This is a genomic window from Sulfitobacter sediminivivens (genome assembly GCF_042611115.2).
Lineage (GTDB): Bacteria > Pseudomonadota > Alphaproteobacteria > Rhodobacterales > Rhodobacteraceae > Sulfitobacter > Sulfitobacter sediminivivens.
In genome coordinates this window covers 1-57,671 of record NZ_JBHGAR020000019.1, presented here as the reverse complement: position 1 = coordinate 57,671, position 57,671 = coordinate 1, and the positions used below count along the sequence as shown (strand labels likewise).

The 57,671-nt window shown below is 57.3% G+C and carries 54 protein-coding genes (1 of these 54 running past the window's edge); 25 read left to right on the top strand and 29 right to left on the bottom strand.

All coding sequences use genetic code 11. The features are described 5' to 3' along the window. From ACEWL3_RS16675 to ACEWL3_RS16660, 4 genes are all read right to left on the bottom strand, one after another. Positions 1–156 carry the 5' portion of a monovalent cation/H+ antiporter subunit D gene (locus ACEWL3_RS16675; protein WP_386184587.1) on the bottom strand. Its footprint begins 1,386 nt before the window's first position, so 156 of the gene's 1,542 nt are visible here — the first part of the coding sequence; it begins with the start codon at positions 154–156; its stop codon lies beyond the left edge, outside the window. After that, positions 153–509 carry a Na+/H+ antiporter subunit C gene (locus ACEWL3_RS16670; protein ID WP_386184585.1) on the bottom strand — a complete coding sequence of 119 codons (357 nt, stop codon included), beginning with the start codon at positions 507–509 and terminating at the stop codon, positions 153–155. The genes ACEWL3_RS16675 and ACEWL3_RS16670 overlap by 4 nt, the downstream gene beginning before the upstream one ends. After that, positions 510–3,389 carry a monovalent cation/H+ antiporter subunit A gene (locus ACEWL3_RS16665; RefSeq protein ID WP_386184582.1) on the bottom strand — a complete coding sequence of 960 codons (2,880 nt, stop codon included), beginning with the start codon at positions 3,387–3,389 and terminating at the stop codon, positions 510–512. It lies immediately after the preceding gene. Between the two features lie 278 nt (positions 3,390–3,667). Then, positions 3,668–5,251: a winged helix-turn-helix domain-containing protein gene (locus tag ACEWL3_RS16660; protein WP_386184579.1), complete on the bottom strand. Its 1,584-nt coding sequence runs from the start codon at positions 5,249–5,251 to the stop codon at positions 3,668–3,670. Between the two features lie 120 nt (positions 5,252–5,371). Between ACEWL3_RS16660 and ACEWL3_RS16655 the strand changes: the two genes are divergently transcribed. The 4 genes from ACEWL3_RS16655 (at position 5,372) to ACEWL3_RS16640 (ending at position 10,387) form a co-directional block, all read left to right on the top strand. Continuing rightward, positions 5,372–5,929, top strand: a complete 558-nt coding sequence (locus ACEWL3_RS16655) for a hypothetical protein (RefSeq protein WP_386184577.1) — start codon at positions 5,372–5,374, stop codon at positions 5,927–5,929. A 165-nt stretch (positions 5,930–6,094) separates the two neighbouring features. Then, entirely contained in the window at positions 6,095–7,177 is a 1,083-nt protein-coding gene (locus tag ACEWL3_RS16650) for a PLP-dependent cysteine synthase family protein (RefSeq protein ID WP_386184575.1), read from the top strand. Between the two features lie 14 nt (positions 7,178–7,191). Continuing rightward, entirely contained in the window at positions 7,192–8,616 is a 1,425-nt protein-coding gene (locus tag ACEWL3_RS16645) for a pyridoxal phosphate-dependent decarboxylase family protein (protein ID WP_386184572.1), read from the top strand. Between the two features lie 16 nt (positions 8,617–8,632). Further along, positions 8,633–10,387, top strand: coding sequence for an adenylate/guanylate cyclase domain-containing protein (locus ACEWL3_RS16640; RefSeq protein ID WP_386184569.1), 1,755 nt, complete (start codon positions 8,633–8,635; stop codon positions 10,385–10,387). A gap of 58 nt (positions 10,388–10,445) precedes the next feature. On the opposite strand, the gene ACEWL3_RS16635 is transcribed toward ACEWL3_RS16640, so the two are convergent. Then, a complete protein-coding gene (locus ACEWL3_RS16635; RefSeq protein ID WP_386184567.1) occupies positions 10,446–10,859 on the bottom strand; it encodes a SpoIIAA family protein in 414 nt (137 codons plus the stop codon). A 238-nt stretch (positions 10,860–11,097) separates the two neighbouring features. On the opposite strand from ACEWL3_RS16635, the gene ACEWL3_RS16630 reads away from it, so the two are divergent. Both ACEWL3_RS16630 and ACEWL3_RS16625 read left to right on the top strand, forming a co-directional pair. After that, positions 11,098–11,688 (top strand): rhodanese-like domain-containing protein, encoded by a 591-nt coding sequence (locus tag ACEWL3_RS16630; protein ID WP_386184565.1) that lies wholly within the window; start codon positions 11,098–11,100, stop codon positions 11,686–11,688. 166 nt (positions 11,689–11,854) lie between these two features. Beyond that, entirely contained in the window at positions 11,855–12,262 is a 408-nt protein-coding gene (locus tag ACEWL3_RS16625) for an acyl-CoA thioesterase (RefSeq protein ID WP_386184563.1), read from the top strand. A 25-nt stretch (positions 12,263–12,287) separates the two neighbouring features. Here the strand turns inward: ACEWL3_RS16625 and choV are convergent, their stop codons facing one another. The 3 genes from choV to ACEWL3_RS16610 all read right to left on the bottom strand — a co-directional run bounded on the left by choV (position 12,288) and on the right by ACEWL3_RS16610 (position 15,151). Then, positions 12,288–13,310: a choline ABC transporter ATP-binding protein gene (choV, locus tag ACEWL3_RS16620; protein ID WP_386184561.1), complete on the bottom strand. Its 1,023-nt coding sequence runs from the start codon at positions 13,308–13,310 to the stop codon at positions 12,288–12,290. Beyond that, on the bottom strand, positions 13,307–14,140 hold the full coding sequence (gene choW / locus ACEWL3_RS16615) for a choline ABC transporter permease subunit (RefSeq protein ID WP_386184559.1): 834 nt from the start codon (positions 14,138–14,140) through the stop codon (positions 13,307–13,309). Before choW ends, choV begins: the two co-directional genes overlap by 4 nt. A gap of 87 nt (positions 14,141–14,227) precedes the next feature. Then, on the bottom strand, positions 14,228–15,151 hold the full coding sequence (locus ACEWL3_RS16610; RefSeq protein WP_386184557.1) for a choline ABC transporter substrate-binding protein: 924 nt from the start codon (positions 15,149–15,151) through the stop codon (positions 14,228–14,230). A gap of 263 nt (positions 15,152–15,414) precedes the next feature. Between ACEWL3_RS16610 and ACEWL3_RS16605 the strand changes: the two genes are divergently transcribed. The 3 genes from ACEWL3_RS16605 (at position 15,415) to fnrL (ending at position 19,549) form a co-directional block, all read left to right on the top strand. Beyond that, complete coding sequence (locus tag ACEWL3_RS16605; protein WP_386184555.1) at positions 15,415–16,500, top strand: 2Fe-2S iron-sulfur cluster binding domain-containing protein; 1,086 nt, start codon at positions 15,415–15,417, stop codon at positions 16,498–16,500. Then, positions 16,497–18,704, top strand: coding sequence for a mechanosensitive ion channel domain-containing protein (locus tag ACEWL3_RS16600; RefSeq protein ID WP_386184553.1), 2,208 nt, complete (start codon positions 16,497–16,499; stop codon positions 18,702–18,704). Before ACEWL3_RS16605 ends, ACEWL3_RS16600 begins: the two co-directional genes overlap by 4 nt. A 101-nt stretch (positions 18,705–18,805) precedes the next feature. Continuing rightward, positions 18,806–19,549 carry a transcriptional regulator FnrL gene (gene fnrL, locus ACEWL3_RS16595; RefSeq protein ID WP_386184551.1) on the top strand — a complete coding sequence of 248 codons (744 nt, stop codon included), beginning with the start codon at positions 18,806–18,808 and terminating at the stop codon, positions 19,547–19,549. A gap of 28 nt (positions 19,550–19,577) precedes the next feature. Here the strand turns inward: fnrL and ACEWL3_RS16590 are convergent, their stop codons facing one another. Further along, the gene (locus ACEWL3_RS16590; RefSeq protein ID WP_386184548.1) at positions 19,578–20,414 is read right to left on the bottom strand and encodes a universal stress protein; all 837 of its coding nucleotides are present in this window, start codon (positions 20,412–20,414) and stop codon (positions 19,578–19,580) included. Positions 20,415–20,620: 206 nt separating this feature from the next. On the opposite strand from ACEWL3_RS16590, the gene ccoN reads away from it, so the two are divergent. From ccoN to ACEWL3_RS16565, 5 genes are all read left to right on the top strand, one after another. Then, positions 20,621–22,225 (top strand): cytochrome-c oxidase, cbb3-type subunit I, encoded by a 1,605-nt coding sequence (gene ccoN, locus ACEWL3_RS16585; protein ID WP_386184545.1) that lies wholly within the window; start codon positions 20,621–20,623, stop codon positions 22,223–22,225. A gap of 10 nt (positions 22,226–22,235) precedes the next feature. Then, entirely contained in the window at positions 22,236–22,997 is a 762-nt protein-coding gene (ccoO, locus tag ACEWL3_RS16580; protein WP_386184542.1) for a cytochrome-c oxidase, cbb3-type subunit II, read from the top strand. Between the two features lie 11 nt (positions 22,998–23,008). Then, the gene (locus tag ACEWL3_RS16575) at positions 23,009–23,224 is read left to right on the top strand and encodes a cbb3-type cytochrome c oxidase subunit 3 (protein ID WP_386184540.1); all 216 of its coding nucleotides are present in this window, start codon (positions 23,009–23,011) and stop codon (positions 23,222–23,224) included. Continuing rightward, entirely contained in the window at positions 23,221–24,120 is a 900-nt protein-coding gene (ccoP, locus tag ACEWL3_RS16570; protein WP_386184538.1) for a cytochrome-c oxidase, cbb3-type subunit III, read from the top strand. Before ACEWL3_RS16575 ends, ccoP begins: the two co-directional genes overlap by 4 nt. A 499-nt stretch (positions 24,121–24,619) precedes the next feature. Beyond that, the gene (locus tag ACEWL3_RS16565; protein WP_386184535.1) at positions 24,620–25,504 is read left to right on the top strand and encodes a LysR family transcriptional regulator; all 885 of its coding nucleotides are present in this window, start codon (positions 24,620–24,622) and stop codon (positions 25,502–25,504) included. 198 nt (positions 25,505–25,702) lie between these two features. Here ACEWL3_RS16565 and ACEWL3_RS16560 read toward each other — a convergent pair whose 3' ends face one another. Then, entirely contained in the window at positions 25,703–26,629 is a 927-nt protein-coding gene (locus tag ACEWL3_RS16560) for an LpxL/LpxP family acyltransferase (protein ID WP_386184533.1), read from the bottom strand. 307 nt (positions 26,630–26,936) lie between these two features. Here ACEWL3_RS16560 and ccoG point away from each other — a divergent pair, with 307 nt between their 5' ends. Genes ccoG through ccoS form a run of 4 tightly spaced genes read left to right on the top strand, consistent with a single transcriptional unit; the run spans position 26,937 to position 31,253 of the window. Continuing rightward, positions 26,937–28,433, top strand: a complete 1,497-nt coding sequence (ccoG, locus tag ACEWL3_RS16555; protein WP_386184531.1) for a cytochrome c oxidase accessory protein CcoG — start codon at positions 26,937–26,939, stop codon at positions 28,431–28,433. After that, positions 28,430–28,888, top strand: coding sequence for a FixH family protein (locus ACEWL3_RS16550; protein WP_386184529.1), 459 nt, complete (start codon positions 28,430–28,432; stop codon positions 28,886–28,888). Before ccoG ends, ACEWL3_RS16550 begins: the two co-directional genes overlap by 4 nt. Then, positions 28,888–31,077, top strand: coding sequence for a heavy metal translocating P-type ATPase (locus ACEWL3_RS16545; protein ID WP_386184607.1), 2,190 nt, complete (start codon positions 28,888–28,890; stop codon positions 31,075–31,077). Before ACEWL3_RS16550 ends, ACEWL3_RS16545 begins: the two co-directional genes overlap by 1 nt. After that, entirely contained in the window at positions 31,074–31,253 is a 180-nt protein-coding gene (gene ccoS, locus ACEWL3_RS16540; protein ID WP_386184528.1) for a cbb3-type cytochrome oxidase assembly protein CcoS, read from the top strand. Before ACEWL3_RS16545 ends, ccoS begins: the two co-directional genes overlap by 4 nt. Here the strand turns inward: ccoS and ACEWL3_RS16535 are convergent. The 10 genes from ACEWL3_RS16535 to ACEWL3_RS16490 form a co-directional block, all read right to left on the bottom strand. After that, entirely contained in the window at positions 31,250–32,374 is a 1,125-nt protein-coding gene (locus ACEWL3_RS16535) for an alpha-hydroxy acid oxidase (RefSeq protein ID WP_386184525.1), read from the bottom strand. The two genes, ccoS and ACEWL3_RS16535, sit on opposite strands and share 4 nt — an antisense overlap. A gap of 1 nt (position 32,375) precedes the next feature. Continuing rightward, positions 32,376–32,930, bottom strand: a complete 555-nt coding sequence (gene comE, locus ACEWL3_RS16530) for a sulfopyruvate decarboxylase subunit beta (RefSeq protein ID WP_114878208.1) — start codon at positions 32,928–32,930, stop codon at positions 32,376–32,378. Then, positions 32,927–33,433 (bottom strand): thiamine pyrophosphate-binding protein, encoded by a 507-nt coding sequence (locus ACEWL3_RS16525; protein ID WP_114878207.1) that lies wholly within the window; start codon positions 33,431–33,433, stop codon positions 32,927–32,929. Before ACEWL3_RS16525 ends, comE begins: the two co-directional genes overlap by 4 nt. Positions 33,434–33,478: 45 nt before the next feature. Further along, positions 33,479–34,468: a zinc-dependent alcohol dehydrogenase gene (locus tag ACEWL3_RS16520; RefSeq protein WP_386184522.1), complete on the bottom strand. Its 990-nt coding sequence runs from the start codon at positions 34,466–34,468 to the stop codon at positions 33,479–33,481. After that, positions 34,465–35,220: an SDR family NAD(P)-dependent oxidoreductase gene (locus ACEWL3_RS16515; RefSeq protein ID WP_386184519.1), complete on the bottom strand. Its 756-nt coding sequence runs from the start codon at positions 35,218–35,220 to the stop codon at positions 34,465–34,467. Before ACEWL3_RS16515 ends, ACEWL3_RS16520 begins: the two co-directional genes overlap by 4 nt. Beyond that, a complete protein-coding gene (gene hisD, locus ACEWL3_RS16510) occupies positions 35,213–36,520 on the bottom strand; it encodes a histidinol dehydrogenase (protein WP_386184516.1) in 1,308 nt (435 codons plus the stop codon). The genes ACEWL3_RS16515 and hisD overlap by 8 nt, the downstream gene beginning before the upstream one ends. 10 nt (positions 36,521–36,530) lie before the next feature. After that, positions 36,531–37,859 (bottom strand): TRAP transporter large permease, encoded by a 1,329-nt coding sequence (locus ACEWL3_RS16505; RefSeq protein ID WP_386184514.1) that lies wholly within the window; start codon positions 37,857–37,859, stop codon positions 36,531–36,533. Between the two features lie 11 nt (positions 37,860–37,870). After that, on the bottom strand, positions 37,871–38,320 hold the full coding sequence (locus ACEWL3_RS16500; RefSeq protein ID WP_386184605.1) for a TRAP transporter small permease: 450 nt from the start codon (positions 38,318–38,320) through the stop codon (positions 37,871–37,873). Between the two features lie 179 nt (positions 38,321–38,499). After that, on the bottom strand, positions 38,500–39,627 hold the full coding sequence (locus tag ACEWL3_RS16495; RefSeq protein WP_386184511.1) for a TRAP transporter substrate-binding protein: 1,128 nt from the start codon (positions 39,625–39,627) through the stop codon (positions 38,500–38,502). A 10-nt stretch (positions 39,628–39,637) separates the two neighbouring features. Next, positions 39,638–39,856, bottom strand: coding sequence for a hypothetical protein (locus tag ACEWL3_RS16490; RefSeq protein WP_386184509.1), 219 nt, complete (start codon positions 39,854–39,856; stop codon positions 39,638–39,640). Between the two features lie 156 nt (positions 39,857–40,012). Between ACEWL3_RS16490 and ACEWL3_RS16485 the strand changes: the two genes are divergently transcribed. Both ACEWL3_RS16485 and ACEWL3_RS16480 read left to right on the top strand, forming a co-directional pair. Further along, the gene (locus ACEWL3_RS16485) at positions 40,013–41,044 is read left to right on the top strand and encodes a LacI family DNA-binding transcriptional regulator (RefSeq protein WP_386184507.1); all 1,032 of its coding nucleotides are present in this window, start codon (positions 40,013–40,015) and stop codon (positions 41,042–41,044) included. Between the two features lie 22 nt (positions 41,045–41,066). Next, complete coding sequence (locus ACEWL3_RS16480; RefSeq protein WP_386184505.1) at positions 41,067–41,696, top strand: nucleoside/nucleotide kinase family protein; 630 nt, start codon at positions 41,067–41,069, stop codon at positions 41,694–41,696. A gap of 108 nt (positions 41,697–41,804) precedes the next feature. Here the strand turns inward: ACEWL3_RS16480 and nhaC are convergent, their stop codons facing one another. Continuing rightward, positions 41,805–43,139: a Na+/H+ antiporter NhaC gene (nhaC, locus tag ACEWL3_RS16475; protein ID WP_386184503.1), complete on the bottom strand. Its 1,335-nt coding sequence runs from the start codon at positions 43,137–43,139 to the stop codon at positions 41,805–41,807. 300 nt (positions 43,140–43,439) lie between these two features. Then, the gene (locus tag ACEWL3_RS16470) at positions 43,440–44,600 is read right to left on the bottom strand and encodes a DUF3095 domain-containing protein (protein ID WP_386184502.1); all 1,161 of its coding nucleotides are present in this window, start codon (positions 44,598–44,600) and stop codon (positions 43,440–43,442) included. 366 nt (positions 44,601–44,966) lie between these two features. Between ACEWL3_RS16470 and ACEWL3_RS16465 the strand changes: the two genes are divergently transcribed. The 4 genes from ACEWL3_RS16465 (at position 44,967) to ACEWL3_RS16450 (ending at position 48,923) form a co-directional block, all read left to right on the top strand. Next, complete coding sequence (locus ACEWL3_RS16465) at positions 44,967–46,028, top strand: extracellular solute-binding protein (RefSeq protein WP_386184603.1); 1,062 nt, start codon at positions 44,967–44,969, stop codon at positions 46,026–46,028. A gap of 68 nt (positions 46,029–46,096) precedes the next feature. Then, positions 46,097–47,206, top strand: a complete 1,110-nt coding sequence (locus ACEWL3_RS16460) for an ABC transporter ATP-binding protein (protein ID WP_386184500.1) — start codon at positions 46,097–46,099, stop codon at positions 47,204–47,206. Further along, complete coding sequence (locus ACEWL3_RS16455) at positions 47,206–48,072, top strand: ABC transporter permease (protein WP_386184498.1); 867 nt, start codon at positions 47,206–47,208, stop codon at positions 48,070–48,072. Before ACEWL3_RS16460 ends, ACEWL3_RS16455 begins: the two co-directional genes overlap by 1 nt. After that, entirely contained in the window at positions 48,069–48,923 is an 855-nt protein-coding gene (locus tag ACEWL3_RS16450) for an ABC transporter permease (protein ID WP_386184495.1), read from the top strand. The genes ACEWL3_RS16455 and ACEWL3_RS16450 overlap by 4 nt, the downstream gene beginning before the upstream one ends. On the opposite strand, the gene ACEWL3_RS16445 is transcribed toward ACEWL3_RS16450, so the two are convergent. The 7 genes from ACEWL3_RS16445 to ACEWL3_RS16415 all read right to left on the bottom strand — a co-directional run bounded on the left by ACEWL3_RS16445 (position 48,920) and on the right by ACEWL3_RS16415 (position 56,612). After that, the gene (locus ACEWL3_RS16445) at positions 48,920–50,065 is read right to left on the bottom strand and encodes an iron-containing alcohol dehydrogenase (RefSeq protein WP_386184493.1); all 1,146 of its coding nucleotides are present in this window, start codon (positions 50,063–50,065) and stop codon (positions 48,920–48,922) included. The two genes, ACEWL3_RS16450 and ACEWL3_RS16445, sit on opposite strands and share 4 nt — an antisense overlap. A 3-nt stretch (positions 50,066–50,068) precedes the next feature. Further along, complete coding sequence (locus tag ACEWL3_RS16440) at positions 50,069–51,442, bottom strand: aldehyde dehydrogenase family protein (RefSeq protein ID WP_386184491.1); 1,374 nt, start codon at positions 51,440–51,442, stop codon at positions 50,069–50,071. A gap of 3 nt (positions 51,443–51,445) precedes the next feature. Next, a complete protein-coding gene (locus ACEWL3_RS16435; protein ID WP_386184489.1) occupies positions 51,446–52,810 on the bottom strand; it encodes a glutamine synthetase family protein in 1,365 nt (454 codons plus the stop codon). Between the two features lie 64 nt (positions 52,811–52,874). Then, the gene (locus ACEWL3_RS16430; RefSeq protein ID WP_386184486.1) at positions 52,875–53,912 is read right to left on the bottom strand and encodes a TRAP transporter substrate-binding protein; all 1,038 of its coding nucleotides are present in this window, start codon (positions 53,910–53,912) and stop codon (positions 52,875–52,877) included. A 48-nt stretch (positions 53,913–53,960) separates the two neighbouring features. Next, positions 53,961–55,289, bottom strand: coding sequence for a TRAP transporter large permease (locus ACEWL3_RS16425; protein ID WP_386184484.1), 1,329 nt, complete (start codon positions 55,287–55,289; stop codon positions 53,961–53,963). Continuing rightward, positions 55,289–55,858 carry a TRAP transporter small permease subunit gene (locus ACEWL3_RS16420; protein WP_386184482.1) on the bottom strand — a complete coding sequence of 190 codons (570 nt, stop codon included), beginning with the start codon at positions 55,856–55,858 and terminating at the stop codon, positions 55,289–55,291. Before ACEWL3_RS16420 ends, ACEWL3_RS16425 begins: the two co-directional genes overlap by 1 nt. Beyond that, positions 55,851–56,612, bottom strand: a complete 762-nt coding sequence (locus ACEWL3_RS16415) for an N-formylglutamate amidohydrolase (protein WP_386184601.1) — start codon at positions 56,610–56,612, stop codon at positions 55,851–55,853. The genes ACEWL3_RS16420 and ACEWL3_RS16415 overlap by 8 nt, the downstream gene beginning before the upstream one ends. Positions 56,613–56,735: 123 nt before the next feature. Between ACEWL3_RS16415 and ACEWL3_RS16410 the strand changes: the two genes are divergently transcribed. Continuing rightward, positions 56,736–57,608 carry a MurR/RpiR family transcriptional regulator gene (locus ACEWL3_RS16410; RefSeq protein ID WP_386184480.1) on the top strand — a complete coding sequence of 291 codons (873 nt, stop codon included), beginning with the start codon at positions 56,736–56,738 and terminating at the stop codon, positions 57,606–57,608. The last annotated feature ends 63 nt before the right edge of the window (positions 57,609–57,671 follow it).

The window sequence follows — 57,671 nt, the reverse complement described above, 5'->3', positions numbered from 1 at the left end:
CACCTGCAAGGCCAGCCCTGCCGCAATGCCGATCAGTGCGAGCACGCCAGCCAAAGAAAAGGCGCGCTGGATGCCGATGTGGTACCGCGCGGCCAGCACGATGAACGGTGCCAGCAACGCGGGCAGAATAACGGGGGCGATGATCCAGTGGTTCATGATCTGCCCTCCGCCTTGGGGTCAGAGGCGTCGGTGGGATCGTCCACATGGTCATCGTCCGACCCCAGAAACGCCCCAAGGCCAATCATCACCACCACGGCCGTCATGCCAAAGGAAATCACGATCGCTGTCAGAACCAATGCCTGTGGCAGTGGGTCGGTATAAAGGGTCGCGCCGTCACGAAGGATCGGCGGGGCCCCCACGGTCAGACGGCCAGATGCAAACAGAAACACATTGACGGCATAGGTCAGCAGCGACATTCCCAGGATCACCGGAAACGTGCGCAACCTCAGCATCAGGTAAATGCCACCCGCGGTCAGGATGCCAATGGCGGATGCAACAAGAAGCTCCATTCACCCGCCCTCCTTTTCGTATGCGGTGGCATCGGTCGGCGGATCGTCCCGCGACGGGTCGATGTCCATCGGATGCTCGCTGTCGGATACATGCGCCCGCCGCGCGAGCCGCGAGAAGCTTTCCAGCGACAGCATCACCGCCCCGACGACAGCCAGAAACACGCCCAGATCAAATAGCGCCGCTGTGGCCAATTCGAATTTTTCGAACGGGGGAATGCGGACGTAGGTGAAATCGGAGGTCAGGAAAGGCTTGCCCACGAACCACGATCCAATGCCGGTCAGACCGGCAATCAGAACCCCTGCCCCGATCACCCCGTGATAGGGATATCTCAACCGCGACGAGGTCCAGGCAAAACCGCTGGCCATGTATTGCATCACCACGCCAATCGAAACAACGAGACCGGCGATAAAGCCACCGCCCGGTTCGTTATGGCCCCGCCAGAAGATATAGAAACCGACCAAAAGAACCACCGGCATGATGACCCGCGTCAGCACAACCATCATCATTGGGTGCACGTCGCCTGCGCGTGGCTGGTCGGGTTTGCGGTTCAATAACCGCGCACGCACCGGGCCATTCAGCAAGGTCTCGGTCAGCGCATAGATCAGCAACGCCGCGATGCCGAGAACGATGATTTCGCCGTAGGTGTCAAACCCCCGGAAATCGACAAGGATCACATTGACCACATTGGTGCCGCCGCCACCCTTGTAGGAATTGGCCAGATGAAATTCCGAGATCGGCGTATCAACCGCTTCGCGCAGAAGGAAATAATAGGCCAACGCAAATGTCCCCACACCGCCCGCGACCGCCACACCAGCGTCGCGGACACGGCGCAACACTGTGCTTTCAACCGGCGTCGTGTTCGGCAGGAAATTCAGCGCCAACAGCAGCAGGATGATCGTGACCACTTCGACAGTGAATTGTGTCATGGCAAGATCGGGCGCACTGAAGAACACAAATCCAACCGACACCATCAGGCCAACGATGCCGATCAGTATCAGTGACAAGAAACGGTTGCGGTGCAGCAGCACCAAACCGATAGTTGCAGCCACCAGCATGGACCACCCGGCAATCAGCAATGCGCCAGCAGGCTGCATGATGCGCGTGGGTGCCCCAATCGTGCCAGTGCTCCAGGCATGTAGCCCGGCGGCAAAAATCGCGATCGACCCGATGGCCGCATAGCGCGTGAATGCCCCGTTATGCAGCGGCAGGATCAGCTTTTGGGCCAGCCGGGCCGCCGCCTCGACGATGGCTTCAAAGATCACCTTGGCCTCAGGGCGCGGTGCGCCATCCCACAGGCGCAGCGCCGGGTTGAACACCGATAGCAGCAGCAAGCCACCAACGACGGCAATGACGGACATAAAGAGCGCTGGCACCAATCCGTGCCAAAGTTTGAAATGCGCAGTCGGCACCGCCGCCACATCGCCCAGCACAGAGGCCGTTACAAGTTTTACAAAGGGTTCGGCAAGGAACGGTGCGACGCCAATCACCACGACCGGCACCACCAACAATGCCGGAGGCAACCACAGACCCGCGCCCGGATCATGCGGTTTGGCGGGATAATCGTCGCGCACCGGACCCAGGAAAACATGACCGATCAGACGGAATGAATAGGCCGCCGAAAACAAGGCCCCAAAGGTTGCCAGAGCAGGCACCAGCAAAGGCACGCCAAAAAGCACCGTATGAGTGGCTTCTTCCAGCATCATTTCCTTGGATAAGAACCCGTTGAGCAGCGGTATCCCTGCCATTGACAAAGCCGCCAGTGAAGCAATGCAAAAGGTGACCGGCATCAGCTTGCGCAGGCCGCCCAGACGGCGGATGTCTCGGGTATGCGCTTCGTGGTCGATGATCCCGGCGGACATAAAGAGCGCCGCCTTGAATGTCGCATGGTTCAGGATGTGAAAGACCGCCGCCATCGCACCAAAGGCGGTACCTGTGCCCAAAAGCATTGTGATCAGGCCAAGATGGCTGACAGTCGAAAATGCCAGCAGTGCCTTCAGGTCATGTTTGAAGAGCGCAATCACCGCGCCAAGAACCATCGTGATCAACCCGGCGCTGGTGACGATCATAACCCACTCCGGCGTGCCGGATAAGACGGGCCACATCCGCGCCATCAGGAATATACCCGCCTTCACCATCGTGGCCGAGTGCAGATAGGCAGAAACCGGGGTTGGTGCCGCCATCGCATGCGGCAGCCAGAAGTGGAACGGAAACTGTGCCGATTTAGTGAAACAGCCCAGCAGGATCAGGATCAGGGCCGGCACATATAGCGGATCAGCCTGAATAAGGTCGCGGTTTTGCAAAATGACGCTCAGGTCATAGCTGCCGACGATCTGACCCAGAATCAGCATGCCACCGATCATCGCCAAACCGCCTGTGCCAGTGACCACCAAGGCCATCCGCGCGCCCTGGCGGCCCTCGGGCAGATGCTTCCAAAATCCGATCAGAAGAAACGAAGAGAGCGACGTGAGTTCCCAGAATATCAGCAAAAGCAGAATATTATCGCTTAGAACAATGCCCACCATCGCGCCCTGAAAGAGCAACAGGTAGGTGAAGAACTCGCCCATATTGTCATCGCGGCTTAGGTAGTGTCGCGCATAGGCAATGATCAAAAGGCCAATGCCAAGGATCAGCAGGGCAAAGAAAAAGCCAAGCCCATCCAGCATCAACGTGAAATTCAAGCCAAGCGAGGGCATCCAGTTCACCCGCGCCATCACGACTTCGCCTGCCAGCACAGTTGGCAGGTTGGTCAGCAGACCAACAAAGGCAGCGAGCGATACGGTGAATGTCACACCAGCACAGGCGGATCGGCCCGCTGAATTCATCACGCCTGGCAACAGTGCACCAAAGAATGGCAGAGCAACAATAATGAGGAGGGACACAAAAACTCCGGGTATAATCAGGATTCAAACATGCACAACACTGCACCGCATTTGCAATAGCGGTCCCGAAATTTCTCGCAAATGCGAAGGGCTGGCATTGATATGTAAACAAGGTTCCCCGCATGCGCTGCGGCGCTCCCGCATCTGTCCTTGTCGAAAGCGGCCCTTCCCCTTGACTTCAAGCCCTTCGTCCAAAGCGGTGCGTGGCGGACATTTTTAAGCGGTGCCGTGATGTGGGTAGATCGACGTACAAGTGTATTCTCGCTAATCTCAAAGGCCTATTTAGGTAGCCCCGTGTAGTCATCTTTCAGCCCAATGGAGACAAGGGCCGTTTGCATGGATCTGCGCATTTCTGAATCCTCGAAGGGAAATGCCGTAAAGAACGTTGCCACGGATGTGTCCGGCCTGCGTTCTTTCACTTTCTTTCCCCAATAGGCAGCCTTTTGTTCATCGCCACTGATCTTGGCAATCATCGCGGCAATCGTACCGATCAGAAAATGCGCGCCCGGTGCGCGCGCCCCTTTTTCTGCCCAAACCAGCGCATTGTCATAGTCTTCCAATTGCAGATAGGCCAACCCACGTGCGGCTTGGATCGCGTATAGAAACGGGTCCAGCGGGCTGAGCAAAGCGGCGTTTTCAAGTTGCTTTAAGGCGTCTGTGTTTCGGCCCGCCATCACGTCGGCCCAGCCATGTGCATAGAAACCTTGTGCGAAATTCGGGCTCAGATCAACAGAGCGATCAATCCACGGCATCCCTGCTTCCGGGTCGCCGTTGAGCCAATGCGCCCGCCCAAGGGTGAAATTTCCAAACGGATCCACCGGATCGAGTTCAACGCATTTTTCAGCAAATCGCCGGGCGTTTTCAACTTCCCGAGACCGTTCGTAAGAGTATTTCAGAAAGGCACTTTGAAAACTTGTGAACGACCGGGCAGCATAGGCTCTGGCAAAGCCCGGTTCCAGCGTGGTGGCCCGTTCAAAATGCCCCGCCGCTATCTGATTATCCGCCTTGTTAAAGCGGTACATATGCTGCAACCCCAGATGATAAACACTCCAGGCGTCGAGGTTTTCAGGCGGGCGCAGGCGCGCGCGTTCGGCTTCGTTCAAAGGCACATGCAGTTCCAGCGCTGAAATCACATGGGTTACGATGTCGTTTCTGGTCTGATTGACATCACTGATCGTGCCCGAAAATCGTTCGCTCCAGACAACTGCCTGACTTCGGGTGTCGGACAACTCGACCGAGACCGCAACCACAGCACCGAAAATTTCAACCAATCCGGTCAGGCAATAACTCACCCCCAGCGTGTCACGGATCACTGTCAGATCAGGATCATCCTGCCGGAAGCGAAATGTGGAACCGCGTGACACCACCTTTAGCCAGCGCAGGCGCGACAGGCATGAAATCAATTCAGCGGGGATGGCATCAGCGACCGCGCTGTGGCTTTCGGAATAACCCACCATCCGAAACGGCAGGATGGCAATCGATGGGCGTTCGGACGGTGTGACCACGTCAGTCGCTGTTGCGTGGTCATCGGGGACTTGAACGCGCGCGGACGCAAGTGTCACCACGGTTCCGACAAAACGCACGCCCCGGCCACGTATCGTGCGAATGTATCTCTGCGATACACCATCGTCGCCCAGAACCTTGCGTGTTGTCTTGATCACTGTGGAAATCGCCGCGTCAGACACAATCCGGGCATCCCAGACCTTTTCGATGATTTCGTCCTTTGTCACCACCCTGTCATGGTTCATCACCAAAAGCGCCAGCAATGCAAAGGCACGCGGTTCAATCGCCAGGTCGCGCCCCTCTTCGAGCAACAGCCCGCGATCGAGGTCCAGGGTAAAAAGGTCAAAACGGTAACGCATCTGCAAACATTATGCGCATCTGTGGGAAACGCCACGAAAAACTCAAGTTCTCCTCAAGCAGGCCTGCGGGCAGTCTGGCAGATATTGATCATTCAACAATGCTTCAAAGGAGAATTTGATATGCCACATTATGCAAACCGGTCCCTCGCGGCGATGGTTGCGCTTTCCATCGCCTGTGTTGCCACGCCTTCCCTTTCAGAAACGACGGAAGATAAAATTGCCCGCGCCCTCACGGCAGCGCCTGCGGACGTTACCGACGATGCCACGATCATGGATGTCGACGGAACGGTTCTGCGCAGCGGAACAAATGGGTGGGTTTGCCTGCCGGGCATTGGCCTGATACCCGGGGACACGCACCCGATGTGCAATGACGCCGTCTGGATGAAGTGGATGGCCGCCGCCGCGTCAGGAACTGCGTTTACAACGGACAAAGTTGGCTTTTCTTACATGCTGGCCGGCGATGCGATGGTTAACAACGACAACCCCATGGCTACTGATCCAAACGATGGCGGCGTCTGGGTTCAGGAAGGGCCACATCTCATGGTTCTGTTTCCGCAGACCGAGATGCTGGCCGGTATTCCCCGCAATCCCTATGATGGCGGCCCCTATGTCATGTGGGATGAAACTCCGTTGGTCCACATGATGCTGCCGCTCGACGCGAAACAAGCGCCAAATTAGATAACTAAAGACATCGCTGCCGATGTCTGCAAGTTTGTGACCCACATGGGAAACCCAATAAACAGACGTCTTATCGGCCATTTCAAACGGACCGGACGGGCACCATCCAGTTGTCCGCCCGGTCAAATAACTCTCCCCAAGCGCAGCTAAGAAAAGGAACTTTACATGTCAGCCAGCAAAACCATCAGAACCACAAAGGGGCGCGGGCGTCTTTATGACAACGTGCTTGACACCATCGGGGACACGCCGGTGATCCGGGTGAACAACATCCCCACACATGGGGCGACGATCTATGTCAAGGCCGAAGCTTTTAATCCGGCGGGATCGGTCAAGGACCGTCTGGCAGTGAACATCATCGAAGCGGCGGAACGCTCTGGCGCGCTGAAACCCGGCCAGACTGTGGTCGAAGCCACGAGCGGCAATACCGGGATCGGACTGGCGATGGTCTGCGCTCAAAAGGGCTATCCACTTGTCGTGACCATGGCCGATAGTTTTTCCATCGAACGCCGTCGCCTGATGCGTATGCTGGGTGCCAAGGTGGTGCTGACGCCGCGCGCCGAAAAAGGCTTTGGCATGTACCAGAAAGCTGCGGCACTGGCGGAAAAGCACGGCTGGTTCCTTGCGGCACAATTCGAAACCGCCGCCAATGCCGCCATTCACGAGGCCACCACAGCGCGCGAGATCATGGCCGATTTCGACGGATCTCGGCTGGACTATGTAGTCTCCGGGTATGGCACCGGTGGCACGGTCACAGGCATCTCGCGGGTTCTGCGCAAAGAGCGCCCAGACACCAAGATCATCCTGACCGAACCTGCCAATGCGCAGTTGATTGGCAGTGGCCATTCACAAGAACGCAGCGCCAACAATGCGCCCGCCAGCAGCCACCCGGCGTTTGAACCGCATCCGATCCAAGGCTGGACACCCGATTTCATCCCAGCCGTTCTGCAGGAAACGATTGATAAGAACGGCTATGATGATTTGATCCCTGTTGCCGGTGCCGATGGCATTCAATGCGCTCAGGACCTTGCCCAAAAGGAAGGCATCTTTACTGGTATCTCTGGGGGTGCCACCTTTGCCGTCGCATTGAAAGTGGCTGAAACCGCGCCAAAAGGTTCGGTTATTCTGTGCATGTTGCCTGATACCGGTGAACGTTATCTGACAACACCGATGTTCGAAAACATTGCTGAGGACATGGACGCCGAAGAGGTTGCGATCTCGCTCTCTACGCCTGATGCGCAAATGGGCTGAGCGGACAAAGTCTGATGGATGTTTTTGAAACGGCATATCTTCGCGCAACGGCATACAGGGCTGATGTGGCCAATCAAAAGGTGCGGCCACATCAGGGTTATGCCGAAATGCGTGACAGGTTCGCGGCCCCTTTGCCGGAAACGGGCAGCCCCGACAGTGCCGTTATTGAGGAACTGGCAGACCTTGGTGAACCCGGCCTTATGCACACGACCCACCCGAGGTTTTTCGGATGGGTGCTGGGTGGCTCCTCGCCGGTGGGCGTTGCGGCGGATTGGTTGGCGTCTGCCTGGGGGCAGAATGCGGTGATGCACACAACCTCGCCCACCGCCGCAGCGGTGGAAGAAACTGCTGCAGGCTGGCTGCTCGACATTCTTGATCTTCCACGCACCTCGGCGGTGGGTTTTGTCAGCGGTGCCACAATCGGCAGCTTTACGGCGCTGGCTGCCGCGCGCGGAGAATTGCTGCGCCGACACGGGTGGGATGTCGAGGCCCACGGGCTTTTTGGGGCCCCTCAGGTGCACGTCTTTGTCGGTGACGATTTGCACACGTCTGTCTTGTCGGCGCTGCGGTATCTCGGGTTCGGCAATCAGCGGCTCATCCGGGTCGATACTGATGCGCAAGGTCGGATGCGGGTCGATGATCTGGCGCGCAAATGTGCGTCGGCCACGGGGGCCAAGCTGATCATCGCACAGGCAGGCCAGATCAACACTGGTGCCTTTGACCCGTTTCTGGCGATTGCAGAGATTGCCAAAGACAATGAAGCCTGGCTGCATGTGGACGGTGCTTTTGGGCTTTGGGCCCGCGCCGACCCCGATTTGTGCGGCCTGACGAAAGGCGTCGAAAGGGCCGATTCATGGGTGGTTGACGGACACAAATGGCTGCAGGTGCCATTTGATTCCGGCTATGCTATCGTGCGCGATGCACAGGCGCTGCAAAACGCCATGGCAATTTCCGCCAGCTACCTACCAGCGCAGGGGCCGGGTGACAGGCTGCCGTCGTTTCTGGTGCCTGAATTGTCACGCCGGGCACGCGGTTTGCCAACTTGGGCCGCGCTAAAATCCCTCGGGCGCAGCGGTGTTATCCAGATGGTGCGCGATCATTGCGCCCTTGCGCGCCAGATCGCCCGGGGCATGCAGGCGACACCAGGCATTCAGGTGATGAACGATGTGGTGCTCAATCAGATTATCTTGCGCTTCGGTCATGACGACGACGGGACTCAGCGGCGCAAAGCCTATGCCATTGGTGTCATTGACCACTTGGTGCAGGAGGGCCTCATTTTCGTCAGCGGTGGCCTTTGGCGCGGCGAATGGGTCATGAGAATATCCGTGATTTGTGGGGCCACTTCGGTGCAGGATGCAAATATCGCAACTGAGGCGATCCGCGCGGCCTGGATGCATATCTCAGCATCACTCCCGTCGGATCAGGTAGCAACCCGATGAACAGGAACCGCGTCCCATGGTAACACAGCGCGCACAACGGCAACTCGCGGCGATCATGTCTTTGGACGTTGTCGGATTTTCTCGTCTGATGGGCGTGGACGAGGCCGGGACGCTGGCGGTTCTCAAAAAGCTGCGCAGGACCATCGTTGCGCCACAGGTGACCAACCACCATGGGCGCATTGCCAAGCTGATGGGCGATGGCGCGATCGTGATATTTTCAAGTGTCGTCGATGCGGTGCTGGCCGGCATTGCGATCCAGCAGGCGATGCCCGGCTTTAACGACGGCGTTTCCGCCGAGATGAACATTGCCCTTCGCATCGGGATCAATCTGGGTGATGTGATACTGGAAGGCTCAGATATCTATGGCGACGGTGTGAATGTCGCGGCGCGCATCCAAGAGGTCTGTACGCCCGGCGGCGTCGCGCTGAGTGCGACGGCACACGAGCATGTATCGGGTAAAGTAGACGCTGTATTTGCGGACGTTGGCGAACGGGTCTTGAAAAACATCACCCGCAAGGTCCGGGTGTTTCGCTGGCCCGACGTTCAGACCGCCGATCCCGCGCACAGGCTTGCATTACCTGACAAACCGTCGATTGCGGTCCTGCCGTTTGACAACATGTCCAGCGACCCCGATCAGGATTATTTTGCCGATGGGGTGGTCGAAAGCCTGACCGCCGCTTTGTCGCGGATAAGGTCGTTCTTTGTGATCGCCCGAAATTCAGCCTTTGCCTACAAGGGCCGCCACATGAATGTCATCGACATTGGACGTGAATTGGGTGTGGGGTATGTGCTTGAAGGTTCGGTGCAGCGCGCAGGGGGTAAACTGCGGATCACCGTTCAGCTGATCGAAACCACTACCGGCGCACATCTGTGGGCCGAAAAATATGACGGCGCAGACAGTGAACTTTTCGATCTTCAGGACCGGATCACCGAACAGGTCGCCGGGGCCTTGCAGCCCTCGATCCAAAAGGCAGAAATTGACCGCGCCATGCACAAAAGACCGCATGACATGGGCGCTTATGACTATGCGATGCGCGCCATCCGCCATGTGTGGATGCAGGAACAAGAGGAAGCGTCGCTTGCGTTGGAATTGCTTGAGAAATCTCTCAAGATCGACCCGGATTATCCGCTGGCACTGGCGCTCTCGGGTTGGTGCTGGGCGCAGCATTCGGTCTATAACTGGACCGAAGACATCGAAACCGCCAAAACCCGCGCTCTTGATCTGGCGGAAAAAGCGGCAGGGTTTTCGGCAGATGATCCTCTGATCCTGTCCGTGCTTGGCGTTGTGCATACCTTTGCGCGCAATCACGGCACCGCTCGGATATTGCTGGAACGGGCGATCACACTTGACCCCAATTCCGCCTGGGCGTTGAGCAGGTTGGGCTGGCTTGAAGTCTACGCCGACCGCCCCGAAGCCGCCTTTCAACATTTCGAGCACGCCATGCGGCTAAGCCCGCTTGATCCGATGAATTTCAACAATCTTGTCGGGATGGCCAGCGCGCATCAGATATCCGGCGATTACAGCGCGTCGGCAAATCTCTTCCAGCGTGCACTGATGGAAAGGCCCAGTGCCTTTTGGATTCACCGCAATCTGGCCCCGGCGTTGCTGGCGGCGGGCCGCGTCGCAGAAGCGGAAGCTTCAAAAGACATCATGCTGAGGGCCTATCCCGACATGAGTATCAAGCGGTACAAAGACGCCATGGTTTTCTCTCCGGAAGCGTTGGAAAACTTTTCCGTCTATCTGCGTAAATTGGGCATACCTGAAGAATAGACACGGAGCACGCAGACCAGCGGCGTTACCTTGGGCCGCAGGGTACACTTGCACCGTTCTAGATTGGAAAATTCTCAAATTCTGCGTCGCTGCTTTCTTCTTCCACAGGATCATTGAGCCAGGCTTCTGCCGCCTTGGCATCGGCAAGGGCAAAGCTCTTTATTGCAAGTGACGGAATGACGGCCCCTTCGAACTCTGCTGCAGTTCGGATCCACGCGGCATCCGAGAGCACCGCACATTTGTCGAACCTGCTGGTGAGGCTGAACAGATTTGGCATTCGTTGAAACTCGACCGCCATCGCACCCAAAGTCGGGATTTCGAAGTCCGAGATCGTATACAGCATTTTGCCGTGGGTGATGCCCTCGGATTCCTCAATAAGGTGATCGAGCGCTGCCTGCATTTCTGCTGCGTCGAGGACACCTGAAAGCTCGATATCAATGCGGTTGGCCGATGGTTTCGAAACGTTCAACATACTTAGAATCCTTTTCTTTATGTTGGGCAGCATGGGCGATTTGGCGCTGGGTGTTATTGATGCAGGTCAACAGCTGCCCATTCAGGTGCATTTAGACTTACTCAGGCCTATGTGCTGCGCGCGATCTGGTGGCGGTTCCGCATCCGCGGCTGACGATCCGTGACATTTCGCAGTGTCGCCAGACCATTTCGGTAACTAAGCTTGGCCGGGAAACATAACTGAACAGAAGGATTTCATCATGAGAAAAGTAGCGCTGACAATCGCATTGACGCTTGCCGCTGGCACCGCACTGGCCGACGTTGAGGTGGGCATCACCAAGGACATGCCATCGGTCACCGTGCAGACGCGCAACGGTCCGGTCGAAATCGACAGGATTCAGGATACGACGCACGAGATTGGCGGCGATTGGGCGCGCACCTCGCGTCCCTGCCCCGACTTCTGTATCCAGCTGATCACCCCGACGGAAGGCGTGGCCACCATCGGCGAATTGGAACTGATCGAAATGCTTCAGAACCCTGACAATGTGGTGGTGGACAGCCGCACCTCGGACTGGTTTCAGGGCGGCACGATCCCCGGCGCGATCAACATCCCCTATACATATATTCTTGACGAATTGAGTACGCTGGGATGCGAGCCGGATTTTGAAGGGTGGGATTGCGAGAACGCAAAACGCGTGGCGCTCTTTTGCAATGGCATCTGGTGCGGCCAGTCCCCCACGGCAATCCGCAGCATGGTCAAGGCGGGATATCCGGCGGACCGCATCTTCTATTACCGGGGCGGCATGCAGATATGGCGGTTGCTCGGGCTGACCGTGACCGGCGAGGAATGAGGTCGTCAAGCAAGCGTATAAAGACACTTTGCGTTTTTCTACGCGGCTGGGATCATAGGAGAGAGCCGCTTGACCGATAAACATCCGCACGGTTTTGATTATCGGCTAGAGGTTTTCGAGCTGCACACGTAGTTTGCGCGCGAACAGTCAAAAAGGTCCCTTTGCCATGTCGCAAACATTCACCACCTCCCGCATCCTGCACTTTGGCGATTGCGATATTTCCGGGACGGCGTATTTCCCGTCGTATCTCAACATTTTGAACGGCGTGAACGAAGAGTTCTTTGGCCATCTCGGCTTTCCGTGGAACGAGATCATCTGGAAAGAGCGCTGGGGCACGCCGACGGTGCATTTGACCTGCGATTTCTCGAAACCGTCGCTCTTTGGGGACGAGCTTGTTTTCACGTTGAACGTGGTCAAGCTGGGGCGGTCTTCGGTAACGCTGGCCCACTCCATTGATTGCGGTGACGAACACCGATGGAACAGCACGCAGGTGCTGGCCGCCAGTGATCTGGTCAAGCATACCTCGATGCTCTGGCCCGACGCGGTGCGCGAGGCGCTGGCGGCCTATCTTTAATACATGTGTTTAAGAAACGTCGTCCTCAGGCGTCGCTTCTAAGCCGATCAATGATGCTTGGCGCTGTGACAGTGCCGATGCGTTTGCCGTCCTCTGTCACATCAAGGCGCGCATTGGTCCCCTCAAGCTGCGCGATCAATTCGGCAACCGGGGTTTCGGCATTCACAGATGGGGACGCGGCCCCGGATGCCTTTCCCATCACATCGCGCGCGGTGAGCACGCCGAGCGGGTTCATGTTGGCGACGAAATCGGCGACATAGTCGGACGCCGGGTTCGAAAAAATCTCGCGCGGGGTGCCGATCTGTACGATCCGTCCGCCTTCCATGATGGCAATGCGCCCGCCCAGTTTGAACGCTTCGTCCAGATCGTGGCTGACAAAGATGATCGTACGCTTGAGGTCGCGTTGCAAGTCAAGCAGTTCGTCCTGCAATCGTGTCCGGATCAAAGGATCAAGCGCGCTAAAAGGTTCGTCCATCAGCAAAATCGGCGCTTCCGTCACAAAGGCACGGGCAAGACCCACGCGTTGCTGCATGCCTCCGGACAATTCGCCCACTTTGCGGTCTGCCCAATCGGCCAGACCGACAAGTGCCAGCTGCTTTTCGGCACGCTCAAGGCGTTCCTTTTTCGGCACGTCAGACAGTTCCAGCGCCAATGCCACGTTGTCGCGCACGGTGCGCCACGGCAGCAGGCCAAATTGCTGAAACACCATCGACACGCATTCGCGGCGGACCTGGCGCAGGTCACTTGCCGAACAACTTTGTACATTGGCCGACCACGCGCCGTCGTGCACGTTCACATGGCCGCGCACCACCGGGTTCAACCCGTTGACCGCGCGGAGCAATGTCGATTTTCCAGACCCGGAAAGTCCCATGAGGACAAGGATCTCACCCTCTGCGACGCTTAGGCTACAGTTGTGAACACCCAGAACCTGGCCTGTTGCCGCCTCAACCTCAGACCGGCTTTGGCCCTCGTCCATCAGCGGCAATGCCTTCTCAGGCTTGTCGCCAAAAACGATTGAGACGTTGTCGAATTCTACAGCTGTCGTCATTTGTCACCCACCCGCAACATACGGTCCAACATGATTGCAACCACCACAATGATAAGACCGGATTCAAACCCCAGCCCGGTGTTCACCTGGTTCAGCGCCCGCACCACCGGCACGCCCAGCCCGTCCGCCCCGACAAGGGCCGCGATCACCACCATCGACAAGGACAACATGATGGTCTGGTTCAGGCCCGTCATGATCTGAGGCAGCGCATAAGGCAATTCAATCTTCCACAATGTCTGGCTCGGTTTCGCCCCGAATGCCTCGGCCGCCTCAAGCAGGGATTTGGGCGTTGATGAAATCCCAAGCTGGGTCAGGCGGATCGGGGCGGGCAGCACAAAGATCACTGTGGCGATCAGGCCGGGCACCATACCGATCCCAAAAAACACAATCGCTGGGATAAGATAGACGAATGTTGGCAGCGTCTGCATCAGATCAAGCACCGGACGCATAAAACGGTAAAGACGCGGGCGGTGCGCCGCCGCAATGCCGATGGGCACACCCACACCCATACACACCACACATGCCGACAGCACCAGCGTCAGGCTTTCTGTGGTTTCCTCCCAATAGTCCTGATTGAGAATGAAAAGGAACCCCAGCACCACAAACACTACCGTTTTCCAGTTGCGCTGGATCACCCATGTCAGACCTGCAAAGGCTGCTATGATGATGAAGGGATGGGGCGTTTGCAGCACCCAGAGGATCGCTTCAATCAACCATTCCATCGCCGTGGCCATGCCATCAAAGAACCATTCGCCATTGATCTGCAGCCAGTCGAGCGCATCTTCGGCCACGTCCGCGATCGGTATTTTGTTATCGGTGAGCCAATTCATGTGTGTCCCTCAAAGATGGTCTAGGCAATCGAATGTGAAAAAGCCCGCCCAATACGGCGGGCGGGCTTTGTCAGTCATGTGGTAAATTTACTCCAGCGCCGCCTTTGCAGCTTCCAAACCGTCGCTACCGTCGAGGTGCGTGACACCGGCAAGCCATGTGTCAAGAACTCCGGCATTGGCCTTGATCCATTCCGCTGCGGCCTCATTTGGCTTTTTGCCATCGTCCAGAATCGCGCCCATGATTTCGTTTTCCATGGCAAGGGTGAATTCCATGTTGTTCAACAGTGCGCCCACATTCGGGCATTCAGCCACGTATCCGGCGCGGGTGTTGGTATAAACCGTGGCACCGCCAAGGTCCGGGCCAAAGAAATCATCGCCGCCTTCGAGATAGGTCAGTTCAAAGTTGGCATTCATCGGGTGCGGTTCCCAGCCCAGAAACACGACGGGATCGCCCTTGCGATCAGCGCGGGCAACCTGCGCCAACATGCCCTGTTCAGAACTTTCGACCACTTCGAAGTCTTTGAGATCAAAGGCGTTCGCGTCGATCATCGACTGGATCAGACGGTTGCCGTCATTGCCGGGCTCAATGCCGTAGATCTTGCCTTCCAGCGCTTCGAATTGTGCGGCGATGTCAGCAAAGGTTTTGATGCCCATGTCGGCAGCAGCTTTGTTGACGGTCAGCGTATATTTTGCACCCTCAAGGTTTGCGCGGACCGTATCAACGGTGCCTGCTTCGCGGTAAGGGGCGATGTCAGCTTCCATCGTTGGCATCCAGTTGCCCAGGAAAACGTCAATGTCGCCTGCTGCCATGGATGTGTAGGTCACAGGCACCGACAGGATCTTGACCTCGGTCTCATATCCCAGCGCATCCAGCACGACAGAGGCAGCCGCAGTTGTTGCGGTGATGTCGGTCCAGCCCACATCAGAAAAGGTGACTTTTTCACAGCCTGCAGCGGCCACAGATGTGGCAACAGTCAGGGCAAGTGCAGATGTTGCAAGCAAGCGTTTCATGGCGTTGGTAACTCCCAAAAGGATTTTTATTGATTGGTGAGCCAATAAAAAGCCATCCGCCATTGTATTGCAACTAGAAATGTCTTTGCTACATTCCTTTGCTTTGTGGATGACCGGGCCCCGACGAAACGGCGCGCAGGCATATGGTGGCACCTCTCGCTTGCGCCCGACCCCTTCCCGGCCCTAGTATTCCACTCATTATTTAACTGCATCGGATTGTTCATTTGACTGCCGCCCCCCGTCGAACAGGGTCTCGCACCCTCTTGCGCAATCTGCGTCTCATCTCTGGTTTGTATCTGCTTGGGTATGTGACATCACACCTGATCAATCTCAGTCTGGGCCTGATCTCAATTGAAGCAATGGATGCGGCGCGCCCGTATCTGTCGGGGATATGGGGCACCGACGTGACGCGGCCGATCTTGTTGACGGCACTGCTGGTCCATTACGCGATTGGCCTGTGGTCGGTCTATGAACGGCCCCGTATCGGCGGCACCGTTCAGGATCTGGTGCAGGCGCTTTCAGGTTTGGCTGTGATCCCCCTTTTGTCGATCCATGCCGTTGGCGTGGTCATGTTGCAAAGGGTGGGGGTCGATGTGGATTACGACCTTATTGTGCGCATCTTTTGGCTGAGTAATCCGGGATATGGGCTGATCCAGGTGCTGTTGTTGTCCGTTGTCTGGGTCCATGGTGCGGCTGGGTTTTTCATGTGGCTCCGCTCAAAACCCGCGATTGCATCGGCGTTGCCCTGGATTTACCCGCTTGGGGTGGCGGTTCCTGTTCTGGCCTTGCTGGGATTCACTGCTGCGGGCCGGATTGTTCTGGCCTCGGGGATCGGCCCCCAAGTCGTACAAAGCGAAATTGCACCGGGGTATGCTGCCCCTGAAATACCTTTTGCCTTGATCATGCAGATCCAGAGTTCGGTGATTTGGGGGTCTGTCGTCTTGGGGTTGCTTGTGCTTGCTGCGCGCCTAATACGGTTTTCGTTGGCCAGGCCTGCGTTGATCCACTTGAGGACAAAAGATGTGGGGTCCTTTGAGGGGGACACCGGGCAGACATTGTTGGACGCGTTCCGCACGCACGGACAGCCCCATGCGAATTTGTGCTCTGGTCGCGGCCGATGCGGAACCTGCGCCGTGCGCATCCTGAAAGCCGAGACGGACCTGACGGCCCCGTCGGCACTGGAACGCGCCACATTGGACCGCCTGAAATTCGGTGGCGATGTGCGGCTCGCCTGTCAGCTGCCCCTGACCAGCGGCGGGGCGTTGACGGTCGAAAGGATAAATGAGCCGGACTTCAGCTTTCATGAAGAGGAGAAAACACAGGATTCTCCACCGCAGGTGTCCGCATGATGCGCCTCATCTTTGCCGTGACCGCATGCCTGACTTTCTGGCTGGTTCCCGTGGGTGCATCGGCCCAGAACGCGGTGATCACTGATCCGTCTGCCAATGATCTGCACGAATTCACCCGCCTCTTGTCGGACGAACGCATACAAAACTGGATTGCGACCCAGGCGGATGATGCAAACCTTGCAGATACCACACGATCTCAAACCATGCGCGATCAACTGGTCAGGGTGTTGGACCAGACCCGTACCCGGATGGGCGATATTGCGCAGGCCTGGCAGGTATTGCCCACGACACCTGGACTATTTGCAGAACAGTGGCGCACCAAGCTGAACTCAGGCAAGCAGGTGCGCGGACTGACCTTTGTGATGATCTTTCTGTTTGTCGGTGCCGGGCTTGAATGGCTTTTTCGGCAATATACCAACGCCCTAAAGCTGCGGATTGAACTTCACCGTGTCGAAACCATCCGGGGCCGCATTGGTGCCGCCTGTTTGCGCGCGCTGATTGCGCTGGCTGGTCTGGCGATCTTTGCGCTTGGCAGCATCGGCGCTTTTGCGGCTTTTGACTGGCCGCCTGCCCTCGAAGGGTTTGTCCTTAATCTGCTGGTTGTCATCTTTTCAGTGCGCGCCATTCACAGCGTGCTGGTCCTGTTTTTGGCCCCATCGGTGCAGGAATTGCGGCTGCTGCCCCTTGGCAATCGGTTTGCCAGAAACCTCAGCAGGGTACTTTTGTGTCTCACGGGTCTCTTTGTGCTGGCGGCATCGCTTTCAGGTACATTCCCCCGTGTGACGGGTCTAGCGCTTGACTCAGCACACGCGCTTGGCGTCAGGCTGGTGCTGGCGGCCGTGGCACTTGTCGCCACGTATATCGCGATTTTTGTCACGTTCCGCTGGGCCAAGCCGCTCAGCAAGCCCGCGCGCATGTGGCGGCTGTATCTGGCGGTGCTGGCCACGTTGGCCTTTGGTGCATTGGTGCTGGGTCAGGTCGCGCTGATGTGGACGCTGGTGCTGATCGGTCTGTTGATCCCCAGCTTGCGGTTGCTCAGAATTTGGGTCGACGGCGCATTCGAACGTGCTCAACCCCCAGAGCTCGCCGCGGTTTTGCCGCTGACCGACGAGGCCGATGAGCAGATCGAGTTCATTGAAGAGGCAAGTTCCCTGCCCCACCCTTACGAAAGTTACCGCCCCATCGCGCAACGGCTGGTGCGGTTCATCGCCCTGTTTGGGGTTGGCATTGCGATTGCATTGATCTGGGATCTGCGGGTGTTTGAGCGTGCGGCGTCCCCGACGCTTGCGGGCAAAACCGTCGCTTTGTTGATCGACAGCGCCGTTGCACTGTTGATTGCCGATCTGGTTTGGGTCTGGGCCAGTTCCGCGATTGATCGCCGTCTTGATGCCTATCAGCCGCCCGAACCGGGCACCGCACCGGGACCAGAAGCGCGGATGGCCACGCTGTTGCCGCTGCTCCGGGTGACATTGATGATCACGTTATTGGCCATGGTTGCGATGTCGATCCTGACCTCACTTGGGGTTAATGTGGCACCGCTTTTGGCCGGTGCCGGGGTTGTTGGCGTGGCCATCGGCTTTGGTGCGCAATCGCTGGTCAAGGACGTGGTGTCGGGGATATTTTTTCTCATCGACGATGCCTTTCGCGTTGGCGAATATGTTGAGATCGACAATCTGCGCGGCACTGTCGAACGTATCTCGATCCGGTCGCTGCAAATCCGACATCACCGCGGCGCTGTGCACACACTGCCCTTTGGGGAGTTGCGCCATCTGACCAACCATTCGCGCGACTGGGTGATTATGAAGCTCGAATTCCGCGTCCCGTTTGATACGGACCTGAAGCTGGTGAAAAAACTGATCAAGACCATTGGTACGCAACTGAAAGAAAACGAAGAATACGGTGCCAGCATCCTTGAGACCCTGAAATCACAGGGGGTGCGGCGGATGGAAGAGTTTAACATGGTGGTGGGCGTCAAGTTCATGACCCGCCCCGGCGAGCAATGGCTGGTGCGCCGTGATGCCTATCAAATGGTGCGTGATGCGTTTGACGCCAACGGGATTCGGATGGCCGAACGGAACGTCAAAGTTGAGGTGGCAGGCTCTGAAACGATGACAGATGCAGAGCGTCAGGCAGTTGCGGGGGCTGCACAACAGGCCATTGAACGCCAGATCGGACCGGGCGCTCCGATCCCGGATGAACCCTGAAGGACCGCTGCGCGCACCTGACGCAGTGCAACTTGCTTTCGTTTGCCGGGCGAACTGCTATGATGGTTCAGCGAACAGAAAAAACATAAAGGCTGCCTCCTATGAGCCTGTCCCGGAACAGTTCAGAATTCACCCGTTGTGCCGACTGCAACATCCGCTACCGCGCGGTGTGTTCAACATGTGATTCCGATGAATTGAGCAAGCTGGAAGACATCAAATATTACCGGACCTATGATCCCGGACAGCCGATTATGTTTGAAGGTGACGAGATGCATTTTGTGGCTTCAGTGGTCACCGGTGCCGCAACATTGTCGCGCACATTGCCCGATGGGCGGGTCCAGATGGTCGGTTTGATGCTGCCATCTGACTTTATCGGCAGCCCCGGCCGCAATACGGTTGGCTTTGATGTCACGGCCATCCAAAAGGTGACGCTGTGCTGTTTTCGGCGCAAGCCTTTTGAGGCACTGGTGGCCGTCACCCCGCATATCGGACAACGCCTGCTGGAAATGACGCTGGATGAATTGGATGTCGCACGCGAGTGGATGATGCTGCTCGGCCGCAAAACGGCACGCGAGAAAATCACTTTTTTGCTGGCGCTTATCGCGCGACGCACGGCAGACCTGCATATGAAAGAAGTGTCGGATGGCCTGGAATTCGAGATGCCAATGTCACGCGAGGCAATGTCGAACTATCTGGGGCTTACCATTGAGACTGTCAGCCGCCAGATGACCGCCCTGCGAAAGGATGGTCTTATAACACTGACCGGCACACGCAGCATCAAGATCCCTGATATGGCGCGGTTGAAAGCCGAAACTGGAGACGAAGAGATCGCGGGCAAGTTCTAGCTTATCTGCACATTTCCGGGCCTCGGCCCTAATGTGCAAACAGGATCGGCAGCCCGGCCTTTTCCAACATGGTCCTCGTAGTGCCGCCAAAAAGCACCTCGCGCAGGCGAGAATGTCCATATGCGCCCATCACGATCATGTCACAGCCCATTTCCTGCGCTCGTTGGCCCAGCGTCTCAGCAATTGTGGATTCTGTACGGGTCATGACGGCTACTTCGCATTTTACGTTATGGCGGGCCAGGAACTGCGCAAATGCACCACCGGGGTCCGACCGATCAGGCGCGTCCTTTGAGGGGTCTACCAGCGCCACATAAACCTTTGCGGCCTTTTGCAGGAACGGCATTGCCAGCCGCGTCGCGCGCAGCGCCGTGGGGCTTTCATCCCAGGCCACCATGATGCTGTTTGCGGGTGCAGTAACTGCCACGTCCGAGGGCAACATCAACAATGGTGCATCCGCATCAAAGAGGATCGTTTCTGCGATCCTGCTGGAATATCCTGCCTCTTCACCAGAGGGGCGCACCTGAACAACCAGATCGCTGAACCGGATGTGGCGAATGATGTCAAAGGCCATGCCTGATGTGAAACAGGCGACAGGGTCCACGTCCCATCTGATGTCTTCTCTCATCAACCGGGCCGTGGCATGATTTGCCAATGCATCGGCACGGTCCTGGGCATCATCAAGCCCGATCGAGGCCGGCACCGCATCAATGGCACCGAACATCACACCGGCTTGCGCAAAACCGATGCCAAGCGTCAGAACCTGCAGATGTGCGTCGCATGTGCGGGCAAATGCAATTGCTGCGTCAAGCTGTTCATCTGCGCTGCTTTGATGGGTCAGAATCGTTGTGAGCGTCTGAATAGACATGGTTTTCCTCCCCTGGACGCCATTCGAGTGAGTCTGACAGAAATTGTCGCCACTTTCTTTGACCTTACCCCAAAACAAAGCTCTGAATTATTGACACAGATCAAAGACCCTTTTGTCCGAGGCTGTCATTTCTGCCCCCAATACGCACTGCTGACGCTACCCAGAGGGCCAACCATCTGGCGTGCGGCGCAAAAAGGGGACAAGATATGACGTCTGATTATGTCAAATTGATCGCGCTTGCGCTGATCACGGTATTTGCGGCCATCGGGGCCGACTGGGGTCGGGATCTGGCCTATCAGGTGCATGCGTTGCTGATCATGGCAATCGCGGCAGGCATGTTCATCTGGGTGTTGCGCAACACGGACGAGCCCCCACGCAGTGGCATTGATGCCAACGGCTATATGGACGATGTGGTGCGCGCAGGCGTCATCGCTACCGGGTTCTGGGGCGTTGTCGGATTTCTGGTCGGCACGTTCATTGCCTTTCAACTGGCGTTTCCGGCGCTCAACTTTGAATGGGCGCAACCCTATGCCAACTTTGGCCGTCTGCGCCCGCTTCATACATCGGCGGTGATTTTTGCCTTTGGTGGCAACGCCCTGATCATGTCGTCGTTTTATATCGTGCAGCGCACCTGTGCGACGCGGCTCTGGGGCGGGAACCTGCGGTGGTTCGTGTTCTGGGGCTATCAGCTGTTTATCGTGCTGGCCGCCACCGGGTATCTTCTGGGATCTACTCAATCCAAGGAATACGCCGAGCCGGAATGGTACGTCGATATCTGGCTGACCATCGTTTGGGTCTCCTATCTGGTGATCTACATGGGCACACTTATCAACCGGCGCGAAAAGCACATCTATGTCGCCAACTGGTTCTTCTTAAGCTTCATCGTCACCGTGGCGATGCTGCATCTGATCAACAATCTTTCGCTGCCGGTCTCTGTCTTTGGCTCCAATTCAGTTCAGCTGTTTTCGGGCGTGCAAGATGCCATGACACAGTGGTGGTACGGCCATAACGCGGTGGGCTTTTTCCTGACGGCGGGTTTCCTTGGTATGATGTACTATTTCGTGCCCAAGCAGGCGGGCCGGCCTATCTTCAGCTATAAGCTGTCGATCATCCACTTTTGGGCGCTTATTTTCCTTTATATCTGGGCTGGTCCCCACCACCTGCATTACACGGCCCTGCCCGATTGGGCGGCGACCCTTGGCATGGTTTTCTCGATCATCCTCTGGATGCCAAGCTGGGGTGGCATGATCAACGGCCTGATGACGCTGAATGGTGCCTGGGACAAGCTGCGGACCGATCCGATCATTCGGATGATGGTGATCAGCCTCGCGTTCTACGGCATGTCGACCTTTGAGGGTCCGATGATGTCGATCCGCGCGGTCAATTCGCTGTCGCACTACACCGACTGGACCATTGGTCACGTACACTCAGGCGTCCTGGGCTGGAACGGTATGATCACCTTTGCAGCGCTGTATTTCCTGACGCCAAAACTCTGGGGTCGTGCGCAAATGCATTCGATGGCCGCGATCAACTGGCACTTCTGGTTGGCCACAATCGGCATCGTTCTTTATGCGGCGTCCATGTGGGTCACCGGCATCATGGAAGGTTTGATGTGGCGTGAGGTCGATGCACAAGGGTTCCTCGTCAACTCTTTTGCCGACACCGTTGCTGCGAAATTCCCAATGTACATCGTGCGGGGATTGGGCGGGGTCATGTATCTGGGCGGTGCGCTGATCATGATTTGGAACATGTGGATGACCATCCGCGGCGGAGCACGCGTAAGCGCGCCCGTCGGTGTGGTTGCCGAGTAAGGACGAAGATATGTCAGATAATCAAAACACCCCCGCCCCCGTGAAAAAGACCTTCCTGAGCCGCCATGCGGCAATCGAACGCTCCGCGACTTTGCTGATGGTGCTGTCGCTTGTGGTTGTCACTGTGGGTGGGATCGTTGAAATTGCGCCGCTGTTCTACCTTGAGAACACCATCGAAAAGGTCGAAGGCATGCGCCCCTACACGCCGCTTGAATTGAAGGGGCGCGAAATCTATGTGCGCGAGGGTTGTTATGTGTGCCACAGCCAGATGATCCGCCCGATGCGGGATGAAGTGGACCGGTATGGCCACTACTCGCTCGCTGCGGAATCAATGTATGATCACCCACACCAATGGGGGTCCAAACGCACTGGGCCAGACCTTGCACGGGTTGGCGGGCGCTATTCAGATGGCTGGCAGGTCGATCACCTGATGGACCCTCAATCGGTTGTCCCTGAATCGATTATGCCGAAATACGCATTCCTGTCGCGCACCCCAATCGAAGCCACATATATTCAGGACCTGGTCAAGACACACCGCGCTGTCGGGGTGCCTTATTCGGATGACATGGTTGAAAATGCGGCGGCCGATTTCAACGCACAAGCCGATCCCGACAGCGACTATGACGGGCTCTTGGAACGCTATCCCGGTGCCCAGGTGCGCAATTTCGACAGTCAGCCGGGCATCACCGAAATGGATGCGATGGTGGCTTATCTGCAAATGCTGGGCACGCTGGTTGATTTTTCAACCTTCACCCCAGACGCCAGCCGCTAAGGAGACCCATAATGGATACCTATTCATGGATGCGCCAATTCGCGGACAGCTGGATGTTGCTGGCGATGACATTGTTTTTCCTTGGTGTGATTTTCTGGGCGTTTCGCCCGGACAGCCGGGAAACCCACAGCGACACATCGAACATCCCTTTTCGCAATGACACCTCACCGGGCCGCGACAGCATCGAAGGTGACAGCGACCGCATGAAGATCGGAGGCGCACAATGACCGCCAATAAAACACCTCCCGGCAACACCAAACCCGTTGATGACGTCACCGGCATTGAGACAACGGGCCACGAATGGGACGGCATCAAAGAGTTAAACAATCCCCTGCCGCGCTGGTGGCTGTGGTGCCTGTACCTCACCATCATCTGGGGTATCGGATATACAATTGCCTATCCGGCATGGCCCCTGATCAATGGGGCGACCTCGGGGCTGCTTGGCTACTCGACCCGCGCCGAAGTGGCCCGGGATATCGAACAGTTTGAAGCGTCGAATGCAGACCTTGAACAAAAACTTTCAAATATTGAATTTGCTGCTCTTGGCGAGGATGAGGCGCTTTACCACTACGCGGTGTCCTCTGGTGCGGCGGTATTTCGAAACAGTTGTTCGCAATGCCACGGGTCCGGGGCGGCAGGGGCCAAGGGCTATCCCAACCTGCTGGACGATGACTGGCTCTGGGGCGGCACCTTTGACGACATCGTGCTGACAGTGCGCCACGGCATCCGCAATGACACCGATGATGATGCGCGGTATTCGCAAATGCCTGCGTACGGCGATATCCTGGAAGCAGGTGAGATTGATGCGCTGATTGAAACCGTGCGTGGCCTTGCCGGCGAAGAACATGACGCAGGCCTGGCGGCGACGGGAACCCAGATTTTCGCCGACAATTGTGCCGCGTGTCACGGCGACGCAGGTTTGGGCGACCGAACTCAAGGCGCGCCGAACCTGACGGACGCGATCTGGCTATATGGCGGCGACCGCTTGAGTTTGCGCGAGTCCATCACCAATGCACGGTTCGGCGTGATGCCCGCTTGGGGACCGCGTCTGAGCGATGCGCAAGTGAACGCGGTTTCCGCCTATGTCCACCAACTGGGCGGCGGCGAACGCGACGCGCCCTGATACGCGCAGAGCACTTCGGCGCGTGGCTCTGTTCGCACCAAGCCCGCGCTTGAAGGAGGGGGTGTCCGAGGAGGGACGCCCCCTTTTCTATGTACGATCGGATCTAGGCATCGGTGTCTGCAAAGTGAACAATGACGCAGGTCGCCTGAATTGCTGGGCAGGTTAACTGGACACCATCGGATCACAGCCTGCACCGATACAGATGTGCCAAATGTTGAATGTCAATTTCGCTTTGAAATGCGTCAGGGTTTCTATCGATCACCTCAAGGATCATATCACGGCGCGCACGGGTTTCCTCCTCCGGGTCATTGGGGGGCTGCGCGCAGTCGGTCGACGGTACCAGAGCTTTCCAGAGGTCTTTGAAGCGTCTCAATATGGCTGGTCGCGATAGAGTAAGGGAGGTCACGGCAAGCTCCTTTTGGCTTTAAGGTTCGGCTTCCATGTTAGCTGACGACCCAAAAATCTGGTATCGTGTCAGATATTGTGTTGTTCTGCAAAAATGAAGAACGCGTTTCGGAACTGGACTGACCTGCGTGTGTTTCTGGCGGTTGTCAGGAACGGCTCGACGTTGGCTGCATCGCGTAAACTGGGCGTTGCCCAACCCACAGTCGCCCGGCGCATCGAAGCGTTGGAAAATGAAATCGGGCTAACGTTGTTTGACCGCGATACCCGAGGGTTCAAGCCGACGAAAGAAGCACGCAGCCTTTGTCCGCTGGCAGAAGCCGTTGAAGAGGCTATCGAAGACTTTGCCAGAAAGACACATGAACTGAGCAAACGCCGACCAATCCGCATCACTGCCCCGGGCAGTTTTTCGGACCGTGTGACGGACATATTCAGCGAGTTTATTGCCTTGAATCCGGGTGTCTCATTCGAGTTTGTGTCCAGTTTCAAGGTGCTGGATCTTTCCGCAGGCGAAGCCGATATTGCGCTGCGAGTTGCAAAAAGCGAACCAGATGAGACACTTATCTGCCGGAAAATCAGCACTGCAAAATGGGCATTGTTCGGAAGCCAAGGTTATGCAGACAGACACGGCCTACCCAGTTCCCCAGAAGATTTTCAGGGCCACAAATTCGTGACTTTCGAGCATGACGACGTTCCAGACTATCTGCACAATTGGCTGTTACGCCATGTGTCGCCGGACCAAATTGTGCTGTCTGTCAGTGAAATGGGCCTGATGATGGCCTCGATCAGGGCGGGTCAGGGCCTCGGCCTTGTTAACCTGCGGCTGGCTGCTTCTGATCGCTCACTCATCCGGTGTTTTGGCGACATCGAGGAACTGTCGAGGTCAAATATGATGCTGATCGCACCGGTCGCGTACCGACGCCCCGAGGTCAAGGCCTTTACCAAGTTCTTTGCGCCACGCTACGCTGCAACCTTCAAATAGGCAAACCCCCAGCCATTCCAAAATCGAGAACGCTCGATGATCAAAACCAGCGGATTTGTTCCCGCAGAGCGATGGCCGTAACCTTTAAGGCTGAAGAGGTCAGGTCACAATCGGCTCTGGTCAGGCCGTCACCGGGGTAGGCTTATATGGTCGATTTGCGGACAGACCGGACCTGCGCCGATCAGGACCAAAGAGCATTCAACCGATGTCTTTCGCGCGCACTGCTCTCGACCAGTGCTTGTCGAGCGCGAATGTCCATTCCTCCGGATGCGCCCTAATCAACCTTTCCAGTTCACAAAGCCACTGCTGTGTTGTCTCCAGCAGATCTTCGCGAGGTTCAATGCTCGCTCCAAGACAGAGCGAGATGGTGTCCTTGGTTTGCACAACTGTCGCGGGTATGATGGGAACACCGGCCTTTAGCGCGAACCGTGCTGGCCAGCCGGTGATGCCGATCGGCTGACCAAAAGCCGAAGCCCGCACCGTATCGCTTGCAGAGTTTATCGGTTCCTGCGAGGGCGGAGCGTTTGTGATGCGATCGACAGTACCAACCACGAGCCGCCCGTCCTTAAGCGCAGACAGCACTTTTCGGGCCACGATTGTCGGCTTTTCCACCCGAATATCCAAAAATTCACAGCCGAGATTCCTGTATATCTCCAATTCTGAAGAGGCCCGTCTCGCATCTCCTCCCGAGCGCACTAGAGCCAGCAAGGGGTAACGTCTTGCCAGTCCCCGCCCCATTGCAAGCGAGGCATGGGTATGCGGGATGACCAACACCCCGCCGCCCCTTTCCAGGATCTCTTCAAGTCTTCGTTCTTCGGGAATGTGAAGCATGGCATCGATTGCGACCGTGCGACCGTGACGAACCTGCTCCATCCGGTTCATTCCGCGACAGAATCCACGTGCGAAATTTGCAAATAGGCGTCTGGTGTCTTGGTCATTCACATTTCTCGAAAGCGCGACAAACGTTGGACGCACCATATTGCCGGGCAACAGGTAGGCAATCCAAAGTGCGAGCCCAAAGAAACCATAACCGACCCTTCGCACAGGCATGGGTTGGCGCGCCAACCAACCTGCAAACAGGTTGTACGCGACCCAAACACGGTCCTTGGTCTTGGAGAAGCTCATCTCTTTGCCATTTTCTCCGTGGTTCCATCTGCATTCTACGCAAAAGAGAGCCAAGACGCCAATACCTTCGACCATGTAAGAAGCGTAACTGAAAGTCAGGGTTCCGTTGCCATCTCAAACGCGGGTCGCAACCGGGCCCATCCAAAGCGATATTCACAGACGTTGCCTAGGGCTCTGCTTTGGGCTCCAACCCCACCCTTTACCGACCAATGTGCCCCTTAAATTTCTTGACCCAGATCAAAGCGGCCCCTGCCGCCATCCTTCATAACACCCGTGCGAACAGACCCAGCTAGATGGACCGATTCCTATGGCCGATGCGCCTCCTCCCCTTTACGCTCCGCGCGAGCCGATCTTTCCGCGCCGTGTCACAGGATTTTTCCGCTCCCTGAAATGGTGGATCATGGGGGTGACGCTGGGCATTTATTACCTGCTGCCGTGGCTGCGATGGGACCGGGGACCGAACCTGCCCGATCAGGCCGTGCTGGCCGATCTGGCAAGCCGGCGATTTTTCTTTTTCTGGGTCGAGATATGGCCGCACGAATTTTATTTCGTGGCCGGGTTGCTGATTATGGCAGGGCTTGGGCTGTTCCTGTTTACCTCGGCTCTCGGCCGCGTTTGGTGCGGCTACGCTTGCCCGCAAACTGTCTGGACCGATCTTTTCATACTGGTAGAGCGCTGGATCGAAGGCGACCGCAACGCGCGGTTGCGGCTGTTCAAAGCCAAGTGGGATTTTCGAAAATGGCGGTTGCGGGTCAGCAAATGGATTGTCTGGTTGATGATCTCAATCGCCACAGGCGGCGCCTGGGTTTTCTATTTCACCGACGCACCCAGCCTGGCCCGCAATCTGGTGACGCTTGACGCGCCTGCGGTGGCCTATTTCTCAATCGCGATCCTTACAGCGACGACCTTTGTCTTTGGCGGGTTCATGCGCGAACAGATCTGTATCTACATGTGTCCCTGGCCGCGCATTCAGGCCGCGATGATGGACGAAGGTACGCTTACCGTCGGTTACCGCGACTGGCGCGGCGAGCCACGTGGCAAACATCGCAAAGGCGCGCGCGCCGCCGCCGCCACCCGCACCGCAACCGCCTATGCCGAAGAAACCGTTGAAGAAGAAGCCCCGCAACAAGGCGATTGCATTGATTGCATGGCCTGCGTGAACGTCTGCCCGATGGGCATCGACATTCGCGATGGGCAGCAGTTAGAATGCATCACCTGTGCGCTGTGCATTGATGCCTGTGATGACGTTATGGACAAGATTGGCAAGCCACGCGGTCTGATCGACTATCTTGCTCTTGAGGATGTCCCGCCCCCTGATCTTTCACCAGCCGATGACACCTGGGAACCCCGCCCTTGGTGGCAACATGTTCTGAAAGCGCGCACCATCCTTTACACGGTGTTGTGGTCGGCAGTTGGCCTTGGCCTGCTCTTTGCGCTTTTTGTGCGCTCGGATATTGAACTGACGGTGTCCCCGGTGCGCAACCCGACTTATGTGATGCAAAGCGATGGGGCGATCCGCAATATCTATGACGTGCGTCTGCGCAACAAATCTGGTGAAAATCGGGCGTTTCGGTTATCACTGACCTCGGATGCAACTCTGGACATCGCGCTGCAGGGGGAAACCGGTTTGGACGTCACAGTGCCCGCTGACACCACCTTCTTGCAGCGGGTCTATGTCACGGCCAGCCGCGATGATCCCGCAGCTCTGGCGGACCGGACTGATCTGCGGCTCTGGGTCGAAGATGTCGACGCGGACATTCGCGCCAGCGTGGGCACGGTATTCAACGGAAAGGGCAGCGAATGAAACGGACACTGACAGGTTGGCACGTATTTGCGATGTTTGTTGGGGCCTTTACCGTCATTATTGGCGTGAACCTGACGCTCGCCTTTCAGGCCGTTGCAACCTTTCCGGGGCTGGTGACCAAGAACTCCTATGTCTCTAGCCAGGAGTTTGACGCCGACCGGACGGCTCAGGATGGGCTGGGCTGGGACGTTGGTGCAACGGTCAAAGGCGGCATGCTGCACCTGATCATAACCGATGCCGCAGGTGTGCCGGTGCAGCCCACTGTGGTAAACGCAACACTTGGTCGTGCAACCCATGTTGCCGATGATATCAATCCGGCGTTTTCGTGGACAGGTGCCGATCTGACTGCGCCTGTCAGCGTGTCACCGGGGTACTGGACCTTGTGGCTGAACCTTGAGGCTGAGGATGGCACCCCGTTTCGGCGGCGCATTCCGATGCGGATCAGGGCACCATGATGGCACTCGCGGAACGCCCCTCGATTGTTGCCTGTCCGGCCTGTGTTGCCACACCGGCTACGCGTACGCGCGAACAGGGTGCGGCGGAGGGTGAGACGCTTCATCTGTCGTTGCCGGCCATCCATTGCGCTGGCTGCATTGCCACGGTTGAACGGGGCCTGCTGGCGCGGGACGACGTGCGCCGCGCGCGCGTGAACCTGAACCGCAAACAAGCAACACTCACTGTAACACCGGGGACGCTGCCCGAAGCGCTTATCGACCATCTGGCAACGTTGGGGATACAGGCCAATCTGCTGGACAGCGGCGCTCTTGGCACAGCCAATGACACCCAAGGGCGGGCATTGTTGTTACGGATTGCCATCGCGGGATTTGCGATGATGAACGTGATGCTGATGTCCGTCGCCGTGTGGTCGGGTGCCGGAGAGGCCACGCGCACGTTGTTTCATTGGCTGTCTGCCGCGATCACCCTGCCCGCCATCGGATACGCAGCACAGCCGTTTTTCAGCAATGGCTGGCAGGCCCTGCGTGTCGGACGGTTGAACATGGACGTGCCGATTTCGCTGGCGTTGATCCTTGCCTCGGCGATGTCACTTTACGAGACTGCTGCAGGCGGGGCGGATGCCTATTTTGACGCGGCTCTGTCGCTGACGTTTTTCCTGCTTGTGGGCCGTTATCTGGACCATCGTTGCCGCACATCGGCCCGGTCAGCCGCCGCCGAACTGGCCGCACTGGAAGTCCCGCGCATCACCCGCCTGACCGACGCAGGACGCGAAGTCATCAATCTATCAGAGGCAGCAATTGGGGATAAAATCATTGTCCTGCCCGGCGGTCGTATTCCCGTCGACGGGATCGTGATTGACGGTGCAAGCGACATCGACCGCGCCATGCTGACGGGTGAAAGCCTGCCTATTGCGGCCCGAGCCGGGACCCAGTTAAGCGCGGGTGAGGTTAACCTAACCGGCCCACTGACCTTGCGTGCAACAGCCGTGGGCGACGATACCACGTTGCGGCGCATGGTAACGATGATTGACGCAGCTGAATCAGCGCGCAACCGCTATACCGCTCTGGCGGACCGGGCGGCAGCGATCTACGCCCCGGCGGTGCATCTGCTGGCGCTTGTAACATTTATCGGATGGTTTGCTTTGGCCGGTGACGCACGGCTGGCACTCAACATCGCCATTGCAGTGCTGATCATCACCTGCCCCTGCGCGCTTGGTCTGGCCGTGCCGGCAGTGTCGACAGCGGCGGCGGGGCGGTTGTTTCGGCGTGGCTTGTTGGTCAAGGACGGCACCGCTCTGGAACGGATTGCCAAGACCGATACAGTTGTCTTTGACAAGACCGGAACCCTGACCGAAGGACAGCTGGAAATTGACGCGCTAAGCGGGTTAAGCGACGATGATCGTGCCGTTGCCTTGGCCTTGGCGCAAAATTCCAGCCATCCGGTGTCGCGCGCGATTGCCCTTGGGCTGGCCGAGAAAACCCCTGCAGCCGTTTCACAGATCGAGGAAAAGGCGGCCCATGGGGTGACAGGCCAGTGGCAAGGGCAGAGTGTCGCGCTTGGCTCTGCCACATATGTAGGGGCCGCACCGAATGATTTGCATGGTGCATGGCTGCGGATCGGCGACAGCGCACCGGTGTTTCTGCCGCTTGTTGCGCGCCTGCGCGAAGGGGCCGATGACGCGATCAGGAAACTTGTCGATGATGGCCTTCAGGTGCATCTGATTTCAGGGGACAACCATGCGGCCACGCGGACCCTCGCAAACTCCTTGAATATCGCCAATTGGCACGCCGATCAGCGCCCCGAGGACAAGGTTGCCTACCTGAACAGCCTAGCTGCTGAGGGGCATCATGTATTGATGGTCGGTGATGGTCTGAACGATACCGGTGCATTGGCAGCGGCTCATGCCTCGCTCTCGCCCGCCTCCGCTGTGGATGCGGCGCGCGCAGCGTCAGATGTGGTGATGTTGGGTCAAAGTCTGGCTGCGCTGCCTGAACTGATCACAACAGCCAAACAGGCCAAGTCCCGCATCCTTGAGAATTTCGCGATTGCCGCGGGGTATAACGCGTTGGTCATACCCTTTGCGATGGCTGGTTTTGTGACACCGTTGTTGGCGGCAATCGCAATGTCGACCTCATCGATCACTGTGTTGCTCAACGCGATGCGCCTGACCTGGGGAGGAAGGACATGAACATTCTTGTCATCCTGATCCCGGTATCGCTCTGTCTTGGCGCATTGGGATTGATCGCCTTTTTATGGAGCCTGCGGGCCGATCAATATGACGACATGGACGGGGCCGCGTGGCGGATATTGCTGGACGACGATGCGGTGCCGGATGATGAGAAATCCGATAAGGGCAAAGCCTAGTTCAATGTGTCTCGCAAAGCGCCCTTGATGGCGTCAGGCAATAAAGACGTCGCACCGATTTGCGCCAGTGTGATGCTGCTTTCATCGCGCAACACATCCCAAAGGCGGTGCAATCCCTCTTCACCGCCCGCGGCAATGGCAAATTGCATGATGCGGCCAAGGAAGGTGAAATTCGCACCCAATGCGTAGGCCTTGATCACATCCTCGCCAGATCGCAAACCAGTGTCGAAAAACAGCGGGAAATCCGGGCCAACGGCATTGCGTATCTCGCGCAGCATGAGGATGGGTGATGGCGCACTTTCCAATTGCCGCGCACCATGGCTTGAGACCTGCACCGCATCAACGCCTGCATCGCGCATTGCAATGGCATCCTCGGCGTCCAGCACCCCTTTGACCACCAGCTTGCCGGGCCACATGTCGCGCAGACGGGCAAGCGTATCGCGGTCCGCTTTGGACCGGCTTTCCTTCCGGTCAAATTCGAAACCCGGCATGTCAAAATTAGCCATCTGAGGGCGGCCTTTGAAAACGGCCGTGAGCGACCAGCGCGGATGCAGCGCAAAATCGACAAATTGTTTGGGGCCGATCTTGAACGGCATGGTAAATCCATGGCGCAATTCGCGGGGTCTGCGGCCCACTTCCGGAACGTCAACAGTCAGGATGATGGTCTCGTAGCCTGCAGCCTTGGCACGTTCCACCAGTTTGAAGGTCCCCGTGCCGTCGCCGCTGAAATAAAGCTGAAACCACGCGTTGCCCTCGGCCGTCTCGATCAGGGGTTCCATCGCGGTTGAAGCAACGGTTGACACGCCCAGCGGCACTTTTTCACGCGCCGCAAGCCGCGCCAGCATCATATCTGCGCCGGGGCCTGCAAGGTTGCACATGCCCATCGGGCTGATGCCAAACGGCGCGCCCGCCGTCCCCCCAAAAAGCGGTACAGACAGCGACCGCTTGCTGACGTCGCGCAGTATACGCGGGCGAAACTCCAGCGCGTCAAAGGCCGCGCGGTTGCGCACGGCCCCGTTTTCTGCACCCGCGGCACCGTCGATATAGTCAAACACCATCCAAGGCAGACGGCGGCGCGCAATGCTCCGGGCATCCGCGCTTGAATGGATGTTTGACGTCATATCAGCTTGCCACAGCTTTCATGAACCGGTCGCGGATCACGACAGGATCCATGGTGATGACAGGCAGCTTGATGTTGCCGCTGTCACATTTGGAGACGATGATGGTCATCTTTTTGCTGTCGATGGCCGCCTGCAAAACCTTGCCGGTGTCCACGTCCTGACAGACGACGACGTTCTCGCAACCACAGGCTTCGGCCACTTTTTCGAGCTTGGTTTTCTTGCCCGCATAGGTTGGCTGATCGCCGGTGGAGCCATAAGACCCGTTGTCGATGATCAGCAGAATGAAGTTATCGGTGACGTTGTTGGCAATCGTCGGCAGCGTACCAAAGTTGGTCAGAACCGACCCGTCCCCGTCGATGGAAATCACGGTCTTGGGCTGTGCCATGGCAAGGCCAAACCCGATGGAGGATGACAGCCCCATGGTGCCGAGCATGTAAAAGTTTTTCTCGTTGTCGTCGATCATATGCAGCTCCTGGCTGGGCAGACCGATGTTACAGACGACCAATTGGTCACGAAGAATGGGCGCGATTTCGCGCAGGATTTCAGAACGTATCATTGGTCGCCGTAGCCTCCCCAGAAAGATGCGTCCGTCAGGATCGCAACAGGTTTGTTGCACATGAATGTGTATTTCAGGATCGCATCCAGTTCGGACGCGTCAGACTCTTTGTGGAAATGATATGTCGGGATGAGGAACTGGGCCAACAGCGCTTTGGTGTGCACGGCCATCTCGACCTGACAGGCCACAGGTTCGCGCAATTCACCCCGGTAGCTGATCAGCATCGGCAGCGGCATGCGGTAGAACTGCGTGAGCGTGGCAAGGGTGTTCAAAGTCACACCAATTGCCGTGTTCTGCATGATGATGGCCGGGCGTTTACCGCCCATAAAGGCACCGGCGCACAGGCCCATGCCTTCGTCTTCCTTGTTTGAGGGCACGTGATGGATTTCCGGGCGGGCCTCGACCTCGTCGATCACGCCGGCCAATTGCTTGCATGGCACTGTCGTGATGAACGACACGTCGTTGGCGACGAAATCATCAACGATCTTTTTGCTAATGGACACGTTGTTGTCTCTCCTTTGGGCGCGCATTTTCGTGGCGCGGATGGGTTATGGATGTGGGTGTAGAACGATCTTGGGGGCCGAGGTGGCCCCGGCGCGGATATCGGCAAAGGCGGCAGGGCCGTCGGATAATGGCCGCGCCTCGGTCCAGTTGAGCGGGCCAAGCCTGCCGTCAAAGATGGCCCGCGCCGTGTCGCGGAAATCCTGGGCGGTGTAGGTATAGGTGCCGATGAAGGTGATTTCCTGCAATGTCATGCGGCGGATATCAAGCCCGCCTGCGTCCTCGCCCAGACCGATGTGACCAATTACGCCGCCGGGACGGGCGTGCGCCGATGCGGTCTTGCGCGTGGCGGCATAGCCAACGCCGTCGATCACCAGATCAAACATCGCAGCCGCGTCCAGATCGTCTGGTGAAATCGCGTTTTGCCCGCAAGCATCGTTCAGCGTGGCGCGGCGCAATGCGTTGGGTTCAACGATTGTCACCTCGGCCACCCCTTGCGCCTTGAGCGACAGTGCCGCCCCCAGACCAATGGCACCGCCGCCAATCACCAGTGCTGTTGTTGCGGGCTCTTGCAGTGTCTCGCGTGCCAAACGCACCGTGTGCCAGCCGCAGGCGATCGGTTCGGCAAGGCAGGCCTGATCAAAGCTGACATGATCTGGCATGGTCACCAGATTTTCGTCGCGCATGGCGACAAATTGGGCAAAAGCACCCTCGCGTGGTGGCATTGAAATGATCATGCGCTCAGGGCACAGGTTGTCCTTGCCAGATGTGCAGGCCTTGCAGGTGCCGCATGTCACGAGGGGGTTGACCGTTACGCGCTCGCCGTCCCGCGCCCCGCCCACAATGACGCCTGCGGCCTCATGACCCAGGATCAATGGCGCAGGGCGACGGTTGTCATGACCCAGATAGGCATGCATGTCAGAGCCACAAATGCCAACGGCCAGGATCTTGATCAATTGCTGACCCTTGTCCGGCACCGGTTCGGGCGCATCACGCAAGCCAAGCTGTTCGGGACCGTCGTAAATAAGCGCTTTCATTTTGCGGTAAACCCCCCGTCAACCATCAGAACCTGCCCCGTTACATATGCGCTGGCATCAGAGCACAGAAACAGCAGCGGGCCGTCAATATCGTGCAATTCGCCATTGCGCCCAATGCAGGTTTGCGCCGCATTGCGCGCGGCGCGTTCAGGGTCGGCAAAGACCGGGCCGGTCAATTCAGTCGGAAAAAACCCCGGCCCGATTGCATTGGCATTGATGCCGTGTTTCGACCACGCCTCGGCCATGGCGCGGGTCAGTTGCCCGATGCCTGCCTTAGATGCACCATATGCAATCCCACCGGGAAAAGCACGGGTGGTTTGCAGCGACGCGAAATTCACCACCCTGCCCCAGCCTTTGGCCTTCATCGCTGGTACCAGAGCTTGGGTCAGGAAAAACGGGGCCGCGAGATTGAGGTTCATGGTCACGTCCCAGCCTTCGGGGGTCACGTCATCTGCGGTTTCGCGGGTGTTGATCCCGGCGGCATGCACGATGATATCCGGCGCACCGAAAGGCGTGGCAATCTCAGCCGCAATCTGGACGATCTGGTCACGCTGTGACAGGTCTGCGGCGACAGTTGCAGCCCGCGCCCCTGTGGCATCAGCCCAGGCCGCAAGCGCCTCGGCCCGGCGCGCGACGCCGACGACCTGCGCGCCAGCTGCAGCCAAAGCAACAGCCGCGCGCTGACCAAGGCCAGCGCTGGCCCCGGTCACGCAGGCAATTTTACCTGTCAGATCAAGAAGATGTTCAGCCATCTGCGGTCAAATCAAAGGTTTCATCGGGGAAGTATTTGGCCAGCCGCACATCAGCCGCGCGTGCGTGGCCTTCCATGCCCTCCAGCCGCGAAATCCGCGCTGTTGCCTGCGCCACGCGCTTTGATCCGTCGCGGGTCGAGCGCTGCCATGTGACGATTTTCATGTACTTGTGCACAGACAGACCGCCGGTATAGCCCGCCGCACCAGATGTAGGCAGGACATGGTTGGTGCCGCTGGCCTTGTCGCCATAAGAGACGGTGGTTTCTTCACCCAAGAACAACGAGCCATAGCAGCTCAGACGGTTCAGCCACCAATCCAGGTCTTCTGCCTGTACGGTCAGGTGTTCGGGTGCGTAATCGTCCGAGGTCGCGGCCATTTCCTCGCGGTCGGCACACAAGATCACCTCGGCATAATCGCGCCACGCGGCAAAGGCGTTGTCGCGGTTCACCTGCGGAAGGTCCTCGATCAACGTCGGGACCAGACGCATGACTTCTTCGGCAATCTCGCGACTGTCGGTGACCAGCCAGACCGGTGAGTTATACCCATGCTCGGCCTGTGACACCAGATCAACGGCTGCAATCATCGGATCAGCAGTGGCATCGGCAAGCACCAGGCTGTCGGTTGGACCCGCAATCATGTCGATGCCGACACGGCCAAACAGAATACGCTTGGCTTCGGCTACAAACTGGTTGCCGGGGCCAACGAGAATATTGGCCTTTGGCAGGCCAAACAGACCATAGGTCATCGCCGCGACACCCTGAACACCGCCCAGCGCCATGATCTTGTCCGCACCACAAATATGCGCGGCATAGATGATTGCCGGGGCCACACCCACACCGGGGCGCGGCGGCGATGTGGCGGTGATGTGCTGGCAGCCCGCAACCTTGGCGGTGGTCACGGTCATGATCGCGCTGGCGATGTGGCTATAGCGTCCACCGGGCACGTAACAGCCCGCCGCATCTACTGGAATGGCCTTTTGACCTGCGATCAGACCGGGCTGAATTTCAACCTCCACATCGCTGACTGTCGCTTTTTGCGCCTCAGCAAAGCGGCGGACATTGTCGTGGGCGAACTTGATATCCTCCTTGAGTTTTTGAGGGACCAGTGCGGAGGCCGCCTCGATCTCTTCAGCAGTCAGGATGATGTTGCCATCATATTTGTCGAACTTGCGGGCATATTCGCGCGCCGCGTCGTCGCCGCCAGCCTCAATATCAGACAGGATCTTGACGACAGTTTCATGAACGTCGGAGGCATCCGACTTTGAAGTCAACGTAGCTTTTTTGAGATATTCACGAGCCATTGGGTCAATCCTATTTGAAAATGTCAGGAAGCAGCGATGTTGAAATCGCCGGGATGTAGGCGATCATCAGAACGACGATCAGCATGAAGAAAACGAACGGAACAGCGCGACCCGCGATCTTTAGGATCGACTCCCCCGTGATACTAGACACCACAAAGAGGTTCAGGCCAAGCGGCGGGGTGATAAAGCCCACCCCAAGTGCGGTGATCATCATGATGCAGAACTGAATTTCGTTCATGCCTATGTTGTCAGCAAGCGGCTTGAGGATCGGCGCGAGGATCACAATGTTGGGTGTGGTTTCCATTACGCAACCGGCCGCAATCAAGATTCCGATCATCAACAGGATCAGCAGTGTCGGATCGTCGGTCAAGGACGTGATCGACGCGACGAAACCCTGCGGCACACCCATGATTGCCAAGGCCTGTGCTAGCGGCAGCGAAAACGCGATAATGGGCAGGATGACCCCGTTGACTTTGGCCGAGCTGACCAGCATCGCCGGGAAATCGCTGAGCTTTAGCGTGCCGAGGATAAAGCCAATGATGATCGTCACGATCACGGCGGTAGCCCCCGCTTCGGTGGGTGTCAGGCGGCCTGAGAAGATGCCATAGAAGATGATCCCCGGTACGATAAAAGCGTACCAGCCGGTCTTTAGCGCCGTGCCCAATTGCGACAGATACTCGGACAATGAGATGTTGCCGCCGCCCTCGTAGCCGTAAATCCGGTTGACCACGATGTTGGTCACCAGGATCGAAACAAGGATCGCAATGCCGGGAATGAGCGCCGCAAGAAACAGGGTAGAAGCCGATATGCCCAGCACAAGGCCGATGATGATATAGGCGATGGAGGGCGGGATCAGAATGCCGGTACAGGCACCCGCCGCCACCAATGCGCAGGCATATGGACGGGGATAGCCGGATTCCACCAGCCGGTCGATGGTCATCCGCCCCACGGCTGCCGCCCCTGCGGCGTCTGACCCGGAGATGGCCGCAAACATGCCGCAGACCAAAACGGTAGCAGACCCAAAACCGCCTTTGGCGAACTGCGTCAGCGCCTCGGCAACGTCGAGAAATTTGCGTGAAAGCCCGGTGCGCACCAGCACGTCGCCGGTCAGAATAAAAAGCGGCACCGCAGTGAGCGCAAAGGCGTCGATGCCGTCAAACAGGCTTTCGCCGACAAGCGCAAGCGGCAGGTCTCCTGACATCAGCAACATGGTAATTGCAGCAACACCGATCGAGGCCCAGACAGGCACCGCCATGGCGCATAAGGCAACGAAAAGAATGACAGGCAGGTAGAAATCCCAGCCAAGTTCAACGGTTTGATTGAGTGTGTTCCAAAGCATATCGGGATTCCTCAATCAAACATTTTGTCACCTTCGTAGACGGGCGTGCCGTCACGAAGGCTGCGCAGATCGCGCAGAAAAGATTGCACTAGTCGCAGCACCATCAGGCCAAATCCCACCGGTACAGCCATCAGGAACCAGACCATTGAAATGCGCAAACCATGGCTGACCGATCCGAATTTGGCCGAGACCAGCACCGTTTCGAATGACCAGTAGAGTGCGACAAGTGCCACACCAAACATCACCAGATCGCCAAAGATGTAGAACAACGCCTTTGTTCTGGGCCCGAGGTAATGCAGCACCACGTCGATGCGAATATGCGCCCGTTGCTTGATCGCGGCTGCGGCCCCGATCCATGCGAGATAGATGAACGAATAGCGCACCACCTCTTCGCCCCAGATGGACGAATACGAGAAAATTTCACGGCGTAAAACTTCGACAGCCATGGTCACTACCAGCATCACGTAAAATGCCAGCAATGCCCAGCGTTCAGCGTCACGATTCAATCTTTCCAAGAACGACAATGGGATCACCTTTTGAGGGGCAAGGCACAGGGGGGGGCCTCGCACGGGGAACGATCAACCAATAAAGAAACTCGACAAGGTCGGCGGGCTCCCTAAAGGGCACCCGCCGTGGTGTTTTACGCGTCGTGGACGTAATAGCGGCCCATTGTGCCAGCCGCTTCTTCCAGCTTGGCAAAGGTGTCCATGGACCCGGCAAGCTCAAGCTTGAACTCATCCCATTCGGAACGCTGGAACCCGCCTGCGTCTTTCCATTCCGCCAGCTGATCATCAGAAAGTGAATGGAACTCGACACCAGACTTGCGCAGTTCGGCCATCGCATAGTTCCGTGCGGACGGCACCTTGGCGAGGTTCATCTGAGCGGTAATTTCAGAAGCAAATACGATCCCGTCCTGAACATCAGCAGGCATCGAATTGAACCACTCAAGGTTACAGGAATAGACTTGGCTGTCCGGCACCGCCTGTGTGAACGTCACATGGCTCAGAATGTCCTTGAAGCCAAAGACATAAAGCGCGCCAACAGATGGATCGAGCGCATCAGCCACACCTTGTTTGATCGCAGATGGTGTTTCACCCCATGCAACCGGCGTTGGGTTTGCACCGACCATGCGGTAATATTGCTGCAGCATCGCCGAGCCCGGCACGCGGAACTTCACGCCAGCCAGATCGCTTGGTGACAACACGGCCCCTGCCCCACCTTTACGCACAGCAACGACGCGTGGGTCGATGTTGACGTAGAATAGCGGCTTGAACCCTGCGGCCTCGACCTTGGGGTGGACTTCGGTTTTCCAAGTGTCGGACGTCACCAGATTGGTAAAGCGCTGATTGGATCCGCAAAGATACGGCATGTTGATCAGGTCAACCACAGACGCAAATGGTGCAAAGTTTGACAGCGAATGCTGCGCTGCCTGAATGGTGCCGCCCTGGACTTTCTGAACCAATGCGCCGCCTGCACCCAACTGACCGCCGGGGGCCAATTTGACATAGACCTTGCCGTTCGTCGCATTCTGGATGTTCTCTTTGAGATCCAGCTGCATGATCGGATAGCTGCGTGTCGCACCCAGCACATAGGCCGTGGCGATTGTCATGATATGCTCGGCGGCCTTTTCGCGGTCGCGCTCTTCATTTGCGGTCTGGGCCGCTGCCTCTGTTGACCACAATGTGCCAGCGGCACCGGCAACCAGTGCGGCGGTGAAACTGCCAGCGCTTGCCAATTTCAAAAAGTTGCGGCGCGTGGCCAATTTCATTTCTGTGTTTTCATTCGTCAATTGAATGTCCTCCCGATGGACCTTGATTTGAGGCTGCGCTTTTTGCATCAGCTTCCTTTTTTAAGATGCCCACGACAAAAAGGATTGCCGTGACAGACAGAACCAAAAACTCGCCAATATCATTCAGGAACGTCGGTGCACCCGATGATCCCAGCGCGACATTCACCGCGAAAATTGCAAATAGGATTAATGCTCCAATGAGCGGCATGTCGCGTCTCCTCCCAGAGGCTAAGCCGATTCTGATGCTATAATGTAAGCGCTTACATAAGGAAAATGCAAGCACTTACATTTCTCCGTATTCAGGATAGACTTAGGCACTTGTTAATGTTGATGTAAAAATTCTGAGGCCATGACAGGAACCCCAATGAAGGCGACAACGCCGGCCCCTACCCTATACGATGTTGCCGCCAGATCCGGGGTTTCGACGGCAACGGTTTCACGCTGCCTGAATTTTCCCGATCAGGTGACGGAACGGACCCGTGGCAAGGTGATGGAAGCGGTCATTGCGTTGGGGTATTCGCCAAACTTTGGTGCGCGGGTAATGGCGCAGCGGCGCACCAACACCATCGGGGCGATCATCCCGACCATGGAAAACGCCATTTTTGCGCGCGGCCTGCAAGCGTTTCAGGAAGAACTGCGTGTGCACGGGTATACTTTGTTGGTGGCAAGTTCATCGTACAAGCCCGACATCGAAGAAGAACAGATCAAATCGCTGGTTGCGCGCGGTGCCGACGCGCTGCTGCTGATCGGCCATGACAGGCGGCCGGAAATATATGAGTTTCTGGAAAAACAGCGGGTGCCGGTTTTGGTGACATGGGCCTTTGACCGCGCACAGGCGCGCCCTTCTGTAGGCTTTGATAACCGCGCAGCGATGCGCAATATGGCCCGGATCGTCATTGACTTGGGACACCGCCATCTGGCGCTGATCTCGGCCGAGGTGTCCCAGAATGACCGGGCCAGAGAACGATTGGAAGGCATAAAGGAGGCAATGGTTGAAAAGGGCCTGAATGCCAAAGACCTTGAAATTATCATGACCCCATACGGCATCGAAAACGGTGCGGCCGCATTTGAAAAGCTGATGCAACCGCCCGCACGCGCCACGGCTGTTTTCTGCGGCAACGATGTGCTTGCCGTGGGCGCATTGCGCGCGGCGCGAACGATGGGACTTGAGGTGCCCAAAGACGTTTCAATCATTGGCTTTGACGATATCGAATTGGCACAAGTGGCCTATCCTGCATTGACCACTGTCCATGTTCCCCATCGTGAGATGGGCAAATGTGCGGCGCGGACGCTGGTTGACATGCTGAATGGCAACGGCCCGATCGAGACTCAGGAGCTTGCCTCGGAAGTGCGCATGCGCGCATCGCTTGGCCCTGCTCCGGAAAAAATGAATTAGCGGCACTGATGGAAGGAAACAAATGGCGGACCGGATAAACTCATTTGATGCCCTCGTTGGGGCTGTTTCTGGTGCCCCCAGACATCAGAAACGACGGCTTATCGCGGTTTGCGGCGCACCGGCAAGCGGCAAATCCACCCTTGCAGCTGCGCTTTGCGATGCTCTGCTTGGCATGGGCGTGCCCACCTGCGTGGTGCCGATGGACGGCTTCCACCTTGATAATGCCATCTTGCAGGCAAACGGATCGTTGGACCGAAAAGGCGCGCCACACACATTTGACAGCGCTGGGTTTGCATCCCTGATCAGCCGCTGCGCGCAGGAGGACACGGTTTACTATCCGACATTTGACCGCGCCCGCGATATTTCCATTGGGGCGTCGGGCGTCGTGTCCGGCGACATCGATACCATTGTGGTCGAAGGGAATTATTTGCTGATGCAGACCCCCGGATGGCGGGACCTTTTGGAGTTGTGGGACATGTCGGTTTATCTCGATGTGCCTGCCAAAGAATTGAAGAAACGGCTGATGACCCGCTGGCTTGATCACGGTCTGTCACCTGCAGATGCCGCCAAAAGGGCAGAGCAAAACGACATGCAAAACGCCCGCACGGTGATCGAACACAGCGCCAAGGCGGATCTTGTCTTTACCCAGTAGCTGAGAAAAACTGTTGCGCCCTGCGCACCTGTGAAAGGCTGTTGCGGGCCAGCCAAGTGTATCCTGTCGGGCTGGGCGTGTTTTGACGCCCAGCCCGATTTTGCAGTTTTATTCTGCCGGCTCAGCGATCGGGTCCAGTGCCTTTGCAGGGTCGATCTTGTAGATGGTCCACCCCATGTAGCCAAAGATGATTGTCACAATCGGCGACATCCAGCAAAAGAAATTGAACGGCAGATACGCAAGCGTTGCGACCCCAAGCGTTGCCGCCTGAAATGCCCCGCCCGAATTCCACGGCACCAGATTGGCCGTAACAGTCGCTGAATCCTCGACCGCACGCGACAGGTTTTCGGGGGCCAATCCACGGTCCCGGAAAGCCGACGCAAACGTCCGTGCGCCCATCACAATCGCCATGTACTGATCACACAGGATCAGGTTGGACGCGATGCAGGTTAGAACCGTCGACAAGATCATGGAGCCGGTCGATTTCGCGTATTCGAGTATCGAATCTGCGATGACCTTAAGCTGACCGGTCCGCTCCATCACGCCGCCGAACATCATGGCGACGATAATCAGACTGATAGTGAAGAACATGGATTCCAGTCCACCACGGCTCAGAAGTTCGTCAACCTCGGCCACGCCGGTCTCTGACGTGTAACCGCCAAAGGCCGCATTCGCGAGCGCCTCATATCCGGCACCTTGCAGACCAATCGCACATATCGCTCCGGCCAGGACACCAAGCGTGATGCCCGGGATTGCCGGCATCTTCTTGTACGATACAAACAGCACCACAAGCGGCGGCAGGATCAAAACAGGATTGATCGTGAACGTGCTTTGCAATGTGGTCAGCATCGTGTCGATTTGGCCGAGGTCACCCCCCTGACTGCTGTAGCGCAGGCCAAGCACGATTTCGATGATCAAGGTCAGCGAGATCGTCACACCCGTGGTATACGACATATGTTTGATGTGGGTGAACAGATCAGTGCCTGCCATGGCCGGGGCCAGATTGGTGGTGTCCGATAACGGTGACATCTTGTCGCCGAAATAGGCCCCCGAAAGAACTGCACCGGCCACCAATGGCAATGGAAACCCAAGGCCCGCACCGATCCCCATCAGGGCAACACCGATGGTACCTGACGTGCCCCAGCTTGTGCCGGTGGCAAGAGAGGTGATCGCACAGATGATCAGCGTCGCGGGCAAAAAGATCGCAGGAGACATGAAGGTCAGGCCGTAATAGATCAGCGTCGGCACAACGCCCGCCAATATCCAGATCCCAATCAGGATGCCGACAACAAGCAGAATGATCATTGCAGGCAGGGCATTGGTGATCCCGCGCACCATGCCGTTCTGGACGTTCTGCCAGCTAAATCCGCACCGCAATGCAACGACGCTTGAGACGATAACGCCCAGAAGCATCGGAACCTGGGGATCAAGGCCATAAGCCACGATCGAGATACTAATATCCCGACGACCAGTGAGAAAAGCGATATGATCGCCTCCCAAAGATAAGGAGCGCGTGCCCCCGGTGGAATATCAGTCTTCATTTTTGTGCCCTCTCGTGAAACGTTTGAATTTTCGAAGGTTGGCTCCTCCGTCGTTTTGATCTGAAAATCAGACTATCGAGCAAAACCAGCCTACCGCGTGCGCCGCAAATAACAAGCAAACGGGTACAACGCCTGAAAGCTTATGTGTTGCAGGACAGGATCGCATGCTGCGCCATATGGCACAGACACCACAATCCCGCGTTCAACGCACCTCTTCGGTTTTGATCGCCTGCGCGGCCACCGTATATCCGCCAGCGGCACCATCAATGAAATGGATATGATCGTCCCTGAGGATGGAGGGCACGATGCAGGTCATCATCGCCTCGGATTGCGCGTGAAGGCCAAAGCGGATGATCCCATCCGCTTTGGCCTTTTCAAGCAACGCGCGCAACCGCTTCTCGGTCACGCCGTCGCAGTCCAATGTCATCTTTAGCCCGTCTTCAAATTTGCGAAAGTCAGCGTTTTGGCCCACTACACGCCGGTATTTGCGCGCATCAAATCCCCCGATCTTGAGGCCGGTCTTGATCAGAATCCATGCCACGAAGCTTTCAAACAGAGCCTTGCGTCGCGCGGTGCCAAGCGATCCGTTACCGCGTTGCGCATGTGCCTCAAGGGCGGCTCCTGCGGGTGGCCAGTCTACGCCGGGACCTGCCTGCTGGGCCGGATGACCAGCGCGCGCAAGTCCACGGGCCAGTTCAATGGCGCTGCGCGCCAGCCGCGCAAATTCAGGGGTGGTCACGCCAACGCGCGGCGCGATGACGACGGACAATATCGACCCATGCTGGCTGGGCATATGGCTCCAGCGGCAACTCAGACCAGTCAGATCAGGCTTGGTACCTTTGGGGGCCTCGGGCAACCCATGGGCGCTGGTCTTCATCCGTTCTTCAGCCCAGCTGAGCCCCCCGCCGGAAAACATGGCATAATCCACGCCTTTGGCCGCCTGAAACCGCGCCACGGTGATATCCAGCCCGGCGGCGCGAATGTCCGACACCCGGACCAGGCCAACCCGTAGACCCAGGTCGAACTCCTCGCGCGCCCAAATCCGAACGGCCGCCAGCGCGTGCTCTGCACGGTCTTTCCACGCTGCCGGAACCGCAAACCCGGCACCGTCACCACCAAAGATGAACGGAAAATCTGCGCCGCCATGGGCATTCATCTGTGCCGAAATTACTGCAGCGCCGACCATGTTGACGGTCTTGTAGCGCCCCTCGGCAACCGCCCGTGTCGAGCCCACGATGTCCGAGGTGCCCACCCACCAATCATCCGGAAAGGCGGTGTAGGTCTCTCCGTCCGCAAAGATCGCAAAATCATCCTGCGGGACGACAGATGCATAGAAATCGGTGCTTGGAGGGGTATCTTCCATCCCTCCTCTGTAAGCGCGGCACTGGCATTGTCCAACACAAATTGGCACGTGCCCACCGATGCCATGAAGGATACGGCAGCAGGCCGTCGTTTAAGGTATGTTCACGGTATAGAAATGCCGAATTCAAATGCTGACACCCCAACGCCATGCGTATTGTGCAGTGGCATTTGTTAAGTGCCGAGATTGACCCGCATGACCGCACCGAAAGCCATTGTTAAAGAAACAAATAGATGTACTAATCGTGCAAGGAAACCCAGACAGGGATTGCTGTCACGTCCGTGTCATATGGGACCGCTAAAGACAGGGGACCCGGAAAGACGGGATGAAATCCGCACATTCGGGCTAAGAAAAATAATGGAGAACATGATGAAATCGACACTGATCCTATCAACTGTTGCTGCTTTGGCCTTGTCGTCAGGTGCAGTGAACGCGGACACATTGCGGCTGCTGACATGGGGCGGCTACGCACCGGATGACGTGATTGCCAAGTTCGAGGAACAAACCGGCCACACGGTCGAAGTGACCAAGTCCAACAATGAAGAAATGATCGCCAAACTGCGCGCGACCAACGGCGGCGGGTTTGACCTTGCCCAACCTAGCCAGGACCGGATCGCGGGCCCGCAAGCAGAATTTGGCATCTACAAGCCCATTGATATGTCCAAGATCGATACCGGTCTTTTCATCCCATCCATGCTGGAAGCAACAAAGGGCAATACCACCGTCGATGGTGAAGTATACGGCCTGCCGCATGTCTGGGGCACCAGTGGTCTGGTTGTGAACACCGCGATGGCCGGTGACGTCAAAGACTATACTGACCTGTGCAATGCATCTGTCAGCGGCAAGGTGTCTTACCGCCTCAAGCGTCCAACGCTGATCGGCTTTGCCTATGCAATGGGTCTGGACCCATTTGCTGCCTACGGTGATGAAGCGGCCTACAAGGATATTCTTGATCAGGTCGAGGCCAAGCTGATCGACTGCAAGCCCAACGTCAAAACCTACTGGGACGGTGGTGACGAGCTTAAGAACCTGCTGCGCTCTGGCGAAGTTGTGGCATCGATGGCGTGGGACACAGGCGGCTGGCAGCTGAACGATGATAATGCCGACATCACCTTTGTCGCACCTGCGTCCGGGGCTTTGGGCTGGATCGATACCTTTGCCCTGCCCGCGCGCGGTCGCGCCGATGACGCAGCCTATGCGTGGATCAACTTTGTGATGCAGCCCGAGATTGCTGCGATGATCACTGCCGCGGCTGGCAACTTTACCGCGTCGCAGGGTGGGGACGCTGGAGTGGATGATGCGCTGAAAGCCAAGTATCAGGCCAGCTTTCCACAAGCTGCAATCGACAACATCAAGTGGTATCCTTCTGTGCCTGCAGGCCTTGAGGCGCTGGAAGGTGCCGCACTGGACCGGATCAACGCCGCCAACTAAAGACGTAAACGTCACGATGGGGAAGCGCGGATATCGCGCTTCCCGATTTTATTCAGGGCCTGCACTACATGTCAGAAATTCCCGATCTCGAATGCCGCGCGATCTCAAAAAACTTCGATGACTTCAAAGCGGTGAAAGATGTCAGTTTCAGCGTGCCGCAGGGCACGTTCTTTTCCATTCTGGGACCGTCGGGATGTGGCAAGACGACGCTGCTCAGAATGATCGCCGGGTTTCAGAAACCAACCAGTGGTGATCTGTTGATCAAGGGCAAATCTGTGCTGGATGTGCCCCCCAACAAACGCCCGGTGTCGATGGTTTTTCAGCATCTCGCGCTTTTTCCCATGATGAACATCGGGGCCAATGTTGGTTTCGGCCTGCGCCAGCGCGACGTGAACAAAACGGACATCAAGAAACTGGTTGAGCGCGTTCTGGACCGTGTCGGCCTTGGCGGCGTCGCGGATCGCCCTGTCAGTTCATTGTCTGGCGGTCAGAAACAGCGGGTGGCCATCGCACGCTGTATGGTGCTTGAGCCGGACGTGCTGCTGTTGGACGAACCTCTGGGCGCGCTGGATCTCAAGTTGCGCGAACACATGAAGATCGAATTGAAACAGCTGCAGTCCGAGTTCAATACCACCTTTGTCTACATCACCCATGATCAGTCCGAAGCATTGGTGATGAGCGACCAGATCGCGGTGATGAACCACGGGGTGTTCGAACAGACGGGCACCGCAAAAGAGCTATATTACGAACCATCCACCGCATTTGTTGCCGGTTTTGTGGGGGAAGCGAACCGTTTTGCCGCCACTGTGGATCAGCGCGACGGTGTTGGCTTGCAGATGGCGACGGACCAGGGGCAGATCTTGCGCGGGATCGACGCCAGTGGGGGTTTGACGCAGGGCGAAAAGGTGGACGTTTTTGTGCGGCCCGAAGCCGTGCGTCTGTCGCGCAAGGCGTCCGACATGGCTGGGATGGGCAACGCCGGGCAAGGCACAGTTGAAAGCGTTCTGTTCAATGGCGCCAACAGTCAATTGATCCTGCGCGATCAGACCACAGGTGCAGAGATGTCAGTGGCCCTGCCGCAAACCGGTGAATTCCGCGACTTGACACGGGGTGATGTGGTCCATTTTGGATGGGAACCAAAGCAGACACGGGTCTATTCCGCGATAAGGGGAATGTGATGGGCACTGATCGCTCAAAACTGGCATTCTGGTTGTTGATGGCACCGCTGCTGATCTGGCTGATCACACTGATTGTCCTGCCACATGTCGGCATGTTTTTGGTAAGCCTGCGCGAAAAGGTGGGCGTGCGCGAATACGAAACCAGCTTTGCCAATTATGGGGTGTTCTTTAACGAGCCGCTTTATTGGAACACATTCGCGCGCACCGCCTATATGTCGATTGCATCGACGATGCTGACCCTGTTGATCGGGTTTCCCATTGCCTATTACATCGCCAAGCTGACGCGCGGGCGGACCAAGACCACCCTTTTTCTGATGTGTCTGATCCCGTTCTGGGTCAGCGAATTGGTGCGCACGTTTGGCTGGATGATCCTGCTGCGTGAAACAGGCGTCTTTTCAAATGCCTTGCAGTATCTCGGCCTCGTTTCCGGCCCGGTTGAGATGCTTTACAACGATGCGGCAATCATGACGGGGCTGGTCTATACCTCGATGCTGTTCATGGTCGTGCCGCTGGTCACCACACTGGACAGCCTTGATGACAGTCTGATCGAGGCCGGCTACGATCTGGGGGCAAGTGGTTTTGCCATCCTACGCGAAATCGTGATCCCCCACGCCATGCCCGGCATCGTGTCGGGCTGTATCGTGGTGTTCATGCTGAGCCTTGGCAATTACCTGACGCCGATCCTGCTTGGGGGCAAGGACAGCCTCTGGTTCACCGGCCTGATCTACAGCCAGTTCATCACGCGGTTCAACTGGGAACTTGGGTCGGCATTTGGGTTCTTGTTGCTTGGATTGTCGTCGCTGATCGTCTTTGTTGGTCTCAAGCTGTCCGGACAATCGCTGGGTAAAACGATGGCTCAGACATGATCACCGGCATCCCCCAAAGTGGCGCATTCAAATGGACCTACCGGGCCTATGTCACGCTGTTTTTCATCTATCTGGCGCTGCCCCTAGCGACGGTCTGTGTCTTTGCCTTCAACGACAGCGTCTTTCCGTCCTTGCCATGGGAAGGGTTCACCTGGGCATGGTTCTTTGGCACCGACGCGCCCTATATCGGGGTGTTCCATGAACGCCCGATTTTGCGGTCGCTGATCACCTCGGGTGTGGTGGCGTTCTGGGTCTCGCTGCTGGCGGTTTTGGTGGGCACCTGCAACGCATTCCTGTTTGTGCGGTACGAATTTCGCGGCAAAGGGTTCCTCTACATTCTAATGCTGTTGCCGCTGATCATTCCCGGCATCATCTTAGGGATTTCCATCCTGGTTTTTTCATCGTCGGTCGCCAACTTTCTCGAAGACGCAACAGGCATGTGGTTTGACGGGCTGCGCCCCGGATTGATCCTGGTCATTCTGGGACAGTTTTCGTTCATCACCACATTTGCCACGCTGGTCATCTCGGCCCGGCTGCAAAAGTTTGACCCCAGCCTCGAAGAGGCGGCGCTGAACCTGGGTGCGACCCGGTGGGGTGCCGTGCGGGCCGTCACCCTGCCCTTTCTATTTCCAGCAATGGCTGCGGCGGGCGTGGTTGCGGTGCTGATGAGTTTTGAGAACTTCAACACCACGCTGATGCTGGTCGGGTCGGACGCGCCGCTGACCATCACCATGTTTGACCGGCTCAAGCTGGGTTCGACACCGGTGCTCAACGCGGTGTCGTTGCTGTTGATTGTGGTGTCTGCCCTGCTTGGGCTTGCCTCGCTGCTGCTGCAAAAACGGCAGGATTAGAAACAGGCCAGCAAGAGCGCCTTGGTGTTGGTGGCGGTCATTTCCACAGGGTTGCCCCCGACGCTCGGATCACGCAGTGCAGATGCCACCAGCGCTTCAATGTCAGGGTCGGCGACGCCGAGATCGGTCAGGTTCGCCGGGATCGACAGGCTTTGCGTCAGCTCACGCACATAGGTCTTAAAGCCATCAAATCCGCCCGATATTCCCAGATAATTGCCCGCCATGCCAAGACGGTCCTCAACTGCGGGGCGGTTGAAATCCAACACCGGCAACATGACAACCGCATTGGTGGTGCCATGGTGGGTGTGGTGCACCGCGCCGATCGGATGGCTCAACGCATGAATGGCCCCCAGACCTTTCTGAAATGCCGTGGCCCCCATCGCAGCGGCAGACATCATGTGCCCGCGTGCTTCAATATCCGTGCCATTCGCATAGGCGCGCGGCAGGTTTTCCTTGACCAGCCGCATGCCTTCCAGCGCAATGCCCTGCGACATCGGGTGGTAGTGCGGCGAACAGAATGCCTCAAGGCAATGGGCAAACGCGTCCATGCCAGTGCCTGCGGTAATGACGGGAGGCATGCCGACGGTCAGTTCCGGGTCACAGATGACCACGGCGGGCAGGATTTTCGGATGGAAGATGATCTTTTTCTCATGGGTTTCTGAATTGGTGATGACTGACGCCCGCCCTACCTCTGATCCTGTCCCGGCGGTGGTCGGGACCGCAACGATGGGTGCGATGGCGTCCGCATCCGCCCGCGTCCACCAATCGCCGATGTCCTCGAAATCCCACAGCGGCCGGGTTTGACCGGCCATGAAAGCCACAACCTTGCCCAGATCAAGGCCCGATCCTCCGCCAAAAGCGATGACACCGTCATGGCCTCCGTCGCGGTAGGCGGTGACACCTGCTGCGACGTTTTGTTCGGTCGGGTTTGGGTCAACCTGCGAAAACATCGCACGGCCCAACCCGGCGGCTTCCATCAGATCAAGCGTGCCTTGGGTGATGGGCAGACCCGCCAACCCCTTGTCTGTGACCAGCAGTGGTTTCTTGATGCCAGCGACCGCGCAGGCGTCGGCAATCTCGGATATCCGGCCGGCACCAAAACGCATTGCAGTAGGATAAGACCAGTTGGCTTTCAGGGTCATGTCTCAGGCTTTCTTGAAGTGATATGATTTTGGACGGGTCAAGGCATCGAAGCCCAGTTTGGAAAGTCCGGCACCGCGCCCGGTATTTTTGCATCCGGTCCAGCACAGCGCGGGATCAAGGTAATCGGCGCGGTTCATAAACACTGTCCCGGTTTCCAACCGCGCGCCTATGGCGTCAGCGGCCTCTGCATCAGCCGTGAAAATCGCCGATGTCAGACCAAACTGACAGTCATTCATCAGTGCGATGGCTTCTTCGTCGTCTTTGACCGGCATGATCCCCACAACGGGTCCGAAACTTTCATCACGCATCACCCGCATATCATGGGTGACATTGGTCAGGATCTGTGGCGTGAGATAGGCCCCGCCGTCATCGGCAGGCATCTTCTCGATATGCGCAGTGGCACCATCCGCCAATGCTTCATCAATCTGCGCGCGCACTTCGCGGGCAAAGCGCACATTTGCCATCGGTCCCAGCGTCGTTGCCTCGTCCAGCGGATTGCCCAGTTTGAGCTGGTTCACCCATGCCACGGCCTTTTCCACGAAAGCATCATATAGGGTTTCATGCACGTAAATCCGTTCAATTCCGCAACAGCATTGCCCGGCGTTGAACATCGCTCCGTCCATCAACGTATCCACGGCGGTGTCCAGATTGGCGTCATGCCGGACATAGCCGGGATCCTTGCCGCCCAGTTCCGTCGCGACACCTGTAAACGTGCCGGCTGCAGCGCGTTCCATCGCCTGCCCTCCGCCCACCGAACCGGTAAAGTTGATGAAGTCGAACGCATTCTCAGCGATCAGCGCTGATGTGGTCTCATGATCCAGCACAATGTTCTGGAACACGTCGTCCGGCACGCCAGCCGCATGGTAGGCATCGGCCAGATGTTCCCCGACAAGGATGGTTTGCGCCGCATGTTTCAGGATCACCACATTGCCCGCGATCAGTGCCGGCGCGATGGTATTGTTGGCGGTCATATAGGGGTAGTTCCACGGTGCCACCACAAAGACAAGTCCGTGCGGTTCACGGGTGATCTTGCGGCAAAAGGCATCGCTGTCCTCAACGATCGTTGGCGAAAGCGCGTCTTGCGCAATCTTTGACATGTAACTGGCGCGTTCCTTCAGGCCGCCCAATTCACCCCCATAACGGACCGGGCGACCCATCTGATGGGCCAGTTCCGTCACCATACGTTTCTGGGTACGCTCAACCTCTGCCATCGCGCCCATCACCAGATCAATGCGTTCCTGCAACGGTCGCGCGGTCCAGGCGGCTTGCGCCTTGCGTGCCCGTGCGACGGCGTCACGCGCAGCGTCCATGCTCAGGCATTCGCGCTCGGCATAGAGCGATCCGTCAATCGGAGAGATACATTTTGTCGTTGCCATGTCTTACGCCCTTTCAAATCCGCGCGCGATTTCCCAATCTGTGACCACGCGGTCAAATTCCTCTAACTCCCATTCCGCAGCCCGGGCGTAGTGGTCGACCACGCCGTCCCCCATTGCCGCCCGCAGAAACGAGGACCCTTTGAGATTCTCATGCGCGGCCCGCAGCGATTGCGGAATATCACCGGCCTTGGCATCTTCATAGACATCACCGCGCGTCGGGGACGCCAACGGCATCTTTTCTTCGATACCCTTGATCCCTGCGGCCAGCATGGCCGCCTGCGCCAGATAGGGATTGAGGTCTGAGCCACCGATGCGGCATTCGATCCGCACGCCTTTGGTTCCTGCCCCACACAGCCTGAAACCCGCGGTGCGGTTGTCCACGGACCAGACCGTTTTGGTCGGCGCAAAAGTTCCCTTGGCAAAGCGCTTGTAGCTGTTGACGTAGGGGGCCAGAAAATAGGTGTAATCCGGCGCATAGGCGATCAGCCCGGCCATGTAATGTTTCATCAGGTCAGACATGCCAAGCTCGTCTGACTTGTCGACGAACATCGCTTTGCCATCTTGCCACAGCGACTGATGGACGTGCGATGAACTGCCGACCCGGTCATGATGCCATTTGGGCAGAAAGGTCGCGGCATGCCCCTGCTGCCATGCGATTTCCTTGACCGCGTGCTTGGCGATCGTGTGGTAATCAGCGCAATCAAGTGCAGGAGAATAGCGGATATTCAGCTCTTCCTGCCCGGCCTCCGCCTCCCCTTTGGAATTCTCGATGGGCAGACCTGCTGCATAGAGATGATTGCGGATCGGGCGCATCACATGCTCTTCCTTGGTGGTCTGGAAGATATGATAATCCTCATTGTAGCCGCTGATCGGTTTAAGGTCGCGAAACCCGCCTTCGCGGATTGCGTCGAGGCTGTCGGCGAAAAGGAAGAACTCCAGTTCTGTCGCCATCATCGCATCAAAGCCCAGCGCGCTGAGCCGCTCGATCTGTTTCTTAAGAATCGCACGTGGGGAATGTGGGACGGGCTTGTGATGGTGATGATCCAGCACATCACAAAGCACCATTGCGGTGCCTTCGAGCCATGGCACCGGGCGGATTGTGTCCAGATCGGGCTTCATCACATAGTCGCCGTACCCCGCGCGCCAGCTTGTCGCGGCAAATCCCTCGGGTGTGGCCATCTCAAGGTCGGTGGCCAGCAGGTAATTGCAGCAATGGGTTTCCTCAAAAGAGGTTTCCACGAAATTCACCGCGTGAAAACGTTTGCCCATCAGGCGCCCTTGCATGTCCACCAGACAGACCAGCACCGTGTCGATGCTTCCGTCTTTTACGGCGGCTTTCAGCTCTTTGAAACTCATCGGTGCGGGCATTGGTGGCTCCAGTCATTTGTGGTGAGGGGGCAACGTCACGCGCCGCCCCCCGGATGTTGATATTTCAACTGTTGGTGTAGGGCGGTCCGGCCTTGTTGATGACCTCGTTATAGTCGCGGAAAATCTGAACGATTTTTGAATGGATTTCACCTTCTTCGGCGATCTCCGTCCAGAATTCCTTGGCCGCGTTTTCGACCTCGTTCCATTCCTCGGCTGGAATGGTGCGCAGCTCAAGCTTGTCGCCCTTCGCGCGCAGCCGTGCCTCGCCCCCCCAATACCACTGGTTGCGATAGGTGTGACCTGCTTCGATCCCTGCCATCACCAGTTGCTTGAGGTGATCAGGCAGATCGGCCCACTTTTGCTGATTGACAAAGAACGACCCGATCCATGCACCCGAGATGTTGTTGGTCAGGAAGTAATCCGTCACCCCGGCCCAACCGACAGTGTAGTCTTCGGTAATGCCGGACCATGCCATGCCGTCCAATTCCCCGGTCTGGACCGCGACTTCGGCATCTTCGTAGGGGATGTTCACGGGGACGACACCAAATTTGGACAGAAACCGCCCCGCTGTGGGGAAGGTATACAGCTTTAGCCCATCCAGATCGGCGACTGATTTGATCTCTTTGGTGGTGTTGAAGTTGCAGGGGTCCTGACCCGCTGCCGACAGCCATGCCACCCCGACTTTGGCGTATTCTTCGCGCCAGATATCGGCGAGCCCGTATTGGTTGAACAGGGCCGGCACATCAAGAATATGCTTGGTCGCAAACGGGAAATACCCGCCGAATTGCTGTAGCGGCGTGGGCGAGGCCATTGAATCGTCATCGGAATGCACTGCGTCAATGGTGCCACGTTGCATGGCCTGAAACAACTCGCCCGTCGGCACGATCTGATCGGCATAGAAAAGTTCGATCTCCATCTCGCCGTTTGCAGCGGCATTGATGTAATCGACGCAAGGTTTCGTCACCTGTTCACCCAATGCGGACCCCGCATAGGTCTGCATCCGCCACTTGATCGCGGTTTGCGCCCGCACAATGCTGGGTGCGGCAAGGGCGGCCGGGGCGGCAATTGCTGCGGCCTTTAGGAAATGTCTGCGTGTCGTCATGATCTTTCTCCTTTGTTGAAATGTCAGGCCCCCTTTGCGGGGGCTCTTTTATGGTTGGTTGTACACATAGTCAGGCAGCCACAGCGCCAGTCCCGGAAACAGCATCACCAGCACAAGCGCACCGACCATCACCAAGACAAACGGGGTGATCGACGCATAAATATCGCGTAGCGTGATCTCGGGCGGGGCCATGGCGCGCATCAGGAACAGGTTATAGCCGAATGGAGGCGTCATATAGGCGATCTGAGTGGTGATGGTGTAGAGGATACCGTACCAGATCAGGTCAAACCCCAATTCGCCCACCAGCGGCACATAAAGCGGCGCAACAATGACCAGCATCGCCGTGTCGTCCAGAAAAGTTCCCATCAGGATAAAGGACAGTTGCATCAAAATCAAAATCGTCCAGGGCGACAGGTGCAGTTGATCGGTGAACAGCCCCTCAATTGCCTTGACCGCACCCAAACCGTCAAACACCGCGCCAAAGGCCAGTGCCGCAAGGATGATCCACATGAACATGCAGGTGATGCCAAGGGTATTTCGTACCGAATTTTCAAACACCTCGCGGGTCATGCGCCCTTTCAGCACCGCTGCAAAGAATGCGGCCCCTGCCCCAATGGCCGAGCTTTCCACAAGACTGGTCCAGCCGTTTACGAATGGCACCATCATCGATGCGAAAATAACCAGCGGCAGGATGCCAGCCCTGAGCAGGCGGAGCTTTTCAGCACGCGGAATGTCACGCTCTGACGCGTCCAGTACCGGACCCAGCACCGGGTTTTTCCAACAGCGGATCACGATATAGGCAATGAACAGTGCGGCCATCATCAGCCCCGGCAAAATACCTGCCAGCCACAATTGCCCAACCGGCTGACGTGCAATCATCGCATAAAGCACCAACACAACAGAGGGCGGCACCAGAATGCCAAGGCTGGAACCCGCCTGAATGACGCCGGTGACCATGCGTTTGTCATAGCCCCGTTTCAATAATTCCGGCAGCGCGATGGTGGAACCAATGGCCATGCCCGCCACGCTCAGCCCATTCATCGCCGAGATGAGCACCATCAACCCGATTGTGCCGATCGCCAGCCCGCCGCGCAGCCCCCCCATCCAGACGTGAAACATCTTGTACAGATCATCAGCGATGCGCGATTCTGAGAGCACGTAGCCCATAAAGATGAACATCGGCAGCGTCAGCAGCGGATACCACTTCATCAGTTTCATGGCGGCGGAAAACCCAATGTCGTAGCCCCCCTTGTCGCCCCACAACAACAGCGCCGCGACCACGGCGACAAACCCGATGGCCCCGAACACCCGCTGCCCGGTCAGCAGCATCAGCATCATCGTGGCGAACATCAACGTGGCAATCACTTCATAGGACATCAGATCGCCTCACCCTTAAGCCGGAGCACATCCTTGAGCAGTTCGGAAATGCACTGCAACAGCATCAGGAACAGACCAATGACCATGACTGTCTTGATCGGCCACATCCACGGCCGCCAGACCGAGGGCGATGTTTCCATGCGCCCGATTTCTTCTGTTCCGGTGATCAGCCCGCGAAAGAAAGAAATCGGCTCTGTCCCCCAGTAGCCCAGCGAATAAGCCGTTGATCCGACAGCGCCGTAAAGCATGACGCCGAGATAGAAAATCAGGAACAGAACGGTGATCAGGTCAGCCCATGCTTTTTTGCGCGGCGACCATTCCCCATATAATAGATCCATCCGGACGTTTGAGCCCAGTTGGATCGAATACGGGCCCCCAAGGATATAGTAGGCCACCATCGCGAACTGGGCCAACTCCAGCGTCCAAAGCGACGGCAGAAAAAACGTCTTGCTGACAGAGGACCACAGCAGGATCGCCATCAGGACAAAGATGCCATACATCACAATCCGACCAAGCCGGAAGTTAAGGGCATCAACCGCCCGAATGAACCCGCGCACCAGACTATGCATGCAAACCCTGACCCAGATTTTCAAGGGCGGCACCGATCCAGCGAGACAGCACACCTGCCATCTGTTGTTGCTGCGTTTTTGTGGCAATCAGGTCATTGCGCAGTTCGATCATCACGTTCAGATGCCCCTCCGGCAGCGCATGTTCTTTCAACGTATGCGTCACGCCATCGTCCGGGCCATAAGGCGCATTGCGTTGGGTGTTCATCTGCGTGTGCTGCGGCGCAATTGCCAGCATTGCATCGGCCAATCGCGCATCGCTGTCGTGCAGAATGCCGATTTCAACCTGACGCGGCTGACCGTGATAATTGGGGGTAAAGCTGTGTACAGTCACGATCACGGGCTTGGCACAGGCAGCAATCGCATCAGCCAATGCACGCCGAAAAGGCAGGTAATACGTCGCCACACGCATGTCACGCGCGGCAGCGTCCAGCCCCCTGTTGCCGGGAACTTCAATCCGTTCGCTGCGGTCCGGCATCGCATCCCGCGCGTCCGGCGGGCGGTTGCAATCATAGACCAGCCGCGACACTCTGCCCGCCACCAGCGTTGCATCCATGATCCGGGCCATCCCTTCTGCCACGGCCAATGCACCCGGATCCCAGACCGCATGGCTTTGCCGGTCCTGTCCGGACAATCCAAGGTCATTCAATGCAGGCGGAATATACGCCGAGGCATGTTCGCAGACCAGCACAACGTCCGACGATCCCCGTGCGGAGGTTACAACAACAGGCTGTTCGGATGTCGAAATCTGCGGCACCAATAATCCCCCAATTTCGATAACACTCAGGCGGTGCGCAGATTCTGTCAACAATTTTCTGTAATAAATTATTCATCTGCTATACTTCTGTAACGATAGCTATCAAATGAGGCGATTCCCCCCTTGCCCGGATCAGAGTTTACCATCGCGGATCGCATTCAGAGCGGCTTGGACAATCTGACCCGAGCAGAGCGGCAACTGGCGCATTCCATCCTGGAAAACTATCCCGCCAGCGGGCTTGGGCCGTTGTCCGCGCTGGCCAAAGATGCCGACGTGTCAGGTCCGACAGTGCTGCGTATGGTGCAAAAGCTGGGCTTCAAGGGGTATCCCGATTTTCAGGCCGCGTTACGCGAAGAGCTGCGTGCCAAGGCCAGAAACCCGATTGCCAAACACGATACATGGACAGAAGGCGCGCCATCAGGTCATGTGCTGAACCGGATCACCGATGCGGTTATCGACAACATCCGCCATTCGCTGGCACAGATCGAACCGGCGGCCTTTGACGACGCCTGCGCGCTCATCGCCGAAACCGACCGCGCAGTCTATATCGTTGGCGGGCGGATATCCCACACGATTGCCGAATATCTCTATCTGCACATGCAGGTGATCCGCCCCGGCGTCATCCACGTTCAATCAACCTCCAACACCTGGCCGCATTATCTATTGGACCTCAAGGAAGGCGATGTGGTGGTGATTTTCGACGTGCGGAGGTACGAAAACAACACCCTGAAACTTGCAGAAATGGCGCATGCAAAGGGTGCCAAGATCATCCTTTTTACAGACCAGTGGCGCTCTCCGATCCATGCGCTGTCTGACATCTGTTTCAGCAGCCGCATCGTCGTGCCGTCGGCCTGGGATTCCGCCGTCATGCCGATGTTGCTGATCGAAACGATGATCTCTGCTGTGCAGGACCTGTGCTGGACTGACACCCGGACCCGAATGGAAGCGTTGGAGGATATGTTCGACCAGACCAAGCTTTTCCGAAAGTTTACCTGACGTGCGTGCCCACGCGGGGCAAGCCGCCCCGCTGAGCCTCCCCCTTTGAAGTGGTCCGCCCCT

Coding starts and splice junctions, on each gene's coding strand:
- ACEWL3_RS16670 (WP_386184585.1), bottom strand. CDS start 509: ATGGAGCTTCTTGTTGCATCCGCCATTGGCATCCTGACCGCGGGTGGC.
- ACEWL3_RS16560 (WP_386184533.1), bottom strand. CDS start 26,629: ATGAGCTTCTCCAAGACCAAGGACCGTGTTTGGGTCGCGTACAACCTG.
- ACEWL3_RS16450 (WP_386184495.1), top strand. CDS start 48,069: ATGATCACCGGCATCCCCCAAAGTGGCGCATTCAAATGGACCTACCGG.
- ACEWL3_RS16425 (WP_386184484.1), bottom strand. CDS start 55,289: ATGTCCTATGAAGTGATTGCCACGTTGATGTTCGCCACGATGATGCTG.
- ACEWL3_RS16645 (WP_386184572.1), top strand. CDS start 7,192: ATGGATGTTTTTGAAACGGCATATCTTCGCGCAACGGCATACAGGGCT.
- ccoN (WP_386184545.1), top strand. CDS start 20,621: ATGACGTCTGATTATGTCAAATTGATCGCGCTTGCGCTGATCACGGTA.
- ACEWL3_RS16495 (WP_386184511.1), bottom strand. CDS start 39,627: ATGAAATTGGCCACGCGCCGCAACTTTTTGAAATTGGCAAGCGCTGGC.
- ACEWL3_RS16575 (WP_386184540.1), top strand. CDS start 23,009: ATGGATACCTATTCATGGATGCGCCAATTCGCGGACAGCTGGATGTTG.
- ACEWL3_RS16490 (WP_386184509.1), bottom strand. CDS start 39,856: ATGCCGCTCATTGGAGCATTAATCCTATTTGCAATTTTCGCGGTGAAT.
- ccoP (WP_386184538.1), top strand. CDS start 23,221: ATGACCGCCAATAAAACACCTCCCGGCAACACCAAACCCGTTGATGAC.
- ACEWL3_RS16500 (WP_386184605.1), bottom strand. CDS start 38,320: ATGCTGGTAGTGACCATGGCTGTCGAAGTTTTACGCCGTGAAATTTTC.
- ACEWL3_RS16465 (WP_386184603.1), top strand. CDS start 44,967: ATGAAATCGACACTGATCCTATCAACTGTTGCTGCTTTGGCCTTGTCG.
- ACEWL3_RS16515 (WP_386184519.1), bottom strand. CDS start 35,220: ATGGCTGAACATCTTCTTGATCTGACAGGTAAAATTGCCTGCGTGACC.
- ACEWL3_RS16635 (WP_386184567.1), bottom strand. CDS start 10,859: ATGTTGAACGTTTCGAAACCATCGGCCAACCGCATTGATATCGAGCTT.
- ACEWL3_RS16520 (WP_386184522.1), bottom strand. CDS start 34,468: ATGAAAGCGCTTATTTACGACGGTCCCGAACAGCTTGGCTTGCGTGAT.
- ACEWL3_RS16470 (WP_386184502.1), bottom strand. CDS start 44,600: ATGGAAGATACCCCTCCAAGCACCGATTTCTATGCATCTGTCGTCCCG.
- ACEWL3_RS16445 (WP_386184493.1), bottom strand. CDS start 50,065: ATGACCCTGAAAGCCAACTGGTCTTATCCTACTGCAATGCGTTTTGGT.
- ACEWL3_RS16435 (WP_386184489.1), bottom strand. CDS start 52,810: ATGCCCGCACCGATGAGTTTCAAAGAGCTGAAAGCCGCCGTAAAAGAC.
- choW (WP_386184559.1), bottom strand. CDS start 14,140: ATGAATTGGCTCACCGATAACAAAATACCGATCGCGGACGTGGCCGAA.
- ACEWL3_RS16550 (WP_386184529.1), top strand. CDS start 28,430: ATGAAACGGACACTGACAGGTTGGCACGTATTTGCGATGTTTGTTGGG.
- ACEWL3_RS16650 (WP_386184575.1), top strand. CDS start 6,095: ATGTCAGCCAGCAAAACCATCAGAACCACAAAGGGGCGCGGGCGTCTT.
- ACEWL3_RS16590 (WP_386184548.1), bottom strand. CDS start 20,414: ATGTCTATTCAGACGCTCACAACGATTCTGACCCATCAAAGCAGCGCA.
- ACEWL3_RS16430 (WP_386184486.1), bottom strand. CDS start 53,912: ATGACGACACGCAGACATTTCCTAAAGGCCGCAGCAATTGCCGCCCCG.
- ccoS (WP_386184528.1), top strand. CDS start 31,074: ATGAACATTCTTGTCATCCTGATCCCGGTATCGCTCTGTCTTGGCGCA.
- ACEWL3_RS16480 (WP_386184505.1), top strand. CDS start 41,067: ATGGCGGACCGGATAAACTCATTTGATGCCCTCGTTGGGGCTGTTTCT.
- ACEWL3_RS16485 (WP_386184507.1), top strand. CDS start 40,013: ATGAAGGCGACAACGCCGGCCCCTACCCTATACGATGTTGCCGCCAGA.
- ACEWL3_RS16640 (WP_386184569.1), top strand. CDS start 8,633: ATGGTAACACAGCGCGCACAACGGCAACTCGCGGCGATCATGTCTTTG.
- ACEWL3_RS16505 (WP_386184514.1), bottom strand. CDS start 37,859: ATGCTTTGGAACACACTCAATCAAACCGTTGAACTTGGCTGGGATTTC.
- ACEWL3_RS16625 (WP_386184563.1), top strand. CDS start 11,855: ATGTCGCAAACATTCACCACCTCCCGCATCCTGCACTTTGGCGATTGC.
- ACEWL3_RS16440 (WP_386184491.1), bottom strand. CDS start 51,442: ATGGCAACGACAAAATGTATCTCTCCGATTGACGGATCGCTCTATGCC.
- ACEWL3_RS16610 (WP_386184557.1), bottom strand. CDS start 15,151: ATGAAACGCTTGCTTGCAACATCTGCACTTGCCCTGACTGTTGCCACA.
- ACEWL3_RS16455 (WP_386184498.1), top strand. CDS start 47,206: ATGGGCACTGATCGCTCAAAACTGGCATTCTGGTTGTTGATGGCACCG.
- ACEWL3_RS16600 (WP_386184553.1), top strand. CDS start 16,497: ATGATGCGCCTCATCTTTGCCGTGACCGCATGCCTGACTTTCTGGCTG.
- hisD (WP_386184516.1), bottom strand. CDS start 36,520: ATGGCTCGTGAATATCTCAAAAAAGCTACGTTGACTTCAAAGTCGGAT.
- ACEWL3_RS16545 (WP_386184607.1), top strand. CDS start 28,888: ATGGCACTCGCGGAACGCCCCTCGATTGTTGCCTGTCCGGCCTGTGTT.
- choV (WP_386184561.1), bottom strand. CDS start 13,310: ATGACGACAGCTGTAGAATTCGACAACGTCTCAATCGTTTTTGGCGAC.
- ACEWL3_RS16630 (WP_386184565.1), top strand. CDS start 11,098: ATGAGAAAAGTAGCGCTGACAATCGCATTGACGCTTGCCGCTGGCACC.
- ccoO (WP_386184542.1), top strand. CDS start 22,236: ATGTCAGATAATCAAAACACCCCCGCCCCCGTGAAAAAGACCTTCCTG.
- ACEWL3_RS16420 (WP_386184482.1), bottom strand. CDS start 55,858: ATGCATAGTCTGGTGCGCGGGTTCATTCGGGCGGTTGATGCCCTTAAC.
- ACEWL3_RS16565 (WP_386184535.1), top strand. CDS start 24,620: ATGAAGAACGCGTTTCGGAACTGGACTGACCTGCGTGTGTTTCTGGCG.
- ACEWL3_RS16655 (WP_386184577.1), top strand. CDS start 5,372: ATGCCACATTATGCAAACCGGTCCCTCGCGGCGATGGTTGCGCTTTCC.
- ACEWL3_RS16660 (WP_386184579.1), bottom strand. CDS start 5,251: ATGCGTTACCGTTTTGACCTTTTTACCCTGGACCTCGATCGCGGGCTG.
- ACEWL3_RS16460 (WP_386184500.1), top strand. CDS start 46,097: ATGTCAGAAATTCCCGATCTCGAATGCCGCGCGATCTCAAAAAACTTC.
- comE (WP_114878208.1), bottom strand. CDS start 32,930: ATGATACGTTCTGAAATCCTGCGCGAAATCGCGCCCATTCTTCGTGAC.
- ACEWL3_RS16535 (WP_386184525.1), bottom strand. CDS start 32,374: ATGACGTCAAACATCCATTCAAGCGCGGATGCCCGGAGCATTGCGCGC.
- ccoG (WP_386184531.1), top strand. CDS start 26,937: ATGGCCGATGCGCCTCCTCCCCTTTACGCTCCGCGCGAGCCGATCTTT.
- fnrL (WP_386184551.1), top strand. CDS start 18,806: ATGAGCCTGTCCCGGAACAGTTCAGAATTCACCCGTTGTGCCGACTGC.